This window comes from Streptomonospora wellingtoniae (genome assembly GCF_031845375.1).
GTDB classification, from domain to species: domain Bacteria; phylum Actinomycetota; class Actinomycetes; order Streptosporangiales; family Streptosporangiaceae; genus Streptomonospora; species Streptomonospora wellingtoniae.
In genome coordinates this window covers 342,627-398,917 of sequence record NZ_JAVREK010000002.1, presented here as the reverse complement: position 1 = coordinate 398,917, position 56,291 = coordinate 342,627, and the positions used below count along the sequence as shown (strand labels likewise).

Annotated in this window: 47 protein-coding genes; 15 read left to right on the top strand and 32 right to left on the bottom strand. The window is 73.8% G+C overall.

Annotation, left to right across the window (positions count from 1 at the left end):
* Nucleotides 1-74: 74 nt before the first annotated feature.
* Nucleotides 75-1,154 carry a histidinol-phosphate transaminase gene (locus tag RM446_RS03555; protein WP_311543628.1) on the bottom strand — a complete coding sequence of 360 codons (1,080 nt, stop codon included), beginning with the start codon at nt 1,152-1,154 and terminating at the stop codon, nt 75-77.
* A gap of 38 nt (nt 1,155-1,192) precedes the next feature.
* Nucleotides 1,193-2,503, bottom strand: a complete 1,311-nt coding sequence (gene hisD, locus RM446_RS03550) for a histidinol dehydrogenase (RefSeq protein ID WP_311543598.1) — start codon at nt 2,501-2,503, stop codon at nt 1,193-1,195.
* A gap of 233 nt (nt 2,504-2,736) precedes the next feature.
* On the opposite strand from hisD, the gene RM446_RS03545 reads away from it, so the two are divergent.
* The 4 genes from RM446_RS03545 to RM446_RS03530 all read left to right on the top strand — a co-directional run bounded on the left by RM446_RS03545 (nt 2,737) and on the right by RM446_RS03530 (nt 5,902).
* On the top strand, nt 2,737-3,297 hold the full coding sequence (locus RM446_RS03545) for a ferritin (RefSeq protein WP_311543597.1): 561 nt from the start codon (nt 2,737-2,739) through the stop codon (nt 3,295-3,297).
* 101 nt (nt 3,298-3,398) lie between these two features.
* On the top strand, nt 3,399-4,073 hold the full coding sequence (locus RM446_RS03540; protein WP_311543596.1) for an LON peptidase substrate-binding domain-containing protein: 675 nt from the start codon (nt 3,399-3,401) through the stop codon (nt 4,071-4,073).
* 97 nt (nt 4,074-4,170) lie between these two features.
* Nucleotides 4,171-4,656: a Cys-tRNA(Pro) deacylase gene (gene ybaK / locus RM446_RS03535; RefSeq protein WP_311543595.1), complete on the top strand. Its 486-nt coding sequence runs from the start codon at nt 4,171-4,173 to the stop codon at nt 4,654-4,656.
* Nucleotides 4,657-4,882: 226 nt separating this feature from the next.
* Complete coding sequence (locus RM446_RS03530) at nt 4,883-5,902, top strand: TIGR04222 domain-containing membrane protein (RefSeq protein ID WP_311543594.1); 1,020 nt, start codon at nt 4,883-4,885, stop codon at nt 5,900-5,902.
* 51 nt (nt 5,903-5,953) lie between these two features.
* Here the strand turns inward: RM446_RS03530 and RM446_RS03525 are convergent, their stop codons facing one another.
* Both RM446_RS03525 and RM446_RS03520 read right to left on the bottom strand, forming a co-directional pair.
* Entirely contained in the window at nt 5,954-6,526 is a 573-nt protein-coding gene (locus tag RM446_RS03525; protein ID WP_311543593.1) for a hypothetical protein, read from the bottom strand.
* A gap of 728 nt (nt 6,527-7,254) precedes the next feature.
* A complete protein-coding gene (locus tag RM446_RS03520; protein WP_311543592.1) occupies nt 7,255-8,154 on the bottom strand; it encodes a PadR family transcriptional regulator in 900 nt (299 codons plus the stop codon).
* Nucleotides 8,155-8,403: 249 nt separating this feature from the next.
* Between RM446_RS03520 and RM446_RS03515 the strand changes: the two genes are divergently transcribed.
* The 3 genes from RM446_RS03515 to ligD all read left to right on the top strand — a co-directional run bounded on the left by RM446_RS03515 (nt 8,404) and on the right by ligD (nt 11,425).
* Complete coding sequence (locus RM446_RS03515; RefSeq protein ID WP_311543591.1) at nt 8,404-9,657, top strand: endonuclease/exonuclease/phosphatase family protein; 1,254 nt, start codon at nt 8,404-8,406, stop codon at nt 9,655-9,657.
* A 119-nt stretch (nt 9,658-9,776) separates the two neighbouring features.
* The gene (locus RM446_RS03510; RefSeq protein ID WP_311543590.1) at nt 9,777-10,478 is read left to right on the top strand and encodes a DNA polymerase ligase N-terminal domain-containing protein; all 702 of its coding nucleotides are present in this window, start codon (nt 9,777-9,779) and stop codon (nt 10,476-10,478) included.
* Nucleotides 10,475-11,425 carry a non-homologous end-joining DNA ligase gene (gene ligD, locus RM446_RS03505; RefSeq protein ID WP_311543589.1) on the top strand — a complete coding sequence of 317 codons (951 nt, stop codon included), beginning with the start codon at nt 10,475-10,477 and terminating at the stop codon, nt 11,423-11,425. Before RM446_RS03510 ends, ligD begins: the two co-directional genes overlap by 4 nt.
* A 74-nt stretch (nt 11,426-11,499) precedes the next feature.
* Here ligD and RM446_RS03500 read toward each other — a convergent pair whose 3' ends face one another.
* From RM446_RS03500 to RM446_RS03485, 4 genes are all read right to left on the bottom strand, one after another.
* On the bottom strand, nt 11,500-12,975 hold the full coding sequence (locus RM446_RS03500; RefSeq protein ID WP_311543588.1) for a peroxidase family protein: 1,476 nt from the start codon (nt 12,973-12,975) through the stop codon (nt 11,500-11,502).
* A gap of 556 nt (nt 12,976-13,531) precedes the next feature.
* A complete protein-coding gene (locus tag RM446_RS03495) occupies nt 13,532-15,349 on the bottom strand; it encodes an AMP-dependent synthetase/ligase (protein WP_311543587.1) in 1,818 nt (605 codons plus the stop codon).
* Nucleotides 15,350-15,975: 626 nt separating this feature from the next.
* On the bottom strand, nt 15,976-16,653 hold the full coding sequence (locus RM446_RS03490) for a PaaI family thioesterase (protein ID WP_311543586.1): 678 nt from the start codon (nt 16,651-16,653) through the stop codon (nt 15,976-15,978).
* 311 nt (nt 16,654-16,964) lie between these two features.
* A complete protein-coding gene (locus tag RM446_RS03485) occupies nt 16,965-17,393 on the bottom strand; it encodes a GNAT family N-acetyltransferase (RefSeq protein ID WP_311543585.1) in 429 nt (142 codons plus the stop codon).
* 118 nt (nt 17,394-17,511) lie between these two features.
* Here RM446_RS03485 and RM446_RS03480 point away from each other — a divergent pair, with 118 nt between their 5' ends.
* From RM446_RS03480 to RM446_RS03465, 4 genes are all read left to right on the top strand, one after another.
* On the top strand, nt 17,512-18,357 hold the full coding sequence (locus tag RM446_RS03480) for an AraC family transcriptional regulator (RefSeq protein WP_311543584.1): 846 nt from the start codon (nt 17,512-17,514) through the stop codon (nt 18,355-18,357).
* Between the two features lie 119 nt (nt 18,358-18,476).
* Nucleotides 18,477-19,163 (top strand): AzlC family ABC transporter permease, encoded by a 687-nt coding sequence (locus RM446_RS03475; protein WP_311543627.1) that lies wholly within the window; start codon nt 18,477-18,479, stop codon nt 19,161-19,163.
* The gene (locus tag RM446_RS03470) at nt 19,160-19,474 is read left to right on the top strand and encodes an AzlD domain-containing protein (RefSeq protein ID WP_311543583.1); all 315 of its coding nucleotides are present in this window, start codon (nt 19,160-19,162) and stop codon (nt 19,472-19,474) included. Before RM446_RS03475 ends, RM446_RS03470 begins: the two co-directional genes overlap by 4 nt.
* 136 nt (nt 19,475-19,610) lie before the next feature.
* Nucleotides 19,611-21,356 carry a thiamine pyrophosphate-dependent enzyme gene (locus RM446_RS03465; protein ID WP_311543582.1) on the top strand — a complete coding sequence of 582 codons (1,746 nt, stop codon included), beginning with the start codon at nt 19,611-19,613 and terminating at the stop codon, nt 21,354-21,356.
* 54 nt (nt 21,357-21,410) lie between these two features.
* Here the strand turns inward: RM446_RS03465 and RM446_RS03460 are convergent, their stop codons facing one another.
* The 4 genes from RM446_RS03460 to RM446_RS03445 all read right to left on the bottom strand — a co-directional run bounded on the left by RM446_RS03460 (nt 21,411) and on the right by RM446_RS03445 (nt 23,968).
* Complete coding sequence (locus tag RM446_RS03460) at nt 21,411-22,319, bottom strand: RluA family pseudouridine synthase (RefSeq protein ID WP_311543626.1); 909 nt, start codon at nt 22,317-22,319, stop codon at nt 21,411-21,413.
* Nucleotides 22,320-22,351: 32 nt separating this feature from the next.
* Nucleotides 22,352-22,933, bottom strand: a complete 582-nt coding sequence (gene lspA / locus RM446_RS03455; protein ID WP_311543581.1) for a signal peptidase II — start codon at nt 22,931-22,933, stop codon at nt 22,352-22,354.
* 35 nt (nt 22,934-22,968) lie between these two features.
* Nucleotides 22,969-23,379, bottom strand: a complete 411-nt coding sequence (locus RM446_RS03450) for a TraR/DksA family transcriptional regulator (protein ID WP_311543625.1) — start codon at nt 23,377-23,379, stop codon at nt 22,969-22,971.
* Between the two features lie 325 nt (nt 23,380-23,704).
* The gene (locus RM446_RS03445; RefSeq protein WP_311543580.1) at nt 23,705-23,968 is read right to left on the bottom strand and encodes a hypothetical protein; all 264 of its coding nucleotides are present in this window, start codon (nt 23,966-23,968) and stop codon (nt 23,705-23,707) included.
* A gap of 455 nt (nt 23,969-24,423) precedes the next feature.
* Here RM446_RS03445 and ileS point away from each other — a divergent pair, with 455 nt between their 5' ends.
* Nucleotides 24,424-27,600 (top strand): isoleucine--tRNA ligase, encoded by a 3,177-nt coding sequence (gene ileS, locus RM446_RS03440; protein ID WP_311543579.1) that lies wholly within the window; start codon nt 24,424-24,426, stop codon nt 27,598-27,600.
* Between the two features lie 70 nt (nt 27,601-27,670).
* Here the strand turns inward: ileS and RM446_RS03435 are convergent, their stop codons facing one another.
* The 19 genes from RM446_RS03435 to mraZ all read right to left on the bottom strand — a co-directional run bounded on the left by RM446_RS03435 (nt 27,671) and on the right by mraZ (nt 50,460).
* Nucleotides 27,671-29,440, bottom strand: a complete 1,770-nt coding sequence (locus RM446_RS03435; RefSeq protein ID WP_311543578.1) for a hypothetical protein — start codon at nt 29,438-29,440, stop codon at nt 27,671-27,673.
* 101 nt (nt 29,441-29,541) lie between these two features.
* Nucleotides 29,542-30,480: a DivIVA domain-containing protein gene (locus RM446_RS03430; RefSeq protein WP_311543577.1), complete on the bottom strand. Its 939-nt coding sequence runs from the start codon at nt 30,478-30,480 to the stop codon at nt 29,542-29,544.
* A gap of 129 nt (nt 30,481-30,609) precedes the next feature.
* Nucleotides 30,610-30,903: a YggT family protein gene (locus tag RM446_RS03425; RefSeq protein WP_311543576.1), complete on the bottom strand. Its 294-nt coding sequence runs from the start codon at nt 30,901-30,903 to the stop codon at nt 30,610-30,612.
* A 39-nt stretch (nt 30,904-30,942) separates the two neighbouring features.
* On the bottom strand, nt 30,943-31,470 hold the full coding sequence (locus RM446_RS03420; RefSeq protein ID WP_311543575.1) for a cell division protein SepF: 528 nt from the start codon (nt 31,468-31,470) through the stop codon (nt 30,943-30,945).
* Nucleotides 31,471-31,591: 121 nt separating this feature from the next.
* Nucleotides 31,592-32,356 (bottom strand): YggS family pyridoxal phosphate-dependent enzyme, encoded by a 765-nt coding sequence (locus tag RM446_RS03415; RefSeq protein WP_311543574.1) that lies wholly within the window; start codon nt 32,354-32,356, stop codon nt 31,592-31,594.
* Entirely contained in the window at nt 32,353-33,078 is a 726-nt protein-coding gene (gene pgeF, locus RM446_RS03410) for a peptidoglycan editing factor PgeF (protein WP_311543573.1), read from the bottom strand. Before pgeF ends, RM446_RS03415 begins: the two co-directional genes overlap by 4 nt.
* Before the next feature lie 109 nt (nt 33,079-33,187).
* Entirely contained in the window at nt 33,188-34,669 is a 1,482-nt protein-coding gene (ftsZ, locus tag RM446_RS03405) for a cell division protein FtsZ (RefSeq protein WP_311543572.1), read from the bottom strand.
* 445 nt (nt 34,670-35,114) lie between these two features.
* The gene (locus tag RM446_RS03400; protein ID WP_311543571.1) at nt 35,115-35,861 is read right to left on the bottom strand and encodes a cell division protein FtsQ/DivIB; all 747 of its coding nucleotides are present in this window, start codon (nt 35,859-35,861) and stop codon (nt 35,115-35,117) included.
* A 42-nt stretch (nt 35,862-35,903) separates the two neighbouring features.
* Nucleotides 35,904-37,337, bottom strand: a complete 1,434-nt coding sequence (murC, locus tag RM446_RS03395; protein ID WP_311543570.1) for a UDP-N-acetylmuramate--L-alanine ligase — start codon at nt 37,335-37,337, stop codon at nt 35,904-35,906.
* Nucleotides 37,334-38,500, bottom strand: a complete 1,167-nt coding sequence (murG, locus tag RM446_RS03390; RefSeq protein WP_311543569.1) for an undecaprenyldiphospho-muramoylpentapeptide beta-N-acetylglucosaminyltransferase — start codon at nt 38,498-38,500, stop codon at nt 37,334-37,336. The genes murC and murG overlap by 4 nt, the downstream gene beginning before the upstream one ends.
* The gene (gene ftsW / locus RM446_RS03385) at nt 38,497-39,867 is read right to left on the bottom strand and encodes a putative lipid II flippase FtsW (protein ID WP_311543568.1); all 1,371 of its coding nucleotides are present in this window, start codon (nt 39,865-39,867) and stop codon (nt 38,497-38,499) included. The genes murG and ftsW overlap by 4 nt, the downstream gene beginning before the upstream one ends.
* Nucleotides 39,868-40,023: 156 nt before the next feature.
* Complete coding sequence (gene murD, locus RM446_RS03380; RefSeq protein ID WP_311543567.1) at nt 40,024-41,475, bottom strand: UDP-N-acetylmuramoyl-L-alanine--D-glutamate ligase; 1,452 nt, start codon at nt 41,473-41,475, stop codon at nt 40,024-40,026.
* The gene (mraY, locus tag RM446_RS03375; RefSeq protein WP_311543566.1) at nt 41,472-42,527 is read right to left on the bottom strand and encodes a phospho-N-acetylmuramoyl-pentapeptide-transferase; all 1,056 of its coding nucleotides are present in this window, start codon (nt 42,525-42,527) and stop codon (nt 41,472-41,474) included. Before mraY ends, murD begins: the two co-directional genes overlap by 4 nt.
* The gene (locus tag RM446_RS03370) at nt 42,524-43,978 is read right to left on the bottom strand and encodes a UDP-N-acetylmuramoyl-tripeptide--D-alanyl-D-alanine ligase (RefSeq protein WP_311543565.1); all 1,455 of its coding nucleotides are present in this window, start codon (nt 43,976-43,978) and stop codon (nt 42,524-42,526) included. Before RM446_RS03370 ends, mraY begins: the two co-directional genes overlap by 4 nt.
* Before the next feature lie 365 nt (nt 43,979-44,343).
* On the bottom strand, nt 44,344-45,924 hold the full coding sequence (locus RM446_RS03365; RefSeq protein WP_311543624.1) for a UDP-N-acetylmuramoyl-L-alanyl-D-glutamate--2,6-diaminopimelate ligase: 1,581 nt from the start codon (nt 45,922-45,924) through the stop codon (nt 44,344-44,346).
* A 91-nt stretch (nt 45,925-46,015) separates the two neighbouring features.
* Nucleotides 46,016-47,968 (bottom strand): peptidoglycan D,D-transpeptidase FtsI family protein, encoded by a 1,953-nt coding sequence (locus RM446_RS03360; RefSeq protein WP_311543564.1) that lies wholly within the window; start codon nt 47,966-47,968, stop codon nt 46,016-46,018.
* A gap of 103 nt (nt 47,969-48,071) precedes the next feature.
* Entirely contained in the window at nt 48,072-48,545 is a 474-nt protein-coding gene (locus RM446_RS03355) for a hypothetical protein (protein ID WP_311543563.1), read from the bottom strand.
* Between the two features lie 61 nt (nt 48,546-48,606).
* Nucleotides 48,607-49,575: a 16S rRNA (cytosine(1402)-N(4))-methyltransferase RsmH gene (gene rsmH, locus RM446_RS03350; protein ID WP_311543623.1), complete on the bottom strand. Its 969-nt coding sequence runs from the start codon at nt 49,573-49,575 to the stop codon at nt 48,607-48,609.
* A gap of 453 nt (nt 49,576-50,028) precedes the next feature.
* On the bottom strand, nt 50,029-50,460 hold the full coding sequence (gene mraZ, locus RM446_RS03345) for a division/cell wall cluster transcriptional repressor MraZ (RefSeq protein WP_311543562.1): 432 nt from the start codon (nt 50,458-50,460) through the stop codon (nt 50,029-50,031).
* A 335-nt stretch (nt 50,461-50,795) separates the two neighbouring features.
* Between mraZ and RM446_RS03340 the strand changes: the two genes are divergently transcribed.
* The 3 genes from RM446_RS03340 (at nt 50,796) to RM446_RS03330 (ending at nt 55,510) form a co-directional block, all read left to right on the top strand.
* Nucleotides 50,796-51,788 carry an AAA family ATPase gene (locus RM446_RS03340; RefSeq protein ID WP_311543561.1) on the top strand — a complete coding sequence of 331 codons (993 nt, stop codon included), beginning with the start codon at nt 50,796-50,798 and terminating at the stop codon, nt 51,786-51,788.
* A 16-nt stretch (nt 51,789-51,804) separates the two neighbouring features.
* Complete coding sequence (locus tag RM446_RS03335; RefSeq protein ID WP_311543560.1) at nt 51,805-53,040, top strand: DUF58 domain-containing protein; 1,236 nt, start codon at nt 51,805-51,807, stop codon at nt 53,038-53,040.
* A gap of 121 nt (nt 53,041-53,161) precedes the next feature.
* Nucleotides 53,162-55,510 carry a transglutaminaseTgpA domain-containing protein gene (locus RM446_RS03330; protein WP_311543559.1) on the top strand — a complete coding sequence of 783 codons (2,349 nt, stop codon included), beginning with the start codon at nt 53,162-53,164 and terminating at the stop codon, nt 55,508-55,510.
* Nucleotides 55,511-55,700: 190 nt separating this feature from the next.
* On the opposite strand, the gene RM446_RS03325 is transcribed toward RM446_RS03330, so the two are convergent.
* The gene (locus RM446_RS03325; RefSeq protein ID WP_311543558.1) at nt 55,701-56,117 is read right to left on the bottom strand and encodes a DUF3040 domain-containing protein; all 417 of its coding nucleotides are present in this window, start codon (nt 56,115-56,117) and stop codon (nt 55,701-55,703) included.
* Between the last annotated feature and the right edge of the window lie 174 nt (nt 56,118-56,291).

The window sequence follows — 56,291 nt, the reverse complement described above, 5'->3', positions numbered from 1 at the left end:
CCACGGGCTGTGCGCGGCTCGCGCCGATGACGCTACCCGCGGCGGTCGGCGGCGGATGCCGCGCGATCACCCGCTCACCTGGTGGTCACTTCGAGCAACGCCGTGCGGAACGCCGACATTTCCTCGGGGGTGCCGACAGTGACGCGCAGCGTGTGCGGCGGCCCGACCTCGCGCACGAGCACGCCGCGTTCCAGCATGCCCCGCCACACCGCGGAGCGGTCGTCGAAATCACCGAAGAGCACGAAGTTGGCGTCGGATGCGGCCACGGCGAAGCCGTGCCCGCGCAGCCACTCCACCAGCGCGTCGCGCTCCTGGCGCAGCTGCTTGACCTGGCCCAGCAGCTCGTCGGCGAACTCCAGGGCGGTGGCGGCCACCACCTGGGTGATCTCGGAGAGGTGGTAGGGCAGGCGCACCAGCTGCAGCGCGTCAACGACGGCGGGGTGGGCGGCCAGGTAGCCCACGCGGGCTCCGGCCAGCGCGAAGGCCTTGGACATGGTGCGCGAGACGATCAGCCGGGGGTGCTCGCCGAGGAGGGTCAGCGCGCTGGGCGTGCCCTCGCGGCGGAACTCGGCGTAGGCCTCGTCCACGACGACCATGCCGGGCGCGGCCTCAGCCACCGCGGCGACCGTCTCCAGCGGCAGCGAGGCGCCCGTCGGGTTGTTGGGCGAGGTCAGGAACACCACGTCGGGCCGGTGGCGGCGCACGGCCTCGACGGCGGCGCCGGCGTCGAGGCCGAAGTCGGCGCCGGTGCGGTCGACGGGGACCCAGTCGGTGCAGGTGACCCGGGAGATGACGGGGTGCATCGAGTAGGAGGGCTCGAAGCCCATGGCGGTACGCCCGGGGCCGCCGAAAGCCTGCAGGATCTGCTGCAGGACCTCGTTGGACCCGTTGGCGGCCCACACGCGGCCCGGGTCGAGCCCGTGGCCGAGGTAGTCGGCCAGGGCCGCGCGCAGCCGGGTGGCGTCGCGGTCGGGATAGCGGTTGAGCCCCGCGGCGGCCTGCTCGACGTTGCGGGCCAGCGCCGCCGCCAGCTGGGGAGAGGGGGCGTAGGGGTTCTCGTTGGTGTTCAGCGCGACGGGGACTTCCAGCTGCGGCGCGCCGTAGGGGCTGCGTCCGCGCAGGTCGTCGCGGAGCGGCAGGTCCTCGACGCCGATCCGCTCCCGGTCGTCGCCGCCCGCGGGGCCGGCGGGGCTCACTGCTCCCCCTCCCGACCGGTGCCCACGCGCACGGCGACCGCCTCGCCGTGCGCCGGCAGGTCCTCGGCCTCGGCCAGCGCCTGCACGTGCTCAGCGGAGGCGGCCAGCGCGTCGCGCCCGTATTCGACGACGTGCACGCCGCGCAGAAACGTCTGCACGCTCAGCCCGGCGGTGTGCACGGCGCTGCCGCCGGTGGGCAGCACGTGGTTGGAGCCGGCCAGGTAGTCGCCCAGGGAGACCGGCGAGTAGCGGCCCACGAAGACGGCGCCGGCGTTGCGCACGGCGGCGGCGTGCCTGGCGGAGTCGGCGGTCATGACCTCCAGGTGCTCGGCGGCGTAGGCGTCGACGACGGCCAGACCGTGGGCTATGTCGTCGACGAGCACGATCCCCGACTGCGGTCCGCCCAGCGCCTCGGCGACGCGGTCGCTGTGGCGCGTGGCGGCCACCCGCGAGGCCAGCTCGGTCTCGACCTTGCCTGCCAGCTCCTCCGAAGGTGTGATCAGGACGGACGCGGCGACCACGTCGTGCTCTGCCTGGCTGACGAGGTCGGCGGCGACGAAGGCGGGGTCGGCGGTGTCGTCGGCCAGGACGGCGATCTCGGTGGGCCCGGCCTCGGCGTCGATGCCGACGACGCCCTTGAGCAGGCGCTTGGCGGCGGCCACCCAGATGTTGCCGGGGCCGGTGACCATGTCGGCGCGCTCGCACTCGCCGGCGCCGTAGGCGAACATGGCCACGGCCTGGGCTCCGCCGACGGCGTAGACCTCGTCGACGCCCAGTAGTGCGCAGGCTGCGAGGACCGCGGGGTGCGGCAGACCGCCGAACTCGGCCCGGGGCGGCGAGGTGACGCCCAGCGAGCCGACGCCGGCTTCCTGGGCCGGCACGACGTTCATCACGACACTGGAGGGGTAGACCGCCCGCCCGCCCGGCACGTAGAGGCCCACGCGGTTCACCGGGATCCAGCGCTCGGTGACGGTGCCGCCGGGCACCACGCGGGTGGTGGTGTCGGCGCGGCGCTGGTCGGCGTGGACCCGCCGGGTGCGCTCGATCGACTCCTCCAAGGCGGCTCTGACGCCCGGGTCCAGCCCCGCCAGCGCGGAGTCGAGCTCGGCGCGGGGGACGCGCACGCCGCTGAGCCGCACGCCGTCGAAGCGCTCGGTGAGCTCGACGAGCGCCTCGGTGCCGCGCAGGCGCACGTCCTCGCAGACGGGCCGGACCTTGTCCATCGCGGCCGAGACGTCGGTGTCGGCGCGCGGTAGCAGCTCCCGCGGGTCGCCGGCGCTTCCTCGGAGGTCGATTCGGGAGATCACGGCCTCATTCTAGGGGCCGCGGAGGCGCCGGCGGGCCCCGCTCGGGCGCCGACCGGTCCGCCCTCGGGGCCTGCGGAGCCGAATTGAGGAGAGCCTTGCCGAATAATGGGGTATTTAGCTTCGCCTAACTTCGGGACACCTAACCTAAATCACCTTGAGCAAGGCTTTCCTAAGTGTCCAGCGCAACGTCCGCATAAATCGACAAGCAAATTTCGGCGCGCTATTGTTAACGCATGAACGCGACGACACGGACTTCCGAGCACGGCCTTTCCAAGTTCCATCGCCTCCTCCTCGACCAGGTAGGACACGAATTCACCGCATCGCACCAGTACTTCGCGCTGGCGGCATGGTTCGACGACCGCGACCTTCCCGGGCTCGCCCGGGTCTTCTACCGGCAATCGCTGGAGGAGCGCGACCACGCCACCATGATGGTGCGGTATCTGATCGACAACGGCGTCTCCCCCGACATTCCGGGGGTCGGCGGAATCGAGACCGACTTCACCGCGCCGCGCGAACTCGTCGCTCTGGCACTGCGCCAGGAGCAGCGGGTGACCGAGCAGATCAAGCAGCTCGCCAAGGCGGCCCGCGACGAGCACGACTACACCGGTGAGCAGTTCCTCAACTGGTTCCTGCAGGAGCAGGTCGAGGAGGTCTCGACCATGTCGACTCTGCTGAACGTCGTCGACCGCGGAAACGGCAACATGTTCGACGTCGAGACCTGGGTCGACCGCGAGCTGTCGTCGACCGGTGACGCCGACGACGCACCCGACACCGCGGGCCCTTCGGTCAGCTGAGGCCCGCCGGCCGCCTCGGCCGCGCTCCGTACGTCCCGGTCGGCTGTGCGGCGCCCGGCCCGTGCCGGGATGGGCACCGCACAGTCGGGCATACTTGTGCAATGCCACACCGGTTGCCGCTCTTCCCGCTGAACAGCGTGCTGTTCCCGGGCGCGCGCCTGCCGCTACGGGTTTTCGAGGAGCGCTATCGCCGCCTCATGGGCGACGTGCTCGACGACCCCGGTGACGCCGTGTCGGGCACCTTCGGCGTCGTGGGGATCGAGCTGGGCCACGAGGTGGGCGAGGCTTCGGCCCAGCTCGCCCACGTGGGCTGCACGGCCGAGGTCCGAACGGCCCGCCGGCACGCCGACGGCACGTTCGACGTGGTGGTCGAGGGCGGATCGCGCTTCCGCGTCGACTCCGTCGAGAACTCCGGCCCCAAGGGCTATCTCCGCGCCGAGACCACATTCCTGCCCGACGAGGTCGGAGAGGGCGCCGACGACTACGCTGAGCGGGTCGGGCGCCTGTTCGGCGTCTACTGCGAGCGCCTGCGCGGCCTGGGCGTCGCCGCCGAACCGCCCCGGGACTTCCCCTCGGCCCCCCTGCCGCTGTCCTATACGGTCGCGGCGACCATGGTGGTCGATCAGGGCGACAAGCAGCGGCTGCTGGAGGCCGACCACGCCGCCCAGCGCCTGCAGACGGCCGCCGTCCTGCTGCGCCGGGAGAACCGCGTGCTGACCTCTCTGCCCGTCCTGCCGGCGGAGCACCTCCCCCAGCCCGAGGTCAGCCTGAACTGAGGCCGGAACGGTGTGCCGGTTCCGGTCTGCGCGCACGGGGGAACGCCCATCCGGGACGGCGGTCGGCACCGCCGCCCACGACAGATCGGAGGCCGCCTTGGGCGCCAAGCGGACTCCGGCGACGGCCGCGGCCGACCGCGCCGGCATCGACTTCCGGCTGCACTCCTATGACGCCACCGGGGACGGCTCCGGATCCTCCTACGGCGAGGATGCGGCCCGCGCCCTGGGCGTGGGCTCCGACCGCGTGTTCAAGACGCTGGTGGCGGAGGTCGACGGGCGCCTGACGGTGGGGGTGGTGCCGGTCGCGGGCGGTCTGGACCTGAAGGCGCTGGCGGCCGCCGCGGGCGGCAAGCGCGCGATCATGGCCCGGGTGCCCGACGCAGAGCGCGCCACCGGCTACGTGGTGGGCGGCATCAGCCCGCTGGGCCAGCGCAAGCGGCTGCGGACCGTCGTCGACTCCTCGGCCGCCGGCCACGACACCGTGTTCGTCTCAGCGGGCCGCCGCGGCCTGCAGATGGAGCTGTCCCCCGCCGACCTGGTACGTACCGCCGAGGCCACGTCCGCCCCCATCGCGGCCCCCTGACCGCACGGCCACCGCCCGGACTCCGCACCTGCGCCGCGCGGGCCGGGAGGCGGCGCGGCCCAAGCGCGGGCACCGGCCCCGTGCACCGCCGCGCCGCGCGCCCGCGGCCCCCATAGGGCACGGATCCGGGGCCGAGCGGGGCCCCGCGGCCTCTTTCCTCGGTGCCCCTTGCGACTTACGGTTGTCTCACCGAGATGAATAGAGCGGGGCGCGTGAAGGAGGCGCGATGGTCGCCGGGATCGTGTGGACCACGACGCTGGGCTACCTGGCAGTCGCCGCCTGCTACATCGTCACGCGACTGGCCTACGCGCGCATCCGCCGCCGCGGGCCGCAGCGCCCGCCCGTGGGCGCCGAAGACCTAGACCCCTTCGAGCTGGCCATGCTGGCCGGCGGCCGCCAGCGCATGGGCGAGGTCGCGCTGGCCGAGCTGTACCTGAGCGGGCGTGCGGTCGCCCGCGGACACGGGCTGGTCGCCCGGCCCCAGCATGCCGAGCAGCGACCCGACCGGCTCTCGTCGGCGCCCTTCACCCGCCTGCTGGACGCGCGGCTGGACTCCTCCCGTTCCCTGGCGGCCGACCAGCTCGTGCGGCTGGCCGCCCGGGCCGACCCGGCCACGGCCGTGCTGTGGCGGCTGCGCCGGCTGGGCCTGTTCCTCGCTCCCGACCGTCTGGCGCGGGTCGCGCTACTGCGCAGCGCCGCCTGGGGGCTGCACATGCTCGCCGGCGCGGCGGGCGTGCTCGCCGGCGGCGGCGTGGTGCTGTGGGCCGTGATCCCCGAGGGTGAGCGGTTCGACGCGGTCCCGCTGGTGTTCGCCGGGGTGCTGATCGCCTACCCGACGCTGGTCTACGTCAGCGGGCGGCTCCTGGGCGGCATGCCGGGCGCGGTCGCCGTGTCGGGCGCGGTCGCCGCCGCCGCGATCCCCGTCGTACCGGCGCCACGCGCCCCGTCGGCGCTGCTGGCGCTGCTGGCGGGCTGGTCGCTGCTGCAGTGCCTCTACCGGCTGACCGGCGGCAAGCTCGGCCCGCGCACCGCCGCCGGGGACACGCTGCTGGCCGAGGCACACGCGCTGCCCGAAGGCGACGACTCCACGCAGGCGGCGGTGCGGTCCACCGCCCTGCTCGGATTCCGCGCGCTTCGGCGCGGCCGGCGCCGGCGCCTGCGCGGCGGCCGGATGCCGGAGTGCGGGGAGCTCGCGGCGGTGTGCTCGTTCGCGTCGGCGTGCGGCAGCGGGGCATACCACTGCTGATCTTGTAGCCATCGTCACTGGAAATCGATTTCCTTCACGATAGCTACAAGATCAACGGCGCTCGGCGGAGTCCGCCGCGTCCTCCCCGTCGTCGGCGAAACGGCGCCGTGCAGGCAGGTCGCCGCGCCACAGGCTCACCGCGTCGAAGAGCGCGTACTGCAGCACCGCCACGAACGGCCAGGCCATCAGGGCGCTGAGTGCGTCCAGCCGCAATCCGGAGCGGATCACGGTGCCCGGGCTCGCGGACTCCACCGCCCGCTGGAACTCCGCGGCGTCGATGAGGGTGCCCGTCTGCCACGCGGCGAGGGAGCCCAGCAGCGATCCGGCCGCCATGCCCAGCAGGCACGCCATGCGCAGGTCGGTCGCGTCGCGCGCCGCAAGCCGGTACTGGAGGATGTAGACGGCGTAGCCGCACAGCAGGCCGGCCCCCATCATGATGAGCGCGAAGTAGCCGTCGACCGCGAACGCCGTCTCGGAGACGGGGAAGGGCAGGACGGCGCCGTCGCGCCCGACGGTGACCCGCGGACGCGGGGCCAACAGCCACCACAGCAGGCCCAGCGGCAACCCCAGCACGGCTGTGCAGCCCAGGACGGTACCGCCCACGGTGAGTCTCCGGCGGGTCATCGGCCGCCGCACCCCCTCGTCCGGTCGGGTCTGTTGCCTGATTCCGGTGCCACCGAACTCCGATGCTCCGACCCCCCGCTGACGGCCGAAGCCGCCCGCATTCCCCCGCCGCCCGTGCCCGGGTGGACGCCCGACGTCGGCCGGCGAGCGCACCATGCTCACGGCTTGACTGGAGTGGCACCGCTCAACCGTACGGGAGAAATGCGCCGACCTTCGCCAGGGCCTCGCGGCGGCCGCCCCGCTGCCGACCTCTCCACCGATGTCGGTGGGCGGCGTCGTCGCAGGGCGCGAAGACCCGCGGCGACACCCGTCACGCGGCTGTCATCGACCATCTCGGCCGCGTCCGGCCGACCGCGAGTTCCTCCCGCTGCCGGTACCGGTTTCCGGCGCCCTCAGGGACGGCTGCGCTCGTTCGGGAACGTGAGCGGGACCGGACTCGCCCGCGCCTGTCCCGCGCGGGGCTGGGGACCGCGGAGGTCGCCTGGGCCGCGGGCGCCCCACGTGCGCCGTCGCCGAACAGGTGGGTGAGCGTGCGGGCCGGGCGAGGCGGTGATCCGGCCGAACGGCACGACCGGAACGCGACCGCACGAGGGCGGGTACGGGGGCGCCCTCCGCGCGTCGTACGCGCGCGGCGCGGACCCGCACCCGGCCGGGACGGCGCCCCCGCGGCCGTCCCGCGCAGCGGGAGGCTCCCGGCGGCGCGGGGGCGCCGCCGGGAGTGCCGCCCCCTATCCCCTTGGACCGGGGCCGTCCCGATACAGCTCCTCGCCGCCGGGGTCGCCGACGTCCCCGGGCGCGTCGTCGCTGGAACCGTCGTCCTCGGCGAGGATGCGGTAGAGGCCCCGCTTGGTCTCGGACAGCAGCCGCTTGGCGCGCTCGGCCTGCTCGTCGGTCCCCGCCTGGGCGACCTGGGCGGCCGCGGCCGCCAGCTGGTAGGCCAGCGAGCTGATCTCGGCATACCGGGCCATGGCGTCCTCGTGCTGCTCAGAGACGGCCTCCCAGGGCGGGGTGAGGTCGGCGGCCTCGCGCTCGACGTACTCACGGCCCTCGTCGGTCAACTCGAACGGGCGGCGCCGGCCGTGGGCGTCCTCGGCCGGGCGCACCAGGCCCTCGTCCTCCAGCTGCTGCAGCATCGGATACACCGACCCCGAACTGGGGCGCCAGGCGTTCCCGCTGCGCTCGCGGCCATCGCGGATGATCTCGTAGCCGCTGCGCGGCTCCTCCGCCAGTAGCAGCAGGATTCCGGTGCGGACGTCGCCGCGGCGGGCCCGCGGCCCCCCGCGGCGCCGGTGCCCGCCCCCGCCGAAGGGCCCGCCGCTCCCGGGCGGGAACGGACCTCCGCCCCACGGCGCCCCGTGCGGCCCGGGAGGAGGTGGAGGCCCCGGAGGAACGGGCGGGACCGGTCCGCCCGGCCAGCCGCCGCGCGGTCCCTGCGCCCAGGCCGCCATCCGCTGCAGGCGTCCGCCGGGCCCCCCGTGGAAGCCGTGCGGACCGCGCCAGCCGTCGGCCCGGCGCGCCCCCGCCTCATCGGCGCGGTCGGCGGCGGTCTCGTCGCCGGGACCGCAGGCGCCGCGCCCGGGCATCCCCGCGCGCTGCCCCCACGACCACGGCATCGACATCGCAGTCATCGTGATACCCCCGTGGTAGTCGATACTTCTTTATCTGTCTCGATATATTAGGTCCTATCGAGATAGTTTTACGATATATCTATAACTCGCCTCCGTCAACGGCGATCGGCCCCGGGGCTGCCCGCATCGGCCGCGGAACTGTTCACCCGGTTATCCACGCGGTGATGCCCGCCGGTGGCACGGTGGGATACCGCCGGGCGCGCGATGCCCGGTGCCCACCGGACGCCCCGGCTCGGAAAGGACTCCCCCATGCCCCGCACCCGTCCCACGCTGCTCGCGCTCTCGGCGGCGCTGGCCTGCACGCTGGCCGCCGCACCCACCGCCCAAGCCGACCGCGGCGGCGGTCACGGCGCCCCCGACGGCGGCCGCGGCGGCACCGTGCGCTTCGCGACGTTCAACGCCTCGCTGAACAGGCCCTACCAGGGCACTCTGGTCGAGGACCTGTCGGACCCCGGCGACGAGCAGGCGCAGGCCGCCGCCGAAGTCGTCCAGCGCACCCGCCCCGACGTGCTGCTCGTCAACGAGTTCGACTACGACGAGCAGGGCCGCGCCGCCGCGCTGTTCCAGCGCAACTACCTCGCGCGCGCCCAGAACGGCGCCGAGCCCATCCGCTACCGGTACCGCTACACCGCACCCGTCAACACCGGCGTGGCCTCGGGGTTCGACCTGGACAACGACGGCCGGGCGGTCACCGAGCCGGGCGCTCCCGGCTACGCCGGCGACGCCTACGGTTTCGGCGCGTTCCCCGGCCAGTACGGGATGGTGGTCTACTCGCGCTATCCGATCGACCGCGGCGCCGTGCGCACGTTCCAGACCTTCCGCTGGGCCGACATGCCCGGCGCGCTGCTGCCCACCGACCCCGAGACCGGCGAGGACTACTACTCCGAGCAGGAGCGCGCGAAACTGCGGCTGTCCTCCAAGAGCCACTGGGACGTGCCCGTGCGCCTGGGCCGCGGGCGCCCCGTGCACCTGCTCGCCTCCCACCCCACGCCGCCGAGCTTCGACGGCCCGGAGAAGCGCAACGTCACCCGCAACCACGACGAGAACAGGTTCTTCGCCGACTACGTCTCGCCGCACCGCAGCGGCTACATCTACGACGACGAGGGGCGGCGCGGCGGCCTGCCCCCCGGTGCGCGGTTCGTGATCGCCGGCGACCTCAACGCCGACCCCGAGGACGGCGACGGCCACCCCCGCGCCGTCCTCCAGTTGCTGGAGTCGGACCGCGTCGAGGGCGGCGTGCGGCCCACCAGCGAGGGCGCGCCGCAGGCCGCACGAGAGCAGGGCGGCGCCAACGCAGAGCACACCGGCGACCCCGCCCTGGACACCGCCGACTTCGGCGAGCCGGAGCCGGGCAACCTGCGCGTGGACTACGTCCTGCCCTCCCGCGGGCTGCCGGTGGCCGACACCCGCGTGTTCTGGCCGGCCGAGGGCCGCCCCGGTGCCGAGGCCGCCGCGAAGGCGTCCGACCACCACCTGGTCTGGCTCGACGTCTGCTGCCGCTGACCTGCCGACCGCCGGGCGGGGCGCCTGCCGCCCGGCGGCATCCCCGCCGCGTGTAACGGTGCACGGGGCGGGTAGCCGCGCCGTCGAAGGCGTGCGGCCACCGCCGTCGGGGGTGAACCATGGACCGGTCCGCGAAGTCCGGGCAGGGGCAGGGCTTTGGGAAAGGCTCCGAGCAGGGCTCGGCGCTGTCGGAGTACCGGCGCAGGCGCGACTTCGACCGCACCGCCGAGCCCGAGGGCGGCGGTTTCGAGCGGCCGGACGGCGAAGGGCCGCTGTTCGTGGTCCAGCGCCACGTCGCCCGGCGCGAGCACTACGACCTGCGGCTGGAGGTCGACGGCGTACTCAAGTCCTGGGCCGTGCCCAAGGGCCCCTCGACCGACCCGCGCGACAAGCGCCTGGCCGTGCCCACCGAGGACCACCCGCTCGACTACGCCGAGTTCGAGGGCTCGATCCCCGCCGGCGACTACGGCGGCGGCACCGTGATCGTGTGGGACACCGGCACCTACGCCAACACCACCGCCAAGCAGGGGGAGCCCATGAGAATGGCCGAGGGTCTGGAGCACGGGCACGTCTCCTTCGAACTGCACGGCGAGAAGCTGGCCGGCCGCTTCGCGCTCAACCGGTTCCGTTCCGGCGAGGACGAAGACGGAGGGGAGGCGTGGCTGCTGGTCAAGGAGCGCGACTCCGGCGCCGACGCACGGCGCAACCCGGTCTCCACCCAGCCGCACTCGGTGCTCAGCGGCCGCGTGCTCGGCGAGGTCGCCGAGGAGGAGGGCCGCACCCTCAAGGGCCGCCCCCGCGACGGCGGGGAGGCGCGGTGAGCACCGCCGCGGTGCGGCCGCGGCACGGGAGGCGCCGCCCGGTCGAGATCGGCAAGCCCGACAAGGAGCTGTTCGGTGAGGGCGGTGTCACCAAGCGCGAGCTGGCCGACCACTACCGCGCCGTCGCTCCGGCGATGCTGCCCCACGTGCGCGACCGGCCCCTGGCGCTGCACCGCTTCCCCAACGGGATCTTCGCCGACGGCGGCGAGGGGTTCTTCCAGAAGCAGCTGCCCGCGCACGCCCCGGACTGGATCGGCGGGGTGGAGGTGCACCGCGGGCACGGCGGCGACATCACCATGGCGGTCTGCGACGACACCGCATGCCTGCTGTGGCTCGCCGACCAGGCGGTTATCACGCCGCACCCGTGGTTGAGCCGCACCGGCACGCTGGAGCACCCCGACCGCCTCATCGTCGACCTCGACCCGTCCGTGGACGACTTCGCCCTGGTGCGCGAGGCGGCCGCCGACGTCCGCGCGGCGATGCAGGAGACCGGGCTCGCCGTGTTCGTGATGACCACGGGCTCGCGCGGGCTGCATGTGGTCGCGCCGATCCGCCCCGAACTGCACTTCGATGAGGTGCGCGGGTTCGCCCGCCGCCTGGCCGACGCGGTCGCCGCGCGTCGCCCCGAGGCCTACACGACCGAGTTCCGCAAGGACAAGCGCCGCGGCCGGCTGTTCCTGGACGTGCTGCGCAACGCCTACGCCCAGCACGCGGTGGCGCCCTACGCCGTGCGCGCCCTGCCCGAGGCCCCGGTGGCCGTGCCGCTGGAGTGGGAGGAGCTGAACGGCGTCCCCTCCGCACGGCATTGGACGGTGCGCACACTGGGCGAGCGGCTGGGGCGGGCGGAGGCCGCAGGCGGCGACGCCTGGCACGGGATGGCGCGGCACGCCCGGTCGCCGCGCAAGGCGGCCGAACGGCTGGAGAAGCTGGAGCGGCGCTCGCGGTGAGCGCCGCCCCGATGCGCGGCTCGCGGCGCAGGCGCGGACGGCGGTCCCCCAGCCGGGGCGCCCGGGCCGGGGGCTCACACCTCGTCGAGCCCGAATCCGGTGAAGCGGATCAGATCGGACATGGTGAAGACCCCGTCCTCGCCCAGCGTCGGCCGCCAGCCGGGGTCGTTGCTGAGGTAGGAGGACGGGTCGGCGGCCAGCAGCCCGAGAAACACCTCGGCGACGATCCGGCCGCCCACCGGGCCCAGGTGCCGGCCGCCGGCCAGCAGCTCGGCCTCGCGCAGGATGTAGTACCACAGCGGCGCCCCGCGCCGGGGCGCGTCCAGCTCGGACTCGGGCAGCGGTCGCACGCCCATCGCGTAGGCCACCGCCTGCCCCGAGGGCAGACCCAGGCTCACGCCGCGCGTCAGGTTGCGCCGGGCCAGGGACGCGATGCCTTCAGCGGCCTCCGGCGGCAGCTCCATCAGCGGAGGAGCGAGGAAGGGGTCGATGGCCCGCGACGGCGCGGGCTCGCCGCCGTCCGCGCCCAGCGGGAAGAACCGGCGCCACTCCACCTGCCAGCTCGGCGGCAGCGCGCGGAACCCGCCCAGGTGGGTCAGCGGGTCGCTTTCGGAGATGGGCTCGGCGGTGAAGATGGGCAGGTCCGGCACCGTCGTGTTCAGCTTGTAGCGCGCCCGGACCATGGAGTGCGCGAAGCGGTAGGCCCCGACGGAGAACTCGACGGGCATGAACGGGTTGTTGCTCCAGCGGTAGTGGCGCAGGTGGGGCCGCTCGACCGAGCAGTGGGGTCCCGACGGCGGCAGGGTCCGGAGCACGTCCGCGAACGTCTCCTCGCCGACGACCCGCCGCAGGAAGTCGTGGATCACCACCCACTGGTAGTGCCAGCGCACGATGCGCTGGGCGGCGGCGAAGGCGCTCTCCTCGGGCGCCCGCACGTCCTCCCGCAACTCGGGCAGCCGCTCCGCGACCTTGTTGTGGAACAGCTGCATGGTCAGCTGCAGGTGGGTGACGAAGACGTTCTCGTCGTTGCGCGGATCGGGGATGACGGCCGTCCCCTGCGCGTTGCGCTGCAGGTCGAACAGGCCGTCGCGGCGGGCGATCAGGAAGCGGCCGACGTGGTCGTCGTCGTAGAGGTAGGGCTGGTCTCCGGGGCCGCGCCCGTAGACCGAGTCCAGGTCGAAGAACGGCGAGCGGAAGTTGGTCAGCGCGTCGGGATCGTTGCGGCGCACCTGCAGCGGCGACGGGTCGTGGGTGATGTCGTGGTCGATGAACTGGCCGAGGAACGTATAGCCCGCCGGCGCGTCCGGGTTGTCCATCCCCGGGTCGCCGGGGCTGCGTTCGACCATGCGCCCGGCCAGCTCGGTGATCTCGGGCTCGGTGAGCCGGAGAGCGGGCAGGCGGCGGAACATCCGCCCGAACCTGCCCTCGAACATCGGCGACTCGGGCACGTGGCCGAGCCCGCGCGGGGTGAGGCCGTGGCCGCTGCGCGGCGCCCGGTGCGGGAACCGGGGCTCCTCGGACGGGGCTGACGTTTCGGCGGTCGACTCCATGACGGCGTCCTCTTCTCGTGGCGCTCGACGTTGCGGACTGCTGCGGCGCGAGGACGGGAGGCCGCCGACCGGCGCGGGAGTCGCGGAACGGCCCCGGCGACGATGTGCCGAGGACGCGCGGAGCGCTCGGGCGGCCTTCGCGCGGCGTTTTCCCTCCACTGCACGATCGGCCGGTTCGGAGGCTGCGGCAATGCTGGTGGCCGACTACGGACAGTCCGGGCGCGCGGGCGGAACCTCCCGCCCCTTTCCGAGTCGATGACGGGAACTTTCATCGGATGGAATGGAGTATGCAGCGGGACAGGCGGCCGGATCGCGCGTCGTGCGACGCCAGGGGCGGTGCGCTCGGCGCGGGACGCACGATCGCCCGGCGGCGGACGTCGGCCCGAACCGGCGCGGAGCAAGGCCGCGGTAAACGCGCCCGCTTCGGGTCAACGTCGCGTAACCCGACCTGCACGCAGAGGGATGAATTCAGGGCGTCCTGAAATCCGAATTCTGTGTGAGTGCTATTCACCTTCCGCGCACGCTCGACCGGTCGCCGATCCCGTCGGCCCGCCACTCAGCGCTTGGAGTACATCTCCTCGATGGCGGCGCCGTAGCGGTCGGCGATCCGCGAGCGGCGGAGCTTCAGCGTCGGCGTGAGGGTCTCGTCCTCCACGCTGAACCGCTCCGGCAGGATGCGGAACGCGCGGATGGACTCCGCGCGCGACACGGCCGCGTTCGCCGCGTCGACCGCCTTCTGCACCTCGGCGCGGAGGGCGGGGTCGGCGCCGGGACCGCCGCGCGGCTCGCCGGGGGCGTATCCGCTGCGCTCCCTCCACCGGGCCAGCTCGTCGGGGTCCAGGGTGACCAGCGCGGTCACGAAGGAGCGGCCGTCGCCGACCAGCATGCACTGCTCGACGAGGGGGTGGGCGCAGACCCGCTCCTCGGCGGGCACGGGCGCGACGTTCTTACCGCCGGCCGTGACCAGGATCTCCTTCTTGCGGCCGGTGATGCGCACGAAGCCCTCGGCGTCGATCTCGGCGAGGTCGCCCGTGGCGAACCAGCCGTCGACGAAGGCGTCCCGGGTCGCCTCGGGGCGGTTCCAGTAGCGGGTGAAGACCGGGCCGCCGCGGACGAGGAGCTCGCCGTCGCCGGCCAGCCGCGCCTCGACGCCGGGCAGTGGTCCGCCCACGGTGCCGGGCCGGACCCGCCCGGGGGTGTTCGCCAGCACCGCGGCCGTGGTTTCGGTCAGGCCGTAGCCCTCGTAGACCTCCAGGCCGACGCCCCGGTAGAAGTGCAGGAGCCGGGTGTCGAGCGCGCCGCCGCCCGAGACGACCCGGGTACAGCGCCCGCCGAGCGCAGCGGTCAGCCGGCGGTAGACCAGCCGGTCCATCACGGCGCGGCGCAGGCGCAGCAGCGGGCCGGGGCCGCCGGCGTCGGCGGCGCGGCTGCAGGCCACCGCCGTCTCGGTGGCGGCGTCGAAGACGCGCCGGCTGAGCCCACGGGTGCGCTTGCGTGCTGTGGCGTGGATCTTCTCGAAGACGTAGGGCACCGCGAGCAGGAACGTGGGCCGGAAGGTGCCCAGGTCCGCGAGGAGCGAGCCGACGTCGGCGGTGTGGCCCAGCCGGGCCCCGGAGTGGATGACGCCGACCTGCACCATCCGCCCGAACACGTGGGCCAGCGGCAGGAAGAGCAGGGTCGAGGGCGGCGTGCCGTCGGCGCCGGGCTCGAACAGGGCGGGCAGGGACGCCTCGACGGCCTGGATCTCGGCGAGGAAGTTGCGGTGGGTGAGGACGCAGCCCTTGGGATCGCCGGTGGTGCCGGAGGTGTAAACGACGGTGGCCGGGTCGTCGTGGGAGACGGCGCAGCGCCGCTGCTCCACGGCGCCGTCGGGCACATCGGCCCCCGCGCTGCGCAGCTCGTCCAGCGCTCCGGTGTCGAAGCACCACACGTGTTCGAGCGCCTCCGGACCGGCGGAAGCCGTGCGCAGCTCTTCGACCATGGCCGCGTGGCCGGTGCCGTCGACGGCGCAGGCCCGGCAGCCCGAGTCCCGGAGGATCAGCGCCGCCTGCTCCGCCGACGAGGAGGGGTAGATCGGCACCGAGACGGCGCCGGCCGTCCAGATCGCGTAGTCCAGCAGCGTCCACTCGTGGCGGTTGCCCGACAGCAGGCCCACCCGGTCGCCGGGCTGAACACCCCGGGCGATCAGGCCCTTGGCCAGCGCCGCGACGTCGTCGCGGACCTCGGCGGCCGTGGCGTCCCGCCAGCGCCCCTCGGTCCGGCGGCTGAGCATGGGCTGCTCGGGGAAGCGGGAGGCGCGGTCGAAGAGGGTGTCGGCCAACCCGCCCGATACGGGCAGGTCGCTCCGCGCCGGATTCGCGATACTGCTTGTCACCACTCCGGTTTATCGGACATGCGGCACGAAACCACCCACCAGGGGGCGCCGGGCGCCATGATCTCCCTCATAGTCCCGGCCGCCGCGCAGGCGTGACCGAGATCGCCCCAATAACCCGGCGTGTCGCGGGTAGTAGAGCGGATGGCAGGGACACGGCGGGCCCCTCCCGCCCCCTGACGACAGCGATCGACGGATCGAGAGAGCCATCCCCCGAGGAGGAGATCCCATGGGGACCCGTAGGAACTGGATCGAACGCAAGGCGCGCCAGGTCATCGGTGGCAGGCTCGACGGAATGGGTGGCGGGTCTCCCGTCTCCCGCACCCATCGCCCCCACCGCACAGGCGGTGCGGCAGCGACGCGCGGTCTGGGCGGCATCGTCCGGCGCGCGCGGATGCACCGCGGAACCGGTCCGCGCCCCGGCGCGCGGACGCGCAGCCCCGGTGCTCCGGCGCGCGGCGGCATGCCCCCGGAGGTCCAGCGGGGCCTTCGCCGGGTGGAGAGTCGGCTACGGCGGGCGCTGCGGCGCCGCTGACCGCTCCGGGACCCACCGAGCGCCGCACGGCCCGCGGGCCGTGCGGCGCTCGCATGCGTGTACGCGCCGAGCGGCCGGTGTGCGGGAGCGGCCGCTATGCGCCCTCCTCGCCGGGGAGGTCGATGCGCACCATGACCGCGGTGCCTTCGGCGGTCACCTCGCCGCCGTGCCGGATCTCGGCGGCGACGAAGACCTTGCGGCGCTCGGTTCCGGTGACGCGCGAGGTGATCTCCAGCGGCGTGTTCAGCGGGGTCGGGCGGCGGTAGTCCACGTCGAGGTGGGCCGTCAGGCCCGGCATCCCCTCGGCGCCGGCCGCGGCGCCCAGCGCCTGGTCGAGGAGCGCGGCGAGCCAGCCGCCGTGCACGAGCCCCGGCGGGCCCTGGTAGGTGCCGTTCAGCCGCACCTGCGCGCGCAGGCCCCCCTCGGGAGCGGTATCCAGGCGCAGCGGCGGAGCAGCGGCGTTGGTCGGCCCGGCGACGAGGTTGGTGAGCGTGCCGTACTCCACCCGGCCGCCGTCGCGGATGTGGCGCACCATGGTGCCGATCTCGTGTCGAGGGCCTCCCCGGAGCCGCGCGGCGGCCTCGGCCACGGACGCGCGCGCCGCCGAAAGCTCCTCGTCTCCAGCCCGCGTGTGGGCGACGGCGTCGACAAGCGATCGCACCTCGGCGACCAGGGACGTCAGCTCCGCCGGGAGCTCCTCCTCGCCGACCACGGCGAGACCGTAGTCGCGGGGGTCGGGGAGTTCGGCAACCGGCTTGGCGTCGACCGTCATGGCTTCCTTCGCTCTGCACTGTGTACTCGTTCGGCGGGCGGCGGCCGCGCTCCGGGGCGCGACCGCCGCGGAGGAGGCGCGCGCTCCGAACGCCGCCGCGCCGGAGGTCCGACCATGTTACTAGTCAGTAGCTTCATGATCCCCCACCGCACCGGGGGAAGCAACGCGACGACCGTCACAGGCCGCCGGCGCGGCGCCTCAACGCGGCGCTGCTGACCTGACCATTGCACTCACCGGTTGACGCCAAGCCGCTTGCATTCACGACAGCCACAAGATCAGCGGGGTTCGGTCCCTGCGGGACCGGCGGTCTCTCAGGTCAGAAACTTGTGCATGTCCAGGTGCGGGATGCCCGCGTCCAGGAACTCCTCGCCGCGGGCGGTGTAGCCCAGCCGCTCGTAGAACCCCAGCGCGTGGGTCTGCGCGTGCAGTTCGACGGCGCTGAGCCCCAGATTGCGCGCCCGGTCCTCGACGGCGCGGACCAGCGCGGCCCCGGCGCCGGTACCGCGGGCCTCGGGCAGCACTGCCAGTCGGCCGAGGACGCCCCGCTCCCCCTCGGTCACGAGCCGGCCGGTTCCGACCGGCACGCCGCCGGCGCGCGCCAGTAGGTGGTCGGCGGTGAGGTCGCAGGAGTCCCACTCCTCGGCGACGGGCACCCGCTGCTCGGCGACGAAAACGGCGCCGCGGATCACGAAGACGGCGGCGCGGTCCTGAGGGCTCTCCGCGAGGTCGATAGTGAGCACGCGCGGAATTCTAGACCCGGCGCCGCGGCGCCGGGCCGGCCCGAGTGGGCGGGACTGAACCGTCGGGCGGTGCCGGACTCGTCCGCCGCACCTCGCCCGGGCCGCCTAAGCTGGGGCTATGAGCGACGAGTCCGCCGATCGCGCGCGGTTCTGGCGCCATCCCGGCCTGCCGGGCGTGGAGCTGCTCAAGGCACATTACGTACGGCACACCTTCAACCGGCACACGCACGACACCTACACCTTCGCCCTCGTCGAGTCGGGCGTGGAGGTCACCTACTACAAGGGCGGCGACGTCAGCATCAGTGCGGGCGGACTGCTGGTGGTCGAGCCGCACGAGGTGCACACCGGCCACGCCGGAGTGCCCGACGGCTGGCGCTACCGGGTGCTCTACCCCGAGGTCGGCGTGGTCGCCGCCGTGGCGCGCGACCTCGGCATGGACCGCATACCGCCGTTCATTCCCGAGGAGGTCCGCGACCCGGGGTCGGCGCGCCTCGTGCGGGCGGCCCACCGGGCCACCGAGAAGGGCGACCGGCTCAGCGCCTCCACGCTGATCCGCCAGGCGCTGCACCGGCTGCTCTCCCGGCACACCCGCGCGGGCGCCGCTCCGCATGCCCCGCAACCGCCCGGCTCCGTCCGCGCCGTCGAGCGCGCCCGCGAGCTGCTGCACACCACCCTGGCCGACCCGCCCGGTCTGGAGGAGCTGGCCGCCGCCGTGGACACCCCGCCCTTCGCGCTGCTGCGGGCGTTCCGCGCGGCGCACGGGCTGCCGCCGCACGCCTACGTGAACGACGTCCGGGTGCAGCGCGCCCGGCGGCTGCTGGCCGACGGCATGCCGCCCGCCGACGTGTCCGCCGCCCTCGGCTTCGCCGACCAGCCGCACTTCACGCGCCACTTCAAGCGCACCACCGGCGTACCGCCGGGCGCCTTCCAGCGGGGAGTCCGGGGGCCGGCCCAGCCGGGCTAGCCATCGGCGCCCGCACGGGCTTCCGCGCCCGCGCCCGCAATATCGTTCAAGACGGCCGTGCCGCGACGCCGCTAGCGTCGGCGGACGTGAACACCTCCGCTGCACCTCTGCCGCCCCCGGTGCGCGACGGGCTGGGGATGGGCGTCGCCGTGGGCCTGTCCGGGACCGCGTTCGGGGCGGCCGCCGTTACCGCCGGGCTCTCGGTGCCCCAGGCGTGCACGCTCAGCCTGTTCGCCTTCACCGGCGCGTCGCAGTTCGCCCTGGTGGGCGTGGTCGCCGGCGGAGGCGGCCTGGCGGCGGGCGCAGCCGGCGCGCTACTGCTGGGCGCACGCAACACCCTCTACGGCCTGCGGTTGGCCGACCTGCTGCACTGGCGCGGCCCGCGGCGGCTGCTGGTCGCCCACGGCGTCATCGACGAGACCGCCGCCGGGGCGTTCGCGCAGCCCACCGCGGCGTGGGCGCGCACCTCCTTCGTCACGGTCTTCGCCTCCATCTACCTCGTCTGGAACCTGACGACCCTCCTCGGCGCGCTGGCCACCGAGCGCATCGGCGACACCGACGCCTTCGGGCTGGACGCCATGAGCGCGGCGGTGTTCCTGGCCCTGGTCGGCACCCGGCTGCGGGGGAACCGGCGCGAGCAGGCCGTCGCAGTGCTCGGCGCGGCGATCGCGCTCGCCGCCGTCCCCCTCGCGCCGCCCGGCGTGCCGGTGCTGCTCGCGTCGGCGGCGGCGCTGGTCGTGCCGAGCGGGGCCGGAGAGGCGGCCCCCGGCGGCGAGAGCCGGAAGGACGGGGAGGCGCGCCCATGACGCTCTGGCTGGTCATCATCGGCACCTGCGCCGGGTGCTACCTGCTCAAGCTGGCCGGACTCTCGGCACCGCGGCGGCTGCTCGACCACCCGCTCGTGCGGCGCTTCGCGATGGCCGTCCCGGTTGCGCTGCTGGCGGCCCTGATCGCCGTGCAGACTGCGAGCGACGGCGGCCGGGAACTGGTCTTCGACCCCGCCCGCATCGGCGGGGTGGCCGCCGCCGCGGTGGCCCTCCTGCTGCGCGCTCCGTTCCTGGTGGTGCTCGCCGTGGCCGCGGCGACGGCGGCGGGCCTGCGCCTGCTGGGGCTGTGACCCGCCGGCGGCGGGACGGGAACGGACGGCCCGGGCTCCGGGAACACCGGCGCGCCTCGTGCCCCCGCCGAGGTGACGGAACCCCCGCGGGCGGGCAGAAGTCGGTCGTGACCATCCCGCGAGCCGGAGGACGCCGATGACCGAGGAGTACGGGAACGCGGCCACCGCCGCCGAGGGCTTCGACGCCGGGGCGCACCCGCCGGGGCGGGGCGCGGCGGCACACTGGCGCACCGCCGCCGAGGAGGTCGCCGACGTGCTGGCCGGCGCCGGAGTCCGCCGCTGCTACACCGTGCCCGGCGAGAGCTTCCTGGAACTGGCCGACGCCGTGGACCGGCACGCCGACCTGGCGCTGGTCTCGACCCGCCACGAGAACGGCGCCGGCTTCATGGCCGAGGCCGAGGCCAAGCTCACCGGCGTCCCCGCTGTCGCCGCGGCGACCCGCGGCCCCGGAGCCGCCAACCTCGCCGTGGGGGTGCACACCGCGCGCCAGGACTCCACGCCGATGGTGGTCTTTCTCGGCCAGGTCACCAGCGACCACCTGGGCCGCGAGGCGTTCCAGGAGGTCGACCTCACCGCCTTCTACTCCCCCGTCACCAAGTGGACCACCACCGTCACCCGCGCCGATCGGCTCGCCGAGACCACCGCGCAGGCCCTGCGGGTGGCCACCACCGGCCGCCCCGGGCCGGTCGCCGTCGCGGTGCCGGGCGACCTGTTCGGCCGGCTCGTCCCGCCGGCCCGCGCCCTGCCGGGCGCCGCGCCGCCGCGCCCGCCGCTGAGCGATGACGACCGGGACCGGCTTGCGGAGTGGCTGGCCACGGCCGAGCGCCCGGTGATCGTCGCGGGCGGGGGCGCGCGCAACGCCCGCGGTGAGCTGGTCGCCGCCGCAGAGCGCTACAACGCGGGCGTCTACACCTCCTGGCGGCGCCAGGACGTGTTCCCCAACGACCACCCGCTCTACCTCGGCCACCTCGGGCTCGGCTGCCCCAAGCCGGTGCTGCGTGCGCTGGAGGACGCGGACGCGGTGCTGGTCGTCGGCTCGCGGCTGAGCGAGATCACCAGCCAGTCCTACCGGCTGCCCGCATCAGCCGGGCCGGGGCCCGGTTCGCCCGTCGCCCAGATCGACATCGACCCCGCCCAGGTCGGGGCCGTCACCGGCGTGTGGCTGGGCGCCGTGGCCGACGCCCGCTCGGCGCTGGGCTCCCTCGCCGCGCTGCCCGTTGCCACTCCCGACCGCGACTACAGCGAGGCCCACCACGTGTGGGAGCGCACCGCCACCGCCCCGGCCGAGGCCGCCACCCATCCCGGCGGGCTCATGCACCCGTGGGCGGTGGTCGAGGCGATGCGCAAGGCCCTGCCCGACGATGCGGTGATCACCAACGACGCCGGGAACTTCGCCGCCTTCCTGCACCGCGGCTGGACCTACCGGCACCCGCGCACCCAACTGGCGCCCACCAGCGGAGCCATGGGCTACGCGGTTCCGGCGGCGGTGGCCGCCAAGCTCGTCGCACCGCACCGCACCGTCGTGGCCGCGGTCGGCGACGGCGGGCTGCTGATGACCGGGCAGGAACTGGAGACCGCGGTCAGGCTGGGGCTGGCGATCACCGTGGTGGTCTTCCAGAACGGGCTCTACGGCACGATCGCGATGCACCAGGCGCGGGAGATGGGGCGTACGGCCGGCACCGACATCAGCGGGCCGCTGGACCTGGCCGGCTACGCCCGCGGCCTGGGCGCGCTCGGCGCCACCGCCGCGAACCCGGTGGAACTGGCCGACGCGCTGGACGCGGCGCTTGCGGCCGAGCTGCCCACGCTCGTCGACGTCCGCACCGACCCCGACGTCATCAGCCCGGAGGCCACCATGAGCGGACTGCTCGGCGGCGCCTGACAGCCGGGCCCCGGCCGCTGCGCCCGGCCGGGGCCCGGCGCAGCGGCCGGGGGATCACTCCTCGCGCAGCAGCTCCAGCGCCGCCTCCAGATCGCCCGGATACGGGCTCTCGAACTCGACCCGGTGGCCCCGGGTGGGGTGCTCGAAGCCCAGCCGCACCGCGTGCAGCCACTGGCGCCGCACGCCCAGGCGCTCGGCCAGCGCGGGGTCGGCGCCGTAGAGGTGGTCGCCCACGCACGGGTGGCGCAGGGCCGACATGTGCACCCGGATCTGGTGGGTGCGCCCGGTCTCCAGCTTGATCTCCAGCAGGCTGGCGGCGCGGAACGCCTCCATGGTGTCGTAGTGGGTCACCGAGGGTCGGCCGCCGGCCACCACCGCCCATCGGCCGTCGCCGGCGGGGTGGCGGTCGATGGGCGCGTCTACGGTGCCGCGCAGCGGGTCGGGGTGGCCCTGCACGAGGGAGTGGTAGACCTTGTCCACCACCCGCTCCTTGAAGGCGCGCTTGAGCACGCTGTAGGCGGCCTCGCTTTTGGCCAGCACCATGAGCCCGGTGGTGTTGGCGTCCAGCCGGTGCACGATGCCCTGGCGTTCCGCGGCGCCGCTGGTGGCGAGTTCGATGCCCGAGGCCAGCAGGCCCTGGAGCACCGTGGGCCCGGTCCAGCCCACCGTGGGGTGGGCGACGACGGCAGCGGGCTTGTCCACGACCACGATGTCGGCGTCCTCGTAGACCACGCTCAGCCCCGGCACGGGTTCGGCCCGCGCCGCAGGGGGCTCCGGCGGCGGCGGCAGGACGACCTCCAGCCAGCTGCCCGCCTCCAGCCGGTCGGACTTGGCGGCGGCACCGCCGTCGACCGTGACGTTGCCGTCGGCTATCAGCTCGGCGGCGCGGGTGCGCGAGAGGCCGAACATGCGGGCGATGGCGGAGTCGATGCGCTCGCCCTCGACGCCGTCGGGCACGGGCATGCCGCGGTGGTCGCCGGTCGTGGTCGGGCCGGTCACGCCGATCGCCCTCCGTCCTCGCTCTGGGCCCCGGCCTCCGGCTCGCCGCCGGAGGCGTCGTCGCCGCCGGAGGCGTCCGACTCGCGGGTGCCGTCGATGTTGATGCCGCGGAAGGCCAGCAGCACCGCGAACGCGCCGCCCACGACGATGCAGGAATCGGCGATGTTGAACACCGGGAAGTTGGGAACCTGGATCCAGTCGACGACCGCGCCGTGCAGCGGAGCCGGCGGGCGGAAGGCCCGGTCGACCAGGTTGCCCAGGGCGCCGCCCAGAATCAGCCCGAGCGCCAAAGTCCAGGGCACGCTGGCCAGCTTGCGGGCCAGGAACAGGATGTAGACCACCACCGCCGCGGCGATGAGGAAGAACAGCCAGGGCAACCCCTGGCCCATGGAGAACGCGGCGCCCGTGTTGAACACGAGCGTGAACTGCAGCAGCTCGCCCACGACGCGCATGGACTCGCCGGGCTCGAAGCTCGCGAGCGCGGCCTCCTTGGTGGCGTAATCGGCCCCCAGTGCCGCTGCCGCCACCGCCGTCAACAGAACGAACCGCCGCGGCCGGCGCGCGGCGGGTCCGTTCACGGTCCGATCTTGGGCCCCGGAGGGCTCGACGTCACTCAGCGACGCTCCTCGCGCTGTTTGCACTGCACACACAATGTGGCGCGGGGGAATGCCTGCAGCCGTGCCTTCCCGATGGCGTTGCCGCAGGACTCGCAGACCCCGTAGGTCCCCGCGTCCATCCGCTGGACCGCGCGCTCGCTCTGGGCGAGCAGCTCACGACTATTGTAGTTCAGCGCCAGGTCGTGCTCGCGCTGGTAGGCCTTGGCACCGGTGTCGGTGGGATCGTCGCCGGCCCCCTCGACCGAGTCCGACAGCCGCTCGGCCATCTCGGTCTCGGCGGCGGCGATGCCGTCGCGCAGCCCGGCGACCTCGGACTCCAGCCCTTCGCGGACCTCGGCCAACTCGGCCTCGGTCCACGGGTCCTCGCCGGGACGGACGGGCAGATCGGCCGCGTTGGAGACACCCATGGTCGCCCCGTCCTTTCCGCCGCGGGCCTCTTCGCCGGATTTACCGGTCGTGGTAGTCGACGCCATCAGGCACTCACCCCCTCGGCCACCGCTGAACGGCGGCCGTGAACCCTGTTCTGACGTGCGATTTCACCGCCTCCAGCGGTGCCCGCACAAGATGCCGGGTAGCTTAAACGCCCGCCGGGAGCGAATCAACCATCGACAACGCAGTGTGGAACACTCCCGGCTTTCCGCGTCTATCCCCCATGTGTTCCCGATCGCGCCGCCGATACGCGTCCGCCGGGGGGCGGCGCGCCTCCCCCCGGCGCCGCCGCGCCCCGGCGCGCTACTGCGCGGCGGCGTATCCGCCGTAGTCCTGGGCCAGCACGGCCAGGTGCGGCTCGTCGAAGGTCGCCGGTCCGCCGTGCGGGCCGGTGGCCACCTCGATCACCCAGTCGACGTCCTCGGCGTCGTCCTCGCCGGCCAGCATGTCGCGGTGCACGGTGCAGGGCTCGTACCCCTGGTCGTACAGCTGCTCCGCCAACTCCTCGGCGTCCTCTCGCTCGGAGAGCGTCACCAGCACGGTGCCCTCCTTGCCGGTCGCGGCCACGGCCGCCTCCTTTCGTCGATCGCCACCACGTGCCTGCGCCGCGCCCCGCGCGGCCGCCGGGCCGCCGCGAGGCCGGCCCGGCAGGCAAGTATGCACCGCACGCCGCAGCACCGGGAAAGGCGCGTCCCCTTGGGCCCGCCTTCGGACGCCGCCCCGCCCGTCGTGGGCTATCCTCGGAATCACGGCAAGGCGCGGACGGGGACGAGTACCGCCGGAAACAGCCCAAAGCGACCCGGGGACGGTGGAAGCCCGGGGGCATGCCCGTCGTGAAGATCACCCCGGAGCCGCCGGAAGAACGGTGCGGCGCGCAGCGCCGGCCCAGTAGACCCGGCCGCCGAGCGAAGTGAGAGGGGACGAGGCGGCCGGTCCGCCTCGCCCAAGGAGGGTGGTACCGCGGGGCGCGCAGCCTCGTCCCTCCATCAGGACAACCGATGCCCTGGTGAGAGGTCGACCCGATGCCCGACGAAACCGCCGCCCGCTCCTTCCCCGCCCTCCCGGCCCAGATCGACCTGCCCGCCACCGAGCACGAGGTGCTCCGGCGCTGGTCGGAGCAGAAGGTCTTCGAACGCTCGCTGGAGCAGTCGCAGGGCAAACCCCACTGGGTGTTCTACGAAGGCCCGCCCACCGCGAACGGCCGCCCCGGCGTGCACCACGTCGAGGCGCGGGTCTTCAAGGACGTCTTCCCCCGCTTCAAGACCATGCGCGGCTACCACGTCGACCGCAAGGCCGGCTGGGACTGCCACGGCCTGCCCGTCGAGGTCGCGGTGGAGAAGGAGCTGGGTCTCAGCGGCAAGAAGGACATCGAGGAGTTCGGCGTCGCCGAGTTCAACGCCCGCTGCCGCGAGTCCGTTCTGCGCAATGTGAACGCGTTCACCGCCATGACCGAGCGCATGGGCTACTGGGTGAACATGGACGAGGCCTACCGCACCATGGACCCCGAGTACGTGGAGTCGGTGTGGTGGGCGCTGAAGACCATCTGGGACAAGGGCCTGCTGGTGCGCGACTTCCGCATCAGCCCCTACTGCCCGCGCTGCGGCACCACGCTCTCCGACCACGAGCTCGCACAGGGCTACGAGACCGTCGTCGACCCCTCCGTCTACGTGCGCTTCCCCGTCACCTCGGGCCCGCTCGCCGACCCCGCGCGGCCGACGTCCCTGCTGGTGTGGACCACGACGCCCTGGACCCTGGTCTCCAACACCGCCGTGGCGGTGCACCCCGACGTCGCCTACGTCGTCGCCACCGACGGCACCGAGCGGCTGCTGGTCGCCGAGCCGCTGGTCGGCGCCGCCCTCGGCGAGGGCTGGACCCTCACCGGTGAGCGCTTCGAGGGCTCGGAGATGGAGCGCTGGACCTACCAGCGCCCGTTCGAGCTGGTCGCCTTCGACGAGCCCGCGCACTTCGTGGTGCTGGCCGATTACGTCACCGTCGAGGACGGCACCGGCCTGGTCCACCAGTCGCCCGCGTTCGGCGCCGACGACATGGCGGTGTGCCGCGCCTACGGGCTGCCCGTGGTCAACCCCGTACGCGCCGACGGCACGTTCGAGGCCGGCCTGGACCTGATCGGCGGCGCGTTCTTCAAGACCGCCGACGCCGCACTCGTGGAGGACCTGGGTGCGCGCGGCCTGCTGCTGCGCAACCAGCCCTACGAGCACAGCTACCCGCACTGCTGGCGCTGCCACACGCCGCTGCTCTACTACGCGCTGCCGTCCTGGTACATCAAGACGACGGCGATCAAGGACGAGCTCCTGGAGCAGAACGCGCGCACCAACTGGTTCCCCGAGAACGTCAAGGAGGGGCGCTACGGCGAGTGGCTGCGCAACAACATCGACTGGGCGCTCTCGCGCAGCCGCTACTGGGGCACGCCGCTGCCCGTGTGGGTCTGCGCCGAGGAGCACCACACGGTCGTGGGCTCGCTGAACGAGCTCGGCGGACTCGCCGGCCGCGACCTCAGCGCACTCGACCCGCACCGGCCCTACGTCGACGACGTCTCCTTCGACTGCCCGCAGTGCGGCGGCCGCACCCAGCGGGTGCCCGAGGTCATCGACGTGTGGTTCGACTCCGGCGCAATGCCGTTCGCCCAGTGGGGCGCGCCGCACCGCAACGAGGCGGCGTTCGAGGCCGACTTCCCCGGCCAGTACATCTGCGAGGCCATCGACCAGACCCGCGGCTGGTTCTACTCGATGATGGCCGTGAGCACCCTGGTCTTCGGCCGGTCCTCCTACGAGAACGTGGTCTGCCTGGGCCACATCCTCGCCGAGGACGGGCGCAAGATGAGCAAGCACCTGGGCAACGTCCTCGAACCGATGGAGGTCATGGAGCGCCACGGCGCCGACGCGCTGCGCTGGTTCATGGCCGCCAGCGGGTCGCCGTGGATGCCGCGCCGCGTGGGGCACGAAGCTCTTGAGGAGATCGTCCGCAAGGTCCTGCTGACCTACTACAACACCGTCTCCTTCTTCACCCTCTATGCAGGGGCGGGCGAGGCTTGGAGCCACGGCCGGCTCGCCGGGGCACCCGCGCCCGCGGAGCGCCCGCTGCTGGACCGGTGGCTGCTCTCGGAGCTGAACCGGGTCGTCAAGGGCGTGGGCGAGGCGCTGGAGCGCTTCGACACCGCCGGCGCCGGGCGTCTGCTGACCGCCTTCGTCGACGACCTGTCCAACTGGTACGTCCGGCGCTCGCGCCGCCGCTTCTGGGCGGGCGCGGACACCCCCGAGGGCGCGGCCGCCTTCGCCACACTGTTCGAGGCCCTGGAGTCGCTGACGCTGGTCATGGCGCCGCTGGTGCCGTTCATCACCGACCACGTCTGGGCGGCGCTGCGCCGGCCCGACGCGCCGGACTCGGTGCACCTGGCGAGCTGGCCGCAGGTGCGCGAGGACCTCGTCGACACCCGGCTCTCCGAGCAGATGGCGCTGGCCCGCCGGCTGGTGGAGCTGGGCCGCGCGGCCCGGGTGGACTCGGGTGTGCGCACCCGCCAGCCGCTGTCGCGGGTGGTTGTCGGGGCCGCCGGGTTCGACGAGCTGCCCGAGCAGCTGCGCGACCAGATCGCCGAGGAGCTGAACGTGCAGCAGCTCGACCCGCTCTCGGCCGTCGGCGTCGACCTGGTCGACCACACGGTCAAGCCGAACTTCCGCTCCCTGGGCAAGCGCTTCGCCAAGCGCACGCCGCTGGTGGCCGCGGCGATCGGCGAGGCCGACGCGCGCACGCTGGTCGAGCAGCTGCGCACCACCGGCTGGGCCCACGTCGACGTTGAGGGCGAGCCGGTGGAGATCAGCGCCGAGGAGGTGCTGATCAGCGAGCAGCCCCGGGAAGGCTGGACGGTCGCCGCCGAGGGCGGCGAGACCGTCGCCCTGGACCTGGAGATCACTCCGCAGCTTCAGCGCGCCGGCCTGGCCCGCGAGCTGATCCGCCTCGTTCAGGACGCCCGCAAGTCCAGCGGCCTGGAGATCTCCGACCGGATCGACCTGTGGTGGGAGGCGACCGACCCGGTCACCGCCCAGGCGCTGGAGGAGCACGAGCGCAGCATCGCCGGCGAGGTCCTCGCAGTGAGCGTCACCCGGGGAGCGCCGAAGGGCGAGGCCCGCACGGTCTCCTCGGACGACTTCGGTGTGACACTCCGCCTGCGCAAGGCGGCCTAGACGCTGATCTTGTAGCCATCGTGAAGGAGAACGATCTCCGTTTGCGATGGCTACAAGATCGACGGTGCTGTCAGTGGCGGTCTTCGCCGGCGGGTTCGCGGCGGAGGACCACCGTCTCGTCCGGGCCGGGCTCGTCGGACTCCGGCGCGGGATCCGCGGAGTGCCCGGGTTCGGCGCCGGACGGCTCCCGGGGCTCCGGCTCGGGGGCGGGGGCGGTTTCGCCTTCGGCCCGCTGCTCGGCGGCGTCCTCCGCATCGGCCGCGTCCTCGGCGGCGTCGGCGGTTCCGGCGGCATCCGGGCCGTCCGCCCGTCCGCCGCGCTCCTGCTCGCCCGACCGTTGGAAGACATCGGTCGTCTCGTCGGGTGTCTCAGCCGCCTCGACGGCTTCGGCGGCGGACTCCTGCTCGGGTTCCCGAGCACCTTCCGGCACGGCGGCGCTCTCCTGGGCTTCGGGCACGGCGGCGCTCGCGCCGTCGCCGGAGGCCTCCGAAGACGCGGCAGCGCTCTCAGCTGCCATGATCGCCCGCAGGTCGATGGGCGCGGTGATGGGCTCCTCGGAGTCTTCGGAGCCCTCGGCCGCAGGTTCCCGAGCGGAGTCCCGCTCGGGGTCCGGCACGTCGGCGCCGGCCCCGTCCGACCCTGCGGCGGAGTCGTTCCCGGCGGCGGCGTCGGACTGCGCCGCGAAGTCCGCGGTCGGCGTGTCCTCCCCGGGCCCGCCCTCGGCGGGCGTCGCCGCGTCGGCCGCCCCGGGTACCGCTGCATCGTCCGCGGCATCTGCGGGCCGGTCCGCGGTTGCGCGGTCCTCGGCGGGAGCGTGCTCGGTGTCCGGCTCCTGCTCCGCGGCCGCTTCCGGCGCCGTCCCGGAGTCGTGGTCCGCCGCCTGTCCCCGCTCCGGCAGCAGGCCGCTGACGAAGGCGCTGAACGAGAGGTCGCGGTCGGACTCGTCGGCGGGCGCGCTCTCCGCGGCCGACGGTTCCGGCGACGGGGCGCCCGCGGGCGGTTCGGACTCGGCCGTGCGCGCCGGCTCCGCGGGCGCCGACTCCTCCTGCCCGGCGCCGGGACCTTCCTCGGCGTCGCCGACGGGCGCGGGGTGCGCGGTCTCCTCGGCCGTCCCAGCGTCGGAGGCGGGCTCGGGCGGCACGGGGTCGGCGACGTCCCGAGCGGCCCGTTCCGCCGGGGGCGACCCGGCGTGCGCCTGCTCTGGGGCGGCCCCGTGCCCGGAGCCGCCGGACGGCTCTGCGGCGCCCGGGGCGACCGCGCCCTCGTCGGGCCCACTGGGAAGACGGTTGATGCGCGGCCGGACCGGCCGCTGCGATCGGAGGCCCTCCGCGCTCTCCACCGGCTCGGGGCGGATGGAGGGCTCGGGGCGTCCGGCCTGCTCGGCGGGCTCCTCCGGCGAAGGGCCGGGGGGCGTCGCACCGAGACCGTGCGGCGGCGCGTAGCCGCCGTAGGGGGCAACCGGTGGTGCACCCTGTGCAGGATTGTCTTGCCGCGCCGGCTGAGCGGCGGGATCCGGGCCCCGCTCTCCCTCGGTGGTACCGCTGTGCTGCGCGGCGGATCCCGCCGTCGCACCCGACAGGGCCGGGGCGAGGACGGACGCCTTCCCCAAACCGTCCGTCCGTGCCCACTGCCGCTGCGCGCCGCCGTCGCCGGCGGCCGCTGCCTTTCCGGCGCCCAGACCCAGTTGCTCGCGTGATCTCACCGCCTCGGCGACGAGCAGAACCGCACCGAGGACGCCCAATGCGAGGGCGATGTAGACCAGCGTCGTCTCGGCGAACACCACACCGAAGGCGATGACCGCCAGAGCCGCCACCAAGGTGGCGAGACTGAGGATGAACACGGAATAGGAGAGCCTTCACTCAAGGGTTCTGTTGTGCGCTGCGGCGCCACGGCACAGTCCGGTCGCCGCCGCTGTCGTTCGCGCGCCGGGAGTCCGGCGGTTCACCGCCGCTCGTGCGGAGCCTCGCCGGGGTGGTAGCCGCCGTGCTGGGCGGGCTCGGGCTGGGCGAAGGGATTGCCGGAGGGCGCTCCGTTGGCCGGACCGCCGCCGGGCGGCATGCCCGGGTTCCCGCCGGTGGGCGCCATCGTCTGGAATCCGCCCGTGGTGTTCGGGTTCTGCTGCTGGCCGGAGTTGGGCTCGTTGGCCCCCTCGGCGAGCTCGCGCAGCTGGCGCTCGAAGTAGTCCTTGAGGCGGCTGCGGTACTCGCGCTCGAAGTCCTTGAGCTCGGCGACCTTGTGCTCCAGCTCCTCCCGCTGCTGCACGAGGGAGCCCATCACCTGGCGGTGGCGCTCCTGGGCGTCGCGGTCGAGGTTCTCGGAGCGGGCGCGGGCCTCGTTGACGATCTGCTCGGCCTGGCGGCGGGCCTTGCCGAGGATGTCGTCGGCCTCGTGGCGGGCGCGGCCGAGGGTCTCGTCGGCCTCGCGTCGCGCGTCGGAGATCGCCTGGTCGGCGGTCTGCTGCGCCAGAGCCAGGACCCGGGCGGCGGTGTCCATGTTCTCTTCAGAGCCGGGCAGGCCCATGTTGGCGGCCATCGCCGGGATCTGCTGCTCAAGCGGCTGCTGCGGCTGGGGTTGCGGCTGCTGGGGCTGCGGCGGCTGCGGCGGCTCCTGGCGGGCGGCCGGCTCGGGCTGCTGCGGCTCGGGTGCGAGCTGCTGCTCCTGCGGCTGCTGCTGCTGGAAGTCCTGCATGCCGGCGTTGGGCACCTTGCCCCGCAGGCACTCGGCCAGCTTGCCGCGCAACTCCTCGTTCTCCTGGATCAGGCGGTCGAGCTCGGTCTCGACCTCATCGAGGAACGCATCGACCTCTTCCTCGTCGTAGCCCGGCCGGAGCCGGGTGGTACTGAACTGCTTGTTCCGCACATCCGCGGGTGTCAGCGGCATGTTCGTCTCCTTGGCGCGCTTGGACTGTGTCCGTAGGGACGCTACCTGATCGTGACCTTACGGCAATCCAGATCATGACCAAGGCCACATATCGAAACCAGGGCTTGCCTTTCCGACATCTGTGACCTTCTAGATGAACGAGATCGAACTTACGATCTGGAGAAGGATCACCACGAAGAGGAAGAGGACGGTGAAGCTCAGATCCAGCGCCACTCCCCCCAGGCGAATGGGCGGGATGAACCGACGCAGGAACCGCAGGGGCGGGTCGGTGACGGTGTAGACGATCTCCGCGAGTACCAGCAGGAACCCGCTCGGTCGCCACGACCGGGCGAACGCCTGTACGAGCTCGAAGACAAGCCGTCCGATCAGCACCAGCATGAACACGTTCAGCAAGACGATGATGACGGACTGGACGATACTCACGGCCGTTCCCCGACCCAATCTCTGGACATCAGTGATGATCTAACTCTGGTTGAAGAACCCTCGCTCGGCGATGCGTGCTTTGTCTTCAGCAGTCACCTCAACATTAGCCGGGGACAACAAGAACACCTTTGTGGTCACGCGGTCGATACTGCCGTGAAGGCCGAAGATCAGGCCCGCCGCGAAGTCGACCAGACGCTTGGCGTCGCTGTCGACCATCTCGGTCAGGTTCATGATCACCGGTACACCTTCTCGGAAGTACTCTCCGATGGTACGCGCCTCGTTGTAGGTCCGGGGATGCAGCGTAGTGATGCGCGCAAGGTCCGCCGTAGCGGGGGTGGTGTGAGTCGGTGTGCGCCTGTCGGCAGGAGACATGGGGTAGTCGTCCGCATCCGTCACGGAGTCGGCTCGGCGGTCGCCGCCATGGTGAACGAGATCCCGGTCGCGCCGGCCCTCGACGCCTTCGTCGAAGTCGTCGAAGTCATCGTATTCGTCCGCATAGCGGTGATCGTAGCGGTCGTCCTCCACGAGGCCGAGGTAGACCGCCATCTTGCGCATCGCGCCGGCCATCTCTTGTCCTCCGTCGTCCCTGTGGTGCGGCACCGCAGATGACTCAGTCCATGTCGGGACGGGCCCGAGTCCGCCACGCGGGCGAACTCGGCAGTTGGGCGCCAATGTCCATGTGGGGACATTACCCCACGTTCGGGCCCCGATCGTCGAGCAACGCCGTTCCCACCCGCAGGTGTGTCGCACCCCGGGCGACGGCCGCCTCCAGGTCAGCGCTCATGCCCGCGGAAACCGCCTTCGCCCGAGGGTAGCGATCCCGGACCTCGGCGGCGACCGCATTCAGCCGGGCGAAGGCCTCCTCGGGGTCGCCCCCGCGAGGCGCCACCGCCATGACTCCGGCCAGCGCGAGACCCTCCTCGGCCGCGACGGCGTCGGCCACGGCCAGCGCGTCGCGCGGGTCGGCGCCGCCGCGCGGTCCCAGCGCTCCTGCCTCGGAGGCGGGGTCGAGGTCGATTTGGACCAGGCAGCCCACTTCGCGCCCCTCGGTCCGGGCCCGCGCACCCAGCGCGGCCGCCAGCCGGGGGCGGTCGAGCGAGTGGACCATGTGGGCGTAGCGGGCCACCGAACGCGCCTTGTTGGTCTGCAGCTGTCCGACGAAGTGCCAGCTCAGCCCCAGGTCGGCGCATTCGGCCGCCTTGGGCGCGGCCTCCTGGTCGCGGTTCTCACCGACGTCGGCGACGCCGAGCTCGGCGAGGATGCGCACGTCGGAGGCGGGGAACGTCTTGGTCACCGCGATGATCGTCACGTCGTCGGGACTGCGGCCCGCCGCCGCGCAGGCGGCGTCGACGCGCTCGCGCAGCTCGGCGAGGTTCGCGCGGATCCGCTCGCGGCGGCGCGAGCCCCTGCCGGGGTCCGCCTCACCGGCTCCCACCGCGTCGCGGGCGCTCACGGCCGCCTCCACACGAAACCGGCGAAACGGCCGGTCGGAGCGCCGCCTCGGTGCGAGAAGAGCTCAGGGCTCTCCAGGGTGCAGCGGTCGTCGGAGGTGATATGGCCGACATCGGCCGCGCGTAGTTGGGCGGTGACGGCGGCGCGCATGTCGATGCCCTCCGTGCCCTCGCGGGTGCGGCTCGCCGCCTCGGGTACGCGGCGCGCCATCTCGGCCTGCACCTGCGGGCCGACCTCGTAGCACCGGCCGCAGATGGCCGGGCCGAGGACGGCGGCGATGCGGGCGGGGTCGGCGCCCAGCAGCGCCATCCGCGCGATCATCGCCGGCGCCACGCCCGCCTGCGTGCCGAGACGGCCGGAGTGCGCGGCGCCGACGACGCCCGCCTCAGCGTCGGCGGCCAGCACCAGCAGGCAGTCGGCGGCAAGCGCGGCCAGCACCAGGTCGGGCCGGTCGGAGACGACGGCGTCGACGCGCCCGGCGGTTCCCGGCTCGGTGGCCACGGCCACGTCGGCGCTGTGTACCTGGTCCATCCACACCACGCGCTCGGCGGCGAACCCGAGGTCCTTCGCGGCCGTACGGCGGTTCTCCGCTACGGCCGCGGGGGCGTCGTCCACCCCGTGGCCGAGGTTGAGGCTGTCGAACGGCGCGGAACTGACCCCGCCGTCGTAGCGCCGGGTGAACGCGGCCTGCACTCCCGGTCCCAGCTCGATCACGGCACTCATCGTGTGCGCGGTTCCTCCCGCTCCTCGGCAGTCGTCCAGGGGACGCAAAGAAGCGTACCGGCGGCGGAAGGCCCCGCCACCGGTACGCTCAGGCGCCGCGATCGGCGCGCTACTTCAGGAAATCGGGCACGTCGAGGTCGTCGGGGTCGTCGAAGACCACCCGGCGCCGCGGCGTGGGCACGTTCTCGCCCGAACGCGGGAACGCGCCGTCGGTTCCGGTGCCGCGCACCTCGCCGTAGTCGGGATCGCCCACGGCGTGCATGCCGCGCGCCCGGCCGTCCTCCTCGGCCTCGGACTCCTCGGCCTCCGGGTCGGGTTCGCGGCGCTCGGCCTCTTCCCGCTGCTCACGGGCGCCCACCTGCTCGGGCTCGCGGCGCTCGGCGGCGTCGCGGGCCTCCTGGGCGCGCGCGGGCTCGGGCTCCGCGGGGGCCTCGGCCCGCAGGGAGTCCTCGCGGACCGGCTCCCGCGCGGGCTCGCGGGCCGACTCGCGCGCCGGTGCGGGCTCGGCGTGCGACTGCGGGCGCTCCTCGGCGACCGGACGCACGGCCGGGCGCGGATCGGCGGCCGGAGCCGCCGTCTGCTCGCGGACGGGTGTCTCCGGTGGCGGCGCGTCGGCTCTCTGCGGCGGCGAGGCCGACTCGTTGCGCGCCTCGTCGAAGCCGGCCGCTATAACGGTGACACGCACCTCGTCGCCCAGCGCGTCGTCGATGACCGCACCGAAGATGATGTTCGCCTCGGGGGCGGCGGAGTTGGCCACCAGTTGGGCGGCCTCGTTGATCTCGAACAGTCCGAGGTCGGAGCCGCCCTGGATCGACAGCAGTACGCCGTGCGCGCCGTCGATGCTGGCTTCCAGCAGGGGCGAGGATATCGCCATCTCCGCCGCCGCCACAGCGCGGTCGTCGCCGCGTGCCGAGCCGATGCCCATCAACGCCGAGCCCGCGCCCTGCATCACCGACTTGACATCGGCGAAGTCGAGGTTGATCAGGCCCGGTGTGGTTATCAGGTCGGTGATTCCCTGCACACCGGAGAGCAGCACCTGGTCGGCCGCCTTGAACGCGTCGAGCACGCTGACCTGGCGGTCGGAGATGGAGAGCAGGCGGTCGTTGGGGATGACGATGAGCGTGTCGACCTCGTCGCGCAGCATCGCGATGCCGGCCTCGGCCTGGGTGGCGCGGCGCTTGCCCTCGAAGCCGAACGGGCGGGTGACCACGCCGATGGTCAATGCGCCGAGCGAGCGCGCGATGTCGGCGACGACCGGAGCGCCGCCGGTGCCGGTGCCGCCGCCCTCCCCCGCCGTGACGAAGACCATGTCGGCCCCCTTGAGGACCTCTTCGATCTCCTCGCGGTGGTCCTCGGCCGCCTTGCGCCCGACGTCGGGGTTGGCGCCCGCGCCGAGCCCGCGGGTGAGTTCGCGTCCGACGTCGAGTTTGACGTCGGCATCGCTCATAAGCAGCGCCTGAGCGTCGGTGTTGATGGCGATGAACTCGACGCCCTTGAGTCCCTCTTCGATCATCCGGTTGACGGCGTTCACGCCGCCGCCGCCGATTCCGACGACCTTGATGACCGCGAGGTAATTCTGCGGTGCTGCCACGACGAGGGGCCTTTCCGCTCGCTTCGGCCAATCGCGCCGTCCCGCCGCAGCAGAACCTGCCGTCCTGCGGCGGCGAACGGACCGATCGGCTGTCCGGTTCTACAGTCTCTCCACTGGGACCCCTCTGACCGGCGCGGGGCCGGTCGGGTTCCCATCCAGGGCTTCGGGCTCGCAGCCGGGCGGTTCCCCCTCCTCCGGGTGCTCCCGCCGTAACCGCCCTAAAGTCTCAGATCCACACTTATGTCAACCAACGGTATTGCTTCCCGACAGTAAGCCGCTGCCTGCCTGCGGGCAACTAACCACGAGTGCAGCCTAACGGCGTGTCGCCCGGGGCGGCGATGTCCGTTCCCGGCGCGTCGCGTCTGGAATGTATGCCTGATCTGGGGCGATTCGCAGCGCCGTCGGAGCCGCGCCGCTCCCCCGCCGCCCGGCCTCGTCGCGGGCCTCATTCGACGACGGCCATGTCCGGTGCGCTGACGTCGTAGTGCCGGTCTGGACCGGGCGGGTGCTCGTTGAGCAGCACGGTCAGGACCGTACTCTTGCGCTCGGCGCGCTCGGCGGTGCCCCAGGAGACGGTGGCACCGCTCTCCAAGCTCAGTTCGATGGCCGACCGGTCGGCCGCGTCGACACTGTCGATGCGCCCCCCGACCGCCGCCGGCACCCGGGCGAGCACGGAGGCGGCGGCAGCCACGGCGGGACTGCCCTCGGGCTCACCGGAGACGCTGATCAGCGGGTAGTTGTCGGGCCGCTTGTCGGTGTCGGCGATGCGCACCCCGTCGCCGTCGATCAGCCGGAACCCGTCGCCGGCGCGCATGGCCAGCACCGGGGTCCGCTCGACGACCTCCACCCGCAGCGTGGCCGGCCAGCCGCGGCCGACCTCGGCCGACTCCACCAGCCGAAGGTCCTCGGCGCGGAGCCGGGCCGCGTCGGTGTCGACCCGCGCCAGCGGGGTCCCCGTCGCCACATCGACGGCGGCCGCCACGCGCTCGGGGTCGAGCCGGGAGGTGCCGCTGACCTCGACGTCGCGCACCACCAGCAGCCGCGACCCGAGGAGTACCCAGGTGACCACCGTCAGCACCGCGACGATCAGGAGCACGACGAAGGCGACCTTCCAGGGGTCCGAGCGGCGGCGGCCGGCGGACTCGGCGGGCGTGTCGCGGCCTGCGGCGGTGTGCCCGATGGTCGCGCTCACCTGCTCTCGCCGCCTTTCACCCCGATGCGCGCGGGTGCGCGCCTAGTCGCCGACCTGTTCCAGCGCCGCGAGCGCCTCGACGATCCGCGGCCCCAACTCGGTCACGTCGCCCGCGCCCATGGTCAGCACGATGTCGCCGGGCTGGGCGGCGGCCGCCGCGCGGGCCACCGCATCGGCGCGGTCGGGCTCGTAGGCGACGCCGCGGGTGATCCCCCGGGTGATCAGCTCGGAGCTGACACCGGGCTCGGGATCCTCCCGCGCGGCGTAGACCGCCAGGACCACGACCTCGTCGGCCAGCGACAGGGCCGCGGCGAACTCGTCGGCGAAGATCCGCGTGCGACTGTACAGGTGGGGTTGGAAGACCGCCACGACCCGGCCGGGCGGTGCGTCGCCGGCCCGGGTGTCCAGCGCGGCGCGGGCCGCGTGCAGGTCGGCCTCGATCTCGGTGGGGTGGTGGGCGTAGCTGTCGTAGACCGCGACACCGCCGGCCTCGCCCTTGAGCTCGAAGCGCCGAGCGGCGCCGGTGAATCCGGCCAGCCCGGCGACGGCCACCTCGGGGTCGTGGCCCAGTACGGCGGCGGCCGCCACCGCGGCGGCGGCGTTGAGCACGTTGTGCCGACCGGGCACCGCCAGCTCGGCGCGCAGCGGCTCGCCGCCGGGCACGCTCAGAGTGAAGGAGGTGCGGAAGCCGTCGGCCGAGACTCCGGCCACCCGGTAGTCGCAGTCGGTCGACTCGCCGTAGGTGACCACCCGCTTGCCCAGGTCCCGGGCGATCGCGGCGACGCGGCGGGCGCCGGGGTCGTCGGCGCCCACGACCAGGGTGTCGGCGACGCGCTCGGCGAAGGCAGCGAAGTTGGCGTGGATCTCGTCCAGGCCGCCGTAGTTGTCGAGGTGGTCGGCCTCGACGTTGGTGACCACGGCGATCTCGGGCGAGAGCATCAGGAACGAGCCGTCGCTCTCGTCGGCCTCGGCGACCACGGTCTCCCCGGCGCCGGCGTCGGCTCCGGTCCCGGTGTCGACCAGCGCACCGCCGATCACGTAGCCGGGGTCGGCGCCGGCGTGCTGGAGGACGACGGTGAGCATCGAGGTGGTGGTGGTCTTGCCGTGGGTGCCGGCAACGGCAACGCCGCGCCGCCCCAGCAGCAGCGACCCCAGCGCGGCCGCGCGCGGGACGACCCGCAGGCCGCGCCCGCGCGCCTCGGCGAGCTCGGGGTTGTCCTCGCGCACAGCGGAGGTGACCACGACCGTGTCGGCGGTTCCGACGTTGGCGGCGTCGTGCCCGACACGGGTGGTCGCGCCGAGGGCCGCCAGCTCGTGCAGCAGCGGGCCGTCCTTGGCGTCGCTTCCGGTGACCTCGACCCCCAGCTGGAGCAGTACCCGGGCGATGCCCGACATGCCGACGCCGCCGATGCCGATGAAGTGGACCCGGCCCAGCTTGTCCACGGGCACGGGCTCTGCGGGCGGTACGAGGCTCACCGCGTGTCCTTCCCGTCGTCGGCGAACGACTCGTCGACGATGATCTCGGATTCGTCTACCTCGGGCTCGGGGTCGCCGCGTTCGCCGCGGGCGATCGCCAGAACCTCGCGGGCGAGCTCCATGTCGGCGTCGCGGCGGCCCATGCGCGAGGCGGCCTCCGACATCGCCACGACCCGGTCGGTGTCGGTGAGCAGCGGGATGAGGTTGTCGGCGATCCAGCCGGGTCCCAGGTCGCCGTTCTCCACGAGCAGCCCGCCGCCGGCCTCGACGATGGGCTCGGCGTTGAGGCGCTGCTCGCCGTTGCCGATGGGCAGCGGGACGAACGCGCCCGGCAGGCCCACAGCGGTCAGCTCGGCGCAGGTCAGCGCGCCCGAGCGGCACATCGCGACGTCGGCGGCGGCGTAGGCGAGGTCCATCCGGTCGACGTAGGGCACGACCACGTAGGGCACGCTGTCGCGGGTGCGGTCCTCGGGCTCGTCGGCGTTGTTGGGGCCCACGACGTGCAGCACCTGCACACCGGCCGCGGCGAACCGGTCGGCTGCGGCGAAGGCGGCTTCGTTGACCGACTGCGCGCCCTGGGACCCGCCGAAGATCAGCAGCGTGGGCAGCTCCGGGCGCAGCCCGAAGTGCGCGCGGGCCTTGTCGCCCGTGGCCAGCCGGTCCAGCGAGGAGACCTGCTCGCGCAGCGGGATTCCGATGTAGCGGCCGTTTCGGATGTCGCTGTGCGGGTGGCCGGTGTAGACGTGGCTGGTCATCCGGGCGCCGAGGCGGTTGGCCAGGCCCGGCAGGGGGTTTGCCTCGTGGATGACGACGGGGATGCGGCGCCGACGGGCGGCCAGGTAGCCGGGGGTGGCGACGTAGCCACCGAAGCCCACCAGCACGTCGGCTTCGAGGCGCGCGAGGTGGCTGCCGGCGGCGCCGATGGCGCTGGCGAGCTTGCCGGGGACGGTGAGGAGCTTGGGGGTGAGCCGGCGCGGCAGGGGGACGGCCGGGATGGTGCCCAGTTCGTAGCCCCGCATGGGGACGAGGCGGGTCTCGAGTCCTCGTTCGGTGCCCAGACACATGATCCGGGTCTGCGGGTCGATGCGCATGAGCGCATCGGCCAGGGAGAGCGCGGGCTCGATATGCCCGGCCGTGCCGCCTCCGGCGAGGGCTACCCTCATCGTCGCCGATTCCTCCTCGCTTGCACCTGCGTCGAGCGCGGTCGGTTGTCGGCCCGGCCCGCGGCGGGGCGCTTCGGGGCGGCGCCCGTAGCCGTGAAGTCCAGGCCCAGCCAGCCTAGAGCCCTTTGCACCCGGCTGGGACCGCGTGCCGCCAGGGCCGCCCGCGCCTCCGGCTCGGACTTGGCTAACGCCAGCAGGATGCCCAGCGCGACCATGGTCGGGATGAGCGCGGACCCGCCGGCCGATACCAGCGGCAGCGGGATCCCCGTGATCGGCATGACACCGATGACCGTGCCGATGTTCACCATCGCCTGGATGGTGACCCAGGCGGTGATCGCGGTGGCGGCCAGCCGGGTGAACGGGTCGCCGGCGCGTGCCGCCACGCGCAGACCAGCGTAGCCCAGAACGCCGAACAGTCCGACGACGACGAGGGTGCCGATCAGGCCCATCTCCTCGCCGATGATCGCGAAGATGAAGTCGCTCTCGGGGTGGGGTAGGAACCCCCACTTCTCCCGGCTCTGGCCGATGCCCACGCCGAAGACGCCCCCGGTGCCCAGCGCGTAGAGGCCGTGCAGCAGTTGGAAGTTGGCGTCGGTGGGATCGCTCTGCGGGTTCAGGAAGGAGGTGACCCGCGCGAGGCGGAAGGGCTGGACGGCGACCATGATCGAGACCAGCGAGACCACCATGCCGATCATCGCCAGGAACAGCCTGCCGGGCGCGCCGACCACCCACAGCAGTGCCAGGAAGGTCGCCAGCAGCACGAACGAGGTACCCAGGTCGGTGCCGACGAGCACGAGCACGACCAGGATCCCGCAGCCGGGCAGCAGCGGCATCAGCAGCTGCCGCCAGTCGCCCAGCTGCTTGAGCTCCTCCTTGCGGGCGAGCACGTTCGCCCCCCACAGCGCGAAGGCGAGCTTGGCGGGCTCCGAAGCCTGGATGGTCAACCCGCCGATCTCCAGCCAGCGCACCGCGCCGCTGCCGTAGGCGTCGCCGCGGAAGGCGGTGATCAGCAGCAGCGCGATCGACACCAGCAGGGCCGGGTAGCCCACGGCCCGGAACACGCTCACCGGCAGATGCGAGGCCAGCACCATCAGCGGCAGGCCGGCGGCGGCCGCCATGGCCTGCTTCTGGAACAGGGAGAAGGCCGATCCGGTCTCGGTGTAGGAGTCGACCATGGAGGACGACAGCACCATGGTCAGGCCAAGGGCCGTCAGCATCGCGGTCGTACCGGCCAGCAGGTAGTAGGAGGTCAGCGGGCGGTCGAGGATCGAAGGCAGGTCGCGCAGCCACGCGCGCGCACCGCCCCCGGCCCGCCGCGGGCCGCCCTCGGCCCGCTTGGCCGAGGGGACCGATGTCGATACCGCCATTGGCGACCTCCGCCCGACGCAGTTCTCGCAGCGTCGACCAAGTCTGGCGGTCCAGCGGCCCGAAGCCCCGGACATAACGCGCGTGTCGGGTGCTTCGCCGCTCGTCGGGAGCCCGGCGCGTCCCGGCGGCCCCCCGGGACGCCGGCGGGGACCGGGTCAGCCGCGCGCCGCCACGGCCGCGGCGAAGCGGCGGCCGCGCTCCTTGTAGTCGGTGAACATGTCCATGGATGCGGCGGCGGGGGCGAGCAGGACCGTGTCGCCGGGGCGGGCCAGGCCGGCCGCGGCTCGCACGGCCTCCTCCATCGCGCCTTCGCCGGCGGTCTCGACCTCGACGACCGCGGTGTCGGGGGCGTGGCGGGCCAGAGCCGCGCGCAGCCGGTCGCGGTCGCGGCCCAGCAGCACCGCGGCGCGCAGCCGCGGCGCCGCCTCGCGCACCAGGTCCTCGACCTCGGCCCCCTTGAGCAGCCCGCCGGCCACCCACACCACCGACGCGAACGAGGCGAGAGCGGCGGCGGCCGCGTGCGGGTTGGTGGCCTTGGAGTCGTCGACGTAGTCCACGCCGCCCACCGAGCCCAGCTGTGCCATGCGGTGCGGCTCCGGCGCGAATGCGGCCAGCCCCGCGCGCACGGACTCCGGCGCCGCGCCCGCGGATCGGGCGAGCGCGGCCGCGGCCAGGGCGTTGGCGACGTTGTGCGGTGCCGCGGGCACGACGTCGGCGAGCGAGGCGAGCTCCACGGCGCCTCCGCGGGGGTCGGCCGCGAAGGCCCGGTCGACCAGCAGGTCCTCGACGACGCCGATCTGGCCTGCGCGCGGCGTGGCCAGGGTGAAGCCGTACAGCGGGGCGGCGGGGTCGCCGCAGGTCCGGGCCAGGTGCGCCGACCACGCGTCGTCGGCGTTGGCCACCCGCAGGGTCCCGCGAGCGTAGATGCGGCCCTTGGCGGCGGCGTATGCCTCCAGGCCGCCGTGCCAGTCGAGGTGGTCGGGCGCCACGTTGAGCACCGCGGCCGCGTGCGGAGCCAGCGTCGCCGACCAGTGCAGCTGGAAACTGGACAGCTCCACCGCCAGCAACTCGGGCGCGGGACGGGAGCCGCCGGGCAGCGCGGCCTCCATGATCGGGGTGCCGACGTTGCCCACGGCCAGTGCGTCGCGGCCGTCGGCGCGCAGCATGGCCTCCAGCATGCGCACTGTGGTGGTCTTGCCGTTGGTGCCGGTGATGGCCAGCCACCGCTGCCCCGCCGGGCGCAATCGCCACGCCAGTTCCACGTCGCCCACGATCTCGACCCCCCCGGCGGCGGCCTGCGCCAGCAGCGGCGCGTCGGGGCGCCAGCCGGGCGAGGTGACCACCAGGTCCGTTTCGGGAGGCAGGGCGTGCCCGCCCAGCAGCACGCGGGCTCCTTCGGCGCGCAACTCCCGGGCGAGGCCGAGGGTCCCCTCGTCCTCGCGGGCGTCGACGACGCTCACCCGCGCGCCGCGGGCCAGCAGGGCGCGGACCACCGGAGGCCCGGAGACCCCCAGCCCGGCCACGCACACCGCCCGCTCCCGGAGGGCGGCGGCGAAGCCGGGGTCGGCCGGGGCGTCCGTGCGCGACGGGCCGCCGGTGGGGGTCATCGGGGCATCCATTCCAGGTAGAACAGGCCGATTCCCACGCCCACCAGCAGCCCTTGGATGATCCAGAAGCGGATGACGATCGTGGTTTCGGCCCAGCCTTTGAGCTCGAAGTGGTGCTGCAGCGGCGCCATCCGGAATATGCGTTTGCCGGTGAGCCGGAACGAGCTGATCTGCACCATGACCGACAGCGTGATGAGCACGAACAGGCCGCCGATGACCAGCAGCAGCAGCTGGGTGCGGGTGGTGATGGCCAGGCCCACGATGAGCCCGCCCAGGGCCAGCGACCCGGTGTCGCCCATGAAGATCTTGGCGGGCGGCGCGTTGTACCAGAGGAAGCCGATGCAGCCGCCCAGGCAGGCCGCGGCCACCACCGCCAGGTCAAGCGGGTCGCGCACCGGGTAGCAGCTGGGCGCCAGGTAGGCCACGCAGCTCTGGCGCAGCTGCCAGTTGCCGATGATCACGTAGGCGACCAGCGACAGGATCATGGCGCCGGTGGCCAGGCCGTCCAGCCCGTCGGTGAGGTTGACGGCGTTGGAGAAGCCCACGATGAGGAACAGCGCCCAGGCCACGAACACGACCAGCAGCAGCGGCGGCCCGAAGTCGCGCAGGAACGACAGCTGCGGCGAGGCCGGCGTGTAACCGTAGCCGTTGGGGAACTGGGTGACGCCGACGGCGAACCCGACGCCCACGATCGTCTGGCCCAGCATCTTGGCGCCGCTGCGCAGGCCCAGGCTGCGGCGCTTGTAGATCTTGATGAAGTCGTCGAGGAAGCCGACGGCTCCCATTCCCACGAACAGGAACATCACCAGCAGCCCGGAGACGGTGGGCCGCGTCATCAGCACCAGGTGCGATGCGAAGTAGCCGATGATGGCGCCGACGATGATGACGATGCCGCCCATCGTGGGCGTGCCCTGCTTGGTCTTGTGCCCCTCGGGTCCGTCGTCGCGGACCTCCTGGCCGAACTTGAACCGGAACAAGACCCGGATGACCAGCGGCATGATCAGCAGAGAGACGAGCAGCGACAGGCCCGCCGCGACAAGAATGCCGGTCACTTGGCGGCCTCCCCGGACGTCCCGCCGGCCTGCGCGGCGGGCACGCCGCCTTCCGCCAGCTGCTCGGCGACCTTCTCCAGCCCTGCCACGCGCGATCCCTTCACCATGACGACGTCTTCCTGCCGCAATCGCGCGCGCAGGGCCGCGACCGCCTCGCCGGCGTCGCGGACCCGCAGCACCTCTCCGTCCCACCCGGGCTCGGCGGCGGCCCCCTCGGCCATGGGCGCGGCGTCGTCGCCGACCACCACGAGCGTGCGCACTCCGCTGCGGGCGGCCAGGGCGCCGGCACCGCGGTGCTCGGCGTCGGACGTCTCGCCCAGCTCGGCCATGACGCCCAGCACAGCGTGCGTGCGGCGCCCCCCCTGCCCGCCGAACGCCTCCAGCGTGCTCAGCGCCGCGGCGACGGACTCGGGGTTGGCGTTGTAGGCGTCGTTGACGACGGTGACGCCGCCGGGCGCCTCCGTGACCTCCATGCGCCAGCGGCTCACCGGGCCGGCCTGCGACAGCGCGGCGGCGATGGCGTCGGGCTCCATGCCCGCCTCGGCCGCCACGGCCGCCACGGCCAGCGCGTTGTGCACCTGGTGGGCGCCGACCAGCGCGAGGCGGACCGGGGCCGAGCGCTCGCCGACGAGCAGGGTGAATCCCGCACGTCCGGCGGCGTCGAGCTCGACGCTTTCGGCGCGCACGTGGGCACCGGGGGCCAGGCCGTAGGAGACGACGCGGGCGGCGGTGCGCTCGGCCATGGCGATCACGGCGTCGTCGTCGGCGTTGAGCACTGCGACGCCGCCGTCGGCTGCCGAGGGCAGCGCCTCGACGAGCTCGCCCTTGGCGCGGGCGATGGCCTCGCGGCTGCCGAACTCGCCGACGTGGGCGCTGCCGACGTTGAGGACCACGCCGATGCGCGGCGGCGCGATGCCGCACAGGTGGGCGATGTGGCCCATGCCGCGGGCGGCGACCTCCAGCACGACGAAGCGGGTGTCGGCGTCGGCGCGCAGCACGGTCAGCGGATGGCCGATCTCGTTGTTGTAGGAGCCCGCCGGCGCGACGGTGGGACCCAGACCGTCCAGGACCTGGGACATCAGGTCCTTGGTGGTGGTCTTGCCGGAGGAGCCGGTTATCCCGACGATGTCCGCTCCGGTCAGCTCGCCGGCCACGGCCCTGGCCAGACGGCCCAGGGCCGCAATCACCTCCTCGTCGCCTCCGTCGGTGAGCAACTGCGGCGCCGCGACCGGCCGGGATCCCAGGACCGCCGCGGCACCCGCGGCGACAGCAGACCGGGCGAAGTCGTGCCCGTCGACCTGTTCGCCGCCGAGGGCGACGAAGAGCGAACCTGGTTCGGCACGCCGGGAGTCGATGACGACGGGCCCGAACACGACGTCCGTGGGACGCGCCGGTCCGCTTATTCGGGATTGGGTGATCTCAGCGATCCGATCGAGCGTCAGCGCGATCAAATCCACTCCTCATGTCTGGCCAGGCCCATTTGCGCCGAAAGGCGCCTCGAACAGGGCGACGGCGCGGTTACAGGGGATGGCGCGATCCGTCGACCCTGGGGCGGCGAGGATACGCCGCGGGCCGGGCTGCGATTGCCGGACCTACCTTAGAACATTTGATTGCCCGCGTTGTGCGCAGACCGGAGTAGCCCGGCCCGTCGAGGCCCCGTGTCCACGGGCTCCCCGGCGCGGCCGCCGCGGCGCCCGGGGTCGGGCGTGCCGCGGGGCCGGCGCCCCGCCCGGTGCGGCGGGACGCCGGCTTGAGGCGCACGACCTGCCTGCGCCTGTGTTTGCTCGCTCGTCCGTACGTGGTGCGCCCCCTTCGTTCAGTGGGCGGCGCGCCGCCGCAGCGCGGCCAGCAGCACGTCGCGGTCGTCGAAGGGCAGAACCTCGCCGGCGACGTACTGGCCGGTCTCGTGGCCCTTGCCGGCCACCACTACGACGTCTCCGGTGCCCGCTCGGCGTACCGCCAGGTCGATGGCCTCGGCGCGGTCGGGCTCGACGGTGATGCGGGCGCGCTGGTCCCGGGGTACCTTGGCGACCCCGTCGAGCATGGCGGAGACGATCGCGACGGGGTCCTCGGTGCGCGGGTTGTCGTCGGTGACGACCAGGGCGTCGGCGAGGCGGGCGGCGGCCTCGCCCATCAGCGGGCGCTTGGCGCGGTCGCGGTCGCCGCCGCAGCCCACGACCATGGTCACCCGCCCCTCGGCGACGCCGCGCAGTGCGCTCAGCACGGCCTCGATCGCGCCCGGCTTGTGCGAGTAGTCCACGACGGCGGTGAAGTCCTGGCCGCCGTCGACGCGCTCCATGCGGCCCGGTACGCCGGGTGCCTCGGCCACGCCCTCGATGGCGCTGTGCAGCGGGACACCCGCCTCGACCAGTCCCACGACCGCGGCCAGGGCGTTGGAGACGTTGAAGGCGCCGGGCAGCGCCACCGAGGCGTCTGCGCGCATGCCGCCGGGGCCGGCGATGCGGAATGTGCTGCCGAGAGGTCCGAGGTCGACGTCCTCGGCGCGCCAGTCGGCGTCGAGGTCGCCTTCGGTGGAGAAGGTCGTCACCGGCACGGCGCCGCGCACCCGCACCTGGTCGATGAGGACCCGGCCGAAGCGGTCGTCGCTGTTGACCACCGCGATGCGGCAGTGCTCGGGCGTGAACAGCCGCGCCTTGGCGTCGAAGTAGTCGCGCAGGTCGCTGTGGAAGTCCAGGTGGTCCTGGGAGAGGTTGGTGAAGACGGCGACGTCGTAGCGGGCCCCGCCGACCCGGCCCAGGGCCAGCGCGTGGCTGGAGACCTCCATCGCCGCGGCCGCGACGCCCTCCTCGCGCATGCGCGCGAAGAGGCCGTGCAGGTCGGTGGCTTCGGGGGTGGTCAGCGACGAGGCGACGCGGCGGCCGCCGACGCGCATCTCGACCGTGCCGATCAGCCCCGTGGTCATGCCGGCGCTGCGCAGCCCCGACTCCACCAGGTAGGTGACCGTGGTCTTGCCGCTGGTGCCGGTCGTACCGATGAGCAGCAGGTCGTCGCCGGGTGCGCCGTAGACCCACGAAGCGACGCGCCCCAGCTCGGCGCGCGGGTCGGTGACCGTGACGACGGGCAGCCGCGTGGCGGCGGCCCGATCGTAGCCGGCGGGGTCGGTCAACACCGCCGCCGCGCCCGACTGCGCGGCCTGGGCGGCGAAGTCGGCGCCGTGGGCGCGGCTGCCGGGCAGCGCGGCGTAGAGGTCGCCGGGGCGCACGGCGCGCGAGTCGTGCGTGATGCCGCTGATCGCGGTGGCGCCGGGGTCGTCGTCCGCCCCGTTCGGGCCGCCCGAGTCGGCCTCGGAGGGCTCGACACACGTGACGAACGCCTCGCTGCCCAGCAGCCGGGCGAGCTCGGACAGCGGGCGGGGCTGGGTCTGGTCGGGTCGCATTACCGGTGGCACGTCGAGAGGTTATCGGCTGTGGGCGTCGACGGGTAATTCCGTGCAGTCGGCGGACGCGGCGGGGCGCCGGGCGGCGCGCTCACCCGCCGCCGAAAAGCCGGATGTTGGTCGGTTCGGTACCGGTCGGCGGGACCTTCTCCGACTTCAGCGCGAAGGACATGATGTCGGTGAAGACCGGCGCGGCGGCCTCGCCGCCGTAGTACTGGTCCTGGGGGTTGTGCAGGACGACCTGGACGACCAGCTCGGGGTCGTCGGCGGGCGCGAAGCCCACGAACATCGCGGTGTGCCCGCCGTTGTAGGTGCCGGTCTCGGGGTCGACCCGGTTGGCGGTGCCGGTCTTGCCGGCGACCCGGTAGTTGGGGATCTGGGCGGACTCGGCGGTGCCGTGCTCGCCGGTGACCGCCTCCAGCATCCGCGAGAGCTCGTCGGCGGTGTCCTTGCTGATGACCCGTCGGCTGGGCGCGTCCTCGGCGGGAGTGAGCCCGCCGTCCTCGCCGACGGTCCCCGCCACCAGGGTGGGCTCCACGCGCACGCCGCCGTTGGCGATGGTGGCATAGACGCTGGCCATCTGGGCGGCGTTGACCGACAGCCCCTGCCCGAAGGAGATGGAGGGCAGCTGGGTGCCCCACCAGTCGTCGGGGTGGGCGAGAATGCCGGCGTTCTCGCCGGGCAGGTCCAGTCCGGTGGGCGAGCCGAAGCCGAAGTCGCGCAGGTAGTCGTACAGGCGCTGGGGGCCCAGCTGCTGCCCGACCTTGATCGTACCGACGTTGCTGGACTGGGCCAGGATGCCGTTGAGGGTGAGCTGCTGGGTCTTGTGGAAGTGGTCGTCGGAGAAGGTGCGGTCGTGGATCTGCACCGAGTAGGGGACGGTGTAGACGCTCTCCGGTGTGGTCAGGCCCTCCTCCAGGGCGCCGGCCAGCGTGATGACCTTGTTGGTGCTGCCCGGTTCGAAGGCCTCGGCCACGGCGCCGTTGAGCCGGTCCCCGGCCTCGGAGTCGGCGTACTCGGACTGGTCGTAGGTGGGGTAGTCGGCCATGGCCAGCACCTCGCCGTCGGGGCGCATGACGATGGCGCTGCCGCCCTCGGCGTCGAGCTCCTCGACGCGCTCGGCGAGGGCCTGGCCGGCGTGCCACTGGATGTCGCGGTCGAGGGTGAGCTGCACGTCCTTGCCGGGCTCGGGCTCCTGGGAGAGGCCGCCGGCCATGGGGATCTGGACGCCCGAGGCGCCGGTCTCGACCTGCTGCTTGCCGGGCTTGCCGGCCAGCGTGTCCTCCATCACCGCTTCGAGGCCTTCGAGGCCGTGCCCGTCGGCCCCGGTGAACCCGACGAGGTCGGCGGCGCCGGTCTCGTCGGGGTAGACGCGCTTGTAGTCGGTCAGGGCCCCGACACCGCTGAGGCCGAGCGCCTCGATCTCGTCCCACGCCGCGGGCGAAACCTTCTCGGCCACGACCTGGTAGCGGCTGGGCTCGGCGTCGACCTTCCCGGCGACCTCGGCGCGGTCCAGGTCGAGCCGCTCGGTGAGCTCGTCGATCACCGTGCCGCGCTCGTCGTCCCGCACGGTCACGGGGTCGACGAAGACGGTCATGGCCTCGACCGAGAGGGCGAGCGGGTTGCCGGAGGAGTCGGTGATGTCGCCGCGCGTGGTGGGGATGTCGATGGTGGTCAGGCGCATGTCCTCGGCCGCCGCGGCGTAGTGGGAGGCGTCGATGGCCTGGATCTGGACCAGACGGCCCGCGAAGACCATGAGCACCACGGTCATGAGGATGCCGGCGATATGCAGGCGCCGCCGGGCGTTGCCGCGCTTGAAGGGGCGGCGCTGCGGGGGCCTGGGGCCACCGCCGCCGGGCCGACGGGGAGGCGGAGGCGGCCCCGAGCGCGGGCGCCGGGGCGGCGGCGCCTCGCGCGGGGTGCGGCCGGGGTCGCCGCTCCGCGGGCGGGACGGGCGCCCGCGCGGGACGGGCCCGCCGGACCGCGGGGCGGCGCCGGGGCGGCGCGGGTCGCGGGAGCGGCGGCCGTCTCGGGAGGAACTCACCTCGTCCTCCCGCCGACCGGATCGGCGGAGCGGCGTCTGTGCCGCTCCGAGAGCTGCGCGGGCGGCATCTGCCGAAGTCCTGCGCAGCGGGAGCGCACGGGGCTCACTCCGAGCCCGCCTCGGGCTGGGCGCCGGTGCCGGGCAGTCCGGAGTCGGCGCCGCCGCCGTCGCCGGTGACGCGTCGCTCGTCCAGGTCGAGGAAGAGGGGGGCCTCGCCGGGCCGCATCCCCATCTCCTCGGCCTCCTCGGCGATGCGCTCGGAGGACTCCAGGCGCACGACCTCCTCGCGCAGCGCCTCCTCCCGGTGTTCGAGCCGCTCGTTGCCCGTCTGGAGCTCGGAGATGGTGAAGGCGTCGGCCACCAGCACGGTGCGCAGCGCCAGCAGACTGATCAGCGCGCCGCTGAGCAGGCCGATTACCAGCAGCACGAAGGGCATGCGCGGCGCGCGCGGCGCGGGCCGCGCGGCCGCGCTGCGGCGGCGGGCCGGCGCCGGCGCGGTGCGCGGCGCGGTCCGGCGCGCCGGAGGCGCCTTGGCTGCCTTCCGGGTCCGCGCACTCTCCTCGGTGGCGCTGCTCATCGTGGTCCTCCCCGCTGTATCTCCCGCTGGGTCCGCGCCCGGCCGACCGCCGCCGCCGCTCTCACGGCCTGCGGACGCGTTCGGCGGCGCGCAGGCGCGCCGAGGCCGCGCGCGGATTCGCGTCGTTCTCCTCGTCGGTGGGGGATTCGGACCCCCGGGTCAGCAGCCGCAATTGGGGGCGGTGGTCGGGCAGCGGAACCGGGAGGTCTTCGGGTGTGGTGTCGGTGGCGAGCCCGGAGAGGGTGCGCTTGGTGATGCGGTCCTCCAGCGAGTGGTAGGACAGCACGGCGATGCGCCCGCCCACGGCGACGCGGTCGACGGCCTCCGGCAGCGCGCGGGCGAGGATCTCCAGCTCGGCGTTGACCTCGATGCGCAGCGCCTGGAAGGTGCGCTTGGCGGGGTTGCCCCCGGTGCGCCGGGTGGCCGCGGGTATGGCGTCGCGGACCAGCTCGGCGAGGTCGCGCGTGGAGTCCAGGGGCGCGGCGGCGCGGCGGCGCGCGACGGCCTGGGCGATGCGGCCGGCGAAGCGCTCCTCGCCGTACTCGCGCAGGATGCGCGCGAGCTCGGAGACGGAGTAGGTGTTGAGGACGTCGGCGGCGGTGCGGCCCTGGGTGCGGTCCATGCGCATGTCCAGCGGGGCGTCCTGGGAATACGCGAAGCCGCGCTCGGACTCGTCGAGCTGCGGCGAGGACACGCCCAGATCGAGCAGCACGGCCTGGACCTCGCGTACACCCAGGCCGTCGAGCACGGCGGGGATGTCGTCGTACTCGGCGTGGGCGAGCTCGACCCGGTCGCCGAAGGGCGCCAGCCGGGTGCGGCTGCGCTCCAGGGCCGTGGTGTCGCGGTCGACGCCGACGAGGCGGAGCCGGGGATGGGCGTCGAGGAGGGCGGCGGCGTGCCCGCCCAAGCCGAGGGTGCCGTCCACGAGGACGGCCCCGGGCTCGCTCAGGGCGGGTGAGAGCAGTTCGACGATGCGGTCGAGCATGACCGGCGTGTGTCCCGAACCGGGTCGGCCGCCGGTATCTGCCATGAGCACAGTGCCCCCTCCTCACTGGCCGCCCGGTGCCGCCGCGTGCGGTCGGCCGTCCGCGGACGCTCCCCCGTTGTTCCGCGGCGGCCGCGGGCCGGTCCCCCGCCGCCGGTGCCGCCGCGCTCCCCTGCGTGGCATCGGCCGCGGGCGGTCTCGGCCCGACCGAGGTCGGCTCCGTCGTCTCCTGCTTCCGGCGTGGCCGCCGGTACCGGCCGTGCGTCCTGCTGCCGTTCGCGCGGCCTCACGGCGTGCTCGCCCGCGGCCGTCCGGACGGGCCTCCAGGCGCGTGGCCTGCCGGCCGCGCTGCTGCGCGACCGCCACCTGGCGCCGGGGAAGATGCGCCAGCTGACTGCGGCTCGCGCCTGAAGGCCTGGGTCCGGACAGGACTTGGTCGGCGTGGCTTGGCGGACCGGTGTGCGCGGGTGTCGAAGCCGGCACCGCGGTCGCGCGAAGTCACAGCACCCCCGGCAACACCTCCTCCGACAGATCCGCGAAAGCCTGCTCCTGCTCGGTTTCGTATCGGGCCCACGCCGCGGAGTCCCAGATCTCCAGGCGCGTGTTGGCTCCGATGACGACGCAGTCGCGTTCCAGGCCGGCGTAGGCGCGCAGGCCGGCGGGAACCGTGATGCGCCCCTGCTTGTCGGGAACCTCGTCGGAGGCGCTGGCGAAGAACACCCGGCTGTAGTCGCGGACCGCCTTGGCGGTGACCGGCGCCGAGCGGAGGGCCTCGGTGATGCGCTGGAACTCGTCCAAAGGAAAGACGTAGAGGCAGCGCTCCTGTCCCTTCGTGACCACCAGTCCCCCCGACAGTTCGTCGCGGTACTTCGCCGGAAGGAACAGGCGTCCCTTCTCGTCGAGGCGCGGTTCGTGGGTCCCCAGAAACAAGGCCCACCTCCCAAGCCCCCGGCAGAGCAGTCTCCTGCTCCACGATGCTCCACTGTACTCCACTCTTCCCCACGGTCAACAGTTTCAATCGCCGCTGCGGCACATGGCGTCGCGAGAAAGAGCAGGTCAACGTGGGTGGAGCGGTGTGGAGCGCCGCGGGGTGCCCCTGCGGCGGGCGCCCCGCCTTCTCCCGCAGGCGCCCGCATGCGCGCGGGGCCCGTGCGACACAGCTCTCGGCACGCGGGCTCCCGCCGTTTTTGGGATTTGGTTTGCTTTCACCGACTTTGGCTCTAGCCTCGATTCCATCGACTCCGGCTCCCGTCGAGAGGGGACACGTGTCACTGGGCACGCGGCAGAACACGCAGGGGGACGGGATCCCGGACGGCGACGACGGCGTCCTCGCCGTCGCGGAGCGGATTCGCGACGCCGTCCAGACCGTGATCGAAGGCAAGCCCGACGTCGTGCGGATCGCGCTGACCGTCCTGCTCGCCGAGGGCCACCTGCTCATCGAAGACATTCCGGGCGTGGGCAAGACGATGCTGGCCAAGGCTCTGGGCCGAGCGGTCGACTGCTCGGTGCAGCGGGTGCAGTTCACGCCCGACCTGCTGCCGGCCGACATCACCGGCGTCAGCGTCTACCACCGGGACCGGCACGAGTTCGAGTTCAACCCCGGCCCCGTCTTCGCCAACATCGTGCTGGGCGACGAGATCAACCGCGCCTCGCCCAAGACGCAGTCCGCCCTGCTGGAGTGCATGGAGGAGATGCAGGTCAGCGTCGACGGCGAGACCCGCCGACTGGAGCGGCCCTTCATGGTGGTGGCCACGCAGAACCCCTCCGACATGGAGGGCACCTATCCCCTGCCCGAAGCCCAGCGCGACCGGTTCACGGCCCGTATCGCCGTGGGCTACCCCGCGCCGCAGGCCGAGCTGGACATGATCGACGCCCACAGCTCGGACTCGCCGCTGGACCGGCTGGAGCCGGTGGCCACGGTCGCCGACGTGCGCGCCATGGTCGACCGGGTCAAGTCGATCCACGTCGCACCGGGCGTCCGGCGCTACGCCGTCGACCTGGTCACGGCCACCCGCACCTCCTCGGCGCTGCGGCTGGGCGCCTCGCCGCGCGCCACGATCCACCTCGTCCGGGCAGCCCGCGCCTACGCCGCGCTGGAGGGGCGCCACTACGTCGTGCCCGACGACCTGCAGGCCCTGGCGGTCCCGGTGCTCGCGCACCGGCTGCTGCCCAGCCCCGAGGCGCGCATGGAGCGGCGCTCGCCCGAGCAGGTCGTCTCCGAGATCGTCGCCCGCCTGCCCATCCCCAGTCCGCGCTGAGTCCCGGGGAGCACGCGTGGGACTGCTGCCGGCGTTCACCGTTCGCGGCTGGGGACTGCTCAGCGGCGGGGCCGCGCTGATCGCCAGCGGCCTGGTCATCGGCGAGCGCGACCTCGTGGGCTTCGGCGTCCTGGTCTTCGCGCTCCCGCTACTGGCCGCACTGACCCTGTGGGGCGCGCCCGGCCGCGTGGTGCACAGCCGCGCGCTCCGGCCGACCCGCACCTCCGCGGGCGCCGACGCGCGCGTGCTGGTCCGCGTGGCCAACGCGTCGACCGCGCTGCCGGTCGGCGGTCTGCTGGTGCACGACGACCTGCCGTTCCAGCTCGGTCAGGCACCGCGGTTCAACATCGGGTTCCTGGGGCCGCGCGCGGTGCGCGACCTGACCTACCGGGTGCGGCCCGAGATCCGCGGCTCCTACGCCGTCGGGCCGCTGGCCCTGTCCTTCACCGACCCGCTCAACTGCCTGCGTCGCCGGCGCTCCGTCGGCGGGCCCATGACCCTGCTGGTCACCCCGCCCGTCGTGGCCCTGCCCCACGTGCCGGTGCCCGGCGGCACCGCCGAGGACGGCGACAGCACGGCGCGCTCGCCGGCGGGCGGCACCGACAACGACCCGGTGCCGCGCGGCTACCGGCACGGCGACGACATGCGCCGGGTGCACTGGCGCAGCACCGCCCGCCACGGGGAGCTGATGGTCCGCCGCGAGGAGCACCGGCTCAGCGACCGCAGCGCCGTACTGGCGGACCTGCGCGCGGGAGCCCACTCCGGCGCGGGGCCCGACTCCTCGCAGGAAGCCGTGGTCAGCGCGGCCGCGTCCGTGGCGCTGCACCTGCTCGGGCGCGGCCACGAGATGCGGCTGCACACCGACAGCGGCGAAGCCGCCGCCGCGACCGGGACCGACGTGCTCGACACCCTGGCGGTGGCCCCGCCCTCGTCCGCCACCGGCCTCGCCGGCGCCGCCGAGGCGATCGCGGGCTCCAACGTCAGCGGCCAGGGGCTGCTCGTCGCGGTCCTGGGCGCGCTTTCGGCCGACGACATCGGCGCGCTCTCCCGGCTGCCGGGCGGACGCGGCCGGAACACGTGCGTCGCGCTGCTGTGCACCCGGGCCGCCTGGTCCGACCCCGACTCCGCCCGGCGTTCGGCAGATGCCCTGCGCGAGGCGGGCTGGCTCGCGGCCGAGATCGGCCCGGTGGAGGACCTCTCCCGGGCGTGGGGCTCCGCGGTGCCGGGCCACGCCGGAGCGGGCGGCCGGTGAGCGGAGCACGCCGGCGGCAGACGCGACCGCAGCCCGCCCGAACCGATTCCCCGGTTAGGAGGAACGGCGCACACCCCCGCCGCCGCCCTCGGCGGACCGGCCCGGGGGGCGCCGGCACACGATGATCGCAAAGGCCGCGCTGACCCTGACCGCCGCCGCCGCGCTGCTGCTCGCGCTGCCCGCGCTGGCACCGCTGATCGCGGGCGGCACCTGGTGGGGCCCCTCGGTCGCCGTGGTTGTGGCCTGCGCTCTGACCGGACTGGTCCTGCGCGCCGCGCGAGTGACCGTGGTCGCGGTCCCGATCCTGCAGGCGGCCGCGGTGCTGGCAGTACTGACCGCCTCGTTCGTGTCCTACGCGGCTCCGCTGGGCTTCGTGCCCGCCCCGGGGGCGCTGGGCGAGCTCGTCGCCGTGTTCACCGAGGGCCGGGCGCAGATCGGTACGGAGACCACGCCCATCCCGGCGACCCCGGCGCTGGCGCTGGTGATCGCCGCCGCGACGGCGCTGCTGGCGATCGTCTCCGACTTCCTTGCGGTGACCGCGCGGGCGGCCGCCGTGACGGCGCTGCCCCTGGCAGGGCTGCTGCTGGTGCCGCTGCTGGTCGACGACCGGGGCGTGGAGGGCTCCGCCTTCGCCTGCGCGGCAGTGGGCTACGTGGTCCTGCTGGCGGTGGACGGCTGGGTGCGCGGTTCCGGCTGGGGGATCCGGGTGCGTGCCGAGCACGACACCGCCGCGCCCGTGCTGGGCGGATTCCAGCACATCGCCGCCACCGCCGGCGTCGCCGCAGCCGCCGTGGCACTGGCGCTGCTCGTCCCGCCGGCCGTGCCGGGGCTGACGTCGAGCTCGCTGTACGCGCTTGCCGACGGAACGCGGCTCGGCGGCGAGACCATCACCACCACCCACCCCCTGGTCAGCCTGCGCCGCGACCTGGCCTCGACCTCCGACCGGCCGGTGCTGAGCTACGAGACCGACGCCGATCGGCCGGACTACCTGCGCATGTACGCATTGGACGCCTTCGACGGGCAGAGCTGGACCATGTCGCGGCTGCGCGCCCGGGGCGACGGCGACCTCGGCGACGAACTCCTGCCCTCCCCGCCCGGACAGAGCAGTATCGACAGCCGGCGGGTCACCACCGAGGTGACCCTTGCCGACCGATTCGAAGCCGACTTCCTGCCGATGCCCTACCCGGCGCGTCGGCTGTCGGCCGCCGGCGAGTGGTACGCCGACCCCGCGACGCTGATGGTGTTCACCACCGGCGCTCCCGCCCGGGGCGACAGCTACGAGGTCACCAGCCTGGTGAACGAGCCCGACCCCGACATGCTGGCCGCGGACCTGCCCCCCGGAAGCGACCTGGACGAGCGCTATCTGGAGGTCCCCGACGGCGTCGACGAGCGCACCGCGGAGCTGGCCGACTCGATCACCTCCGGTGCCGGCACCGCCCACGAGCAGGCGGTGGCGCTGCAGGACTGGTTCAGCACCGCGGGCAGGTTCGACTACGACCTCAGCCCGCCCTCCATCCCGGAGGGCGCGGACCCGCTGAGCTACTTCCTGTTCGAGAGCCGGGTGGGCTACTGCGAGCAGTTCGCGGGCGCTATGGCGCTGCTGGCGCGGCAGGCGGGCATCCCCGCGCGCGTGGCCATCGGCTACACCGCCGGGACACGGACCGGCGGCGACTCGTGGGAGGTCACCGAGTCCGACGCCCACGCCTGGCCCGAACTGTACTTCGAGGGCGCGGGGTGGCTGCGGTTCGAGCCGACCCCCGCCTCCTCCGGCGGCCAGGGCACCGCCACCGTCCCCGACTACGCCGACACGGTGCCCTCGGCACCGCGGGGTGAGCCGGGGCCCGGCGGGCAGGCGGGCCGGCCGGACGATGAAGCGGCGCCGTCGGCGGGACCCCGGGGGCAGGAGGAGCCCACCGCGTCCTCGGACAGCCCGGAGCCGACCGGGGACGACGAAGGGGGAGCCGGCGGCGGGCCGGGCGAGGGCCGGGCAGACGGATGGTGGTGGGCTGCGCTGGTTCCCGCGCTGCTGGCCGTCGCAGCGGTCCCCGGAATCATCCGGGTCCTGGTGCGGCGCACGCGCTGGGTGCGCGCGGGCACGCCCGCGCAGCGTGCCCGCGCCGCGTGGCGGGAGCTGCGCGACGATTGCCGCGACCTGGGCCTCCCGTGGAGCCGGGCGGAGTCGCCGCGTGCGGTGGCCGGGCGGCTCACCGCCGACCGCGGGCTGGCCCCCGCGGCCGAGGCGGCGCTGTGGCGCCTGGCGATGGCCGAGGAGAGCGCGCGCTACGCCCCGGAGTTCCGCCAAGAGGGCTCGCCCTCCAACGACAGCCGGCTGGTGCGCTCCGCGCTGCGGGCGTCCCGCGGGCGCGGTGCCGCGCTGCGGGCGGGCCTGCTGCCCGGGTCGCTGCTTCCTGCGACGCAGACCGCGCCGGAGGCGCCGCGAGCCCAGCGGCCCGGTACCGCGGCGGGCTGAGGCGCCGCGGGCAGCCGTCCGCCGCGGCCGCTCACGGCGGGTCCCGCGCGGCGCGGTCCCGGGAGTACGGTCCTCGGCGGCGCCCGCCCCCGGGTGCACGCACGAGAACGCGCCCACCGGACCCCTCCGGTGGGCGCGTTCTCGTGTACGGGTGCCCGCCCGCGACCGGGTGACGACCGCGGTGCGAGGGCTACTTGTCGCCGCCCTCCTGGCGGCGGCGCCACCGCTCCTCGAAGCGGTGCATCATCCCGGGGCGCTGCTGGCGCTTGCGCTGTTTGGGCTCGGCGGACTTGCCCTGCGGCTGCTGAGCCTGCGCCTGGGCCTCGCCTCCGCCGCCGGCGACGCGCCGCCAGGCGGACAGGCCCCACAGCAGACAGGCCAGCATGACGATGAAGCCGATGACGCCGACGATGACCTGCTGGAGGATCGCGCCGCCCATCAGGAGCGAGATCCCGACGACGAACCCGATCGAGGCCTGCACGATCGACCGCTTGTAGTGCACGGCCGGGTTCGTCTTGCTCACGGTGTTGGCGAACTTCGGATCCTCGGCGTACAGCGCCTGCTCGATCTGGTCGAGCATACGCTGCTCGTGTTCAGAGAGCGGCACGGCGCCTCCCAATGACAGTCCCTGCGTGGGGTGAGGTGTGCTGACCAACAGGCCGTTGTTCAGTGGTATGCCCAGAATAAGGCGCCTTAGCGCCTACTGAAAAGAAAAGATGAGCGTGCAGCTGGCCCACATGGGCCACATTACCCTCACCGTCTAACCGCAACACGGCTGCGC

What these genes read in the sequence shown, in the direction of transcription:
- pgeF (WP_311543573.1), bottom strand. Translation starts at nt 33,078, where the DNA reads ATGAGTGCCGTGATCGAGCTGGGACCGGGAGTGCAGGCCGCGTTCACC.
- RM446_RS03525 (WP_311543593.1), bottom strand. Translation starts at nt 6,526, where the DNA reads ATGACCCGCCGGAGACTCACCGTGGGCGGTACCGTCCTGGGCTGCACA.
- RM446_RS03330 (WP_311543559.1), top strand. Translation starts at nt 53,162, where the DNA reads ATGATCGCAAAGGCCGCGCTGACCCTGACCGCCGCCGCCGCGCTGCTG.
- RM446_RS03480 (WP_311543584.1), top strand. Translation starts at nt 17,512, where the DNA reads ATGAGCGACGAGTCCGCCGATCGCGCGCGGTTCTGGCGCCATCCCGGC.
- ileS (WP_311543579.1), top strand. Translation starts at nt 24,424, where the DNA reads ATGCCCGACGAAACCGCCGCCCGCTCCTTCCCCGCCCTCCCGGCCCAG.
- ftsW (WP_311543568.1), bottom strand. Translation starts at nt 39,867, where the DNA reads ATGGCGGTATCGACATCGGTCCCCTCGGCCAAGCGGGCCGAGGGCGGC.
- RM446_RS03540 (WP_311543596.1), top strand. Translation starts at nt 3,399, where the DNA reads ATGCCACACCGGTTGCCGCTCTTCCCGCTGAACAGCGTGCTGTTCCCG.
- RM446_RS03530 (WP_311543594.1), top strand. Translation starts at nt 4,883, where the DNA reads ATGGTCGCCGGGATCGTGTGGACCACGACGCTGGGCTACCTGGCAGTC.
- RM446_RS03355 (WP_311543563.1), bottom strand. Translation starts at nt 48,545, where the DNA reads ATGAGCAGCGCCACCGAGGAGAGTGCGCGGACCCGGAAGGCAGCCAAG.
- murD (WP_311543567.1), bottom strand. Translation starts at nt 41,475, where the DNA reads ATGACCCCCACCGGCGGCCCGTCGCGCACGGACGCCCCGGCCGACCCC.
- RM446_RS03460 (WP_311543626.1), bottom strand. Translation starts at nt 22,319, where the DNA reads ATGCCCGTGCCCGACGGCGTCGAGGGCGAGCGCATCGACTCCGCCATC.
- RM446_RS03520 (WP_311543592.1), bottom strand. Translation starts at nt 8,154, where the DNA reads ATGACTGCGATGTCGATGCCGTGGTCGTGGGGGCAGCGCGCGGGGATG.
- RM446_RS03430 (WP_311543577.1), bottom strand. Translation starts at nt 30,480, where the DNA reads ATGCCGCTGACACCCGCGGATGTGCGGAACAAGCAGTTCAGTACCACC.
- RM446_RS03450 (WP_311543625.1), bottom strand. Translation starts at nt 23,379, where the DNA reads ATGGGTGTCTCCAACGCGGCCGATCTGCCCGTCCGTCCCGGCGAGGAC.
- RM446_RS03510 (WP_311543590.1), top strand. Translation starts at nt 9,777, where the DNA reads ATGGACCGGTCCGCGAAGTCCGGGCAGGGGCAGGGCTTTGGGAAAGGC.
- RM446_RS03545 (WP_311543597.1), top strand. Translation starts at nt 2,737, where the DNA reads ATGAACGCGACGACACGGACTTCCGAGCACGGCCTTTCCAAGTTCCAT.
- RM446_RS03420 (WP_311543575.1), bottom strand. Translation starts at nt 31,470, where the DNA reads ATGGCCGGCGCGATGCGCAAGATGGCGGTCTACCTCGGCCTCGTGGAG.
- RM446_RS03465 (WP_311543582.1), top strand. Translation starts at nt 19,611, where the DNA reads ATGACCGAGGAGTACGGGAACGCGGCCACCGCCGCCGAGGGCTTCGAC.
- RM446_RS03490 (WP_311543586.1), bottom strand. Translation starts at nt 16,653, where the DNA reads ATGACGGTCGACGCCAAGCCGGTTGCCGAACTCCCCGACCCCCGCGAC.
- murG (WP_311543569.1), bottom strand. Translation starts at nt 38,500, where the DNA reads ATGAGGGTAGCCCTCGCCGGAGGCGGCACGGCCGGGCATATCGAGCCC.
- RM446_RS03500 (WP_311543588.1), bottom strand. Translation starts at nt 12,975, where the DNA reads ATGGAGTCGACCGCCGAAACGTCAGCCCCGTCCGAGGAGCCCCGGTTC.
- rsmH (WP_311543623.1), bottom strand. Translation starts at nt 49,575, where the DNA reads ATGGCAGATACCGGCGGCCGACCCGGTTCGGGACACACGCCGGTCATG.
- RM446_RS03365 (WP_311543624.1), bottom strand. Translation starts at nt 45,924, where the DNA reads ATGCGACCCGACCAGACCCAGCCCCGCCCGCTGTCCGAGCTCGCCCGG.
- RM446_RS03470 (WP_311543583.1), top strand. Translation starts at nt 19,160, where the DNA reads ATGACGCTCTGGCTGGTCATCATCGGCACCTGCGCCGGGTGCTACCTG.
- RM446_RS03515 (WP_311543591.1), top strand. Translation starts at nt 8,404, where the DNA reads ATGCCCCGCACCCGTCCCACGCTGCTCGCGCTCTCGGCGGCGCTGGCC.